This window comes from Bradyrhizobium sp. WSM1743 (assembly GCF_000473065.1).
Lineage (GTDB): Bacteria > Pseudomonadota > Alphaproteobacteria > Rhizobiales > Xanthobacteraceae > Bradyrhizobium.
The window spans coordinates 342,322-399,054 of sequence record NZ_AXAZ01000001.1 but is presented as its reverse complement, the minus strand read 5'-3'; the positions used below and the strand labels follow the sequence as shown (position 1 = coordinate 399,054).

The window sequence follows — 56,733 nt, the reverse complement described above, 5'->3', positions numbered from 1 at the left end:
CCCGCAAGGGGAGAGGGTGAAGCGGCGAACTAGTCCACCATATCCGCAACCGCCTTGCCGCAGGCGGTCGTGTCGGCATTGCCGCCGAGATCCTTCGTGCGCAGCGTGCGCTCGGCCAGCGTGCGCTCGATTGCCTCGACGATCGATTTTCCCGCTTCCTTCTCGCCGAGATGCTCGAACATCATCGCGCCCGACCAGATCATGCCGATCGGGTTGGCGATGCCCTGCCCCGCGATGTCAGGCGCCGAGCCGTGAACCGGCTCGAACACCGAGGGGAAATCACCCTCGGGGTTGATGTTGCCGGACGGCGCGATGCCGATCGTACCGGTGCAGGCCGGGCCGAGGTCGGAGAGGATGTCGCCGAACAGGTTCGAGCCGACCACGACGTCGAACCAATCCGGATGCAGCACGAAATTCGCCGTGAGGATGTCGATGTGGTACTTGTCCCACTTCACGCCCGGAAACTTCTTGGCCATCGCTTCCACGCGCTCGTCCCAATAGGGCATGGTGATCGAGATGCCGTTGGACTTGGTCGCCGAGGTCAGGTGCTTCTTCGGCCGCGACTGCGCGAGCTCGAAGGCGAATTTCAGGATGCGATCGACGCCGGTGCGGGTCATCACTGTCTGCTGCGTCACGAACTCGCGGTCGGTGTCGGGGAACATGCGGCCGCCGACCGAGGAATATTCGCCTTCCGTGTTCTCGCGCACCACCCAGAAATCGATGTCGCCGGGCTTGCGGCCCGCCAGCGGCGACGGCACGCCGGGCATCAGCCGCACCGGGCGAAGATTCACATACTGGTCGAACTCGCGGCGGAACTTGATCAGCGAGCCCCACAGCGAGACGTGGTCCGGAATCTTGGCCGGCCAGCCGACCGCGCCGAAATAGATCGCATCGTGCTTGCCGATCTTCTCCTTCCAGTCATCAGGCATCATCTGGCCGTGCTTCTCGTAATAGTCGTAAGACGAGAAGTCGAAATGGTCAAAATGCACGGAGACGCCGTGCTTCTTCGCCGCCGCCTCCAGAACGCGCAGGCCTTCCGGCATGACTTCCTTGCCGATGCCGTCGCCGGGAATGACCGCGATCCGGTATTGTTTCTTGCTCATCGAGAACGTCCTTAATTGGTCCGGCAGCCGCCGCGTTTTGACCGCACTGCAATGGACCAAACGCGGCGGCAGTGCAACGCTGCACTGCAATGTTGACCATGGCGCGGCCGAGCGCCTACTGATTTGATCCTGTTCCCACGAACGAGTACCCCTCATGGATCTGCATCTGCGTGGCAAGCGCGTCCTGATCACCGGCGCGTCCAAGGGCATTGGCGCAGCCGCCGCCGAGGCGTTTGCCGAGGAAGGCGCGCATCTCCTGCTGGCGGCCCGCAGCGGCGAAGCGCTGAAGCCGCTGGCTGACCGCTTGCGCGCAGCGCACCAGATCGACGCTACGACCAGCATCGTCGACCTGCGCAAGCCTGAGGACGTGGCGCGGCTCGCCAAGGAAGCTGTCGACATTGACGTGCTGGTCAACAACGCCGGCGACATCCCCGGCGGCTCGATCGACAAGATCGACGAAGCGATCTGGCGGCACGCCTGGGAATTGAAGGTGTTCGGCTATATCAACCTGACGCGGTACATCTATGCCCAGATGAAAGCGAAGGGCGGCGGCGTCATCGTCAACGACATCGGCGCCGCCGGCGAAAAGTTCGACGCCAACTACATCTGCGGCAGCGCCGGCAATGCGGCGCTGATGGCGTTCACGCGTGCGCTCGGCGGCAAGAGCCTCGCCCACAACATCCGCGTCGTCGGCATCAATCCCGGCCCCGTCGGCACCGACCGCCATGTCACCCTGCTCAAGACGCGGGCGATGCACGAGTTCGGCGACGAGAGCCGCTACAAGGAATTCCAGAAGAGCCTGCCGCTCGGCCGGCCTGCGCATGCGCGCGAGATCGGCGACCTCATGGCGTTCCTGGCGTCAGATCGCGCCGGCTATACCTCGGGCGTGATCTACACGGTCGACGGCGGCATCAGCGCGGGATGGGGTTAGAATTTCTCCGTCATTGCGAGCGAAGCGAAGCAATCCAGAACTGGCTCTGCGGCAACGGCCAGGATTGCTTCGTCGCTTCGCTCCTCGCAATGACGAGCTTAGAATACGCATAGGAGTAAGATACTTGTCTCAAGACCTGATCCGCGAAACAGCATGCGCCGTCGTCGACAAGCTGCGCTCCGGCGACGTCTCGCCGCTCGAGCTCCTGGACGTGCTGGAGAAGCGCGTCGGTGAGGTCGATGGCAACGTGAACGCGCTGCCGATCCTGTGCTTCGATCGCGCGCGGGATAGCGCCAAGGCGCTGATGCGGAAGCCGGCCGGGGCGCGCGGGCTGCTCGCAGGGCTGCCGGTCCCGATCAAGGATCTGACCGACGTTGCAGGCGTCTTGAACACGCAGGGCTCGCCAATCTTCAAGGACAACATCCCCGCGAAATCCGACCTCATGGTCGAGAACCTCGAAGCCAACGGCGCGGTGGTCTACGCAAAATCCAACACGCCCGAGTTCGGCGCCGGCGCCAACACGTTCAACGAGGTGTTCGGCGCGACGCTCAATCCCTGGGATACGACGAAATCGGCAGCGGGCTCCTCCGGCGGCGCCGCGGTGGCACTCGCGACCGGCATGGCCTGGCTCGCCCAGGGCTCCGACATGGGCGGGTCCTTGCGCAGCCCGGCGGCGTTCTGCGGCGTCGTCGGCATGCGGCCGAGCATCGGCCGAGTCGCGCATACGCCCAAGTCAGGTATCGATCGCAATCTCGGCGTGGTCGGCCCGATGGCGCGCAACGTCGAGGATCTCGCGCTGCTGCTGGATGCCATGAGCGGCGACTACGCGGACGATCCGCTGTCGCTGCCGGCCCCCGCAACCTCGTTCCTGTCGGCGGCACAGGCGGGCAAGAAACCGAAGCGCATCGCCTACTCGCCCGATCTCGGCATCACGCCGGTCGATCCCGAAGTGAAGGCGATCACGCGCAAGGCCGCCGAACGTTTCGCGGAGGCCGGAGCCATCGTGGAGGAGGCGCATCCGGACTGGCGCGAGGCGCATCAGTGCTTTCATGTGCTGCGCGCCTTCGATTTCGCGATCACCAAGGCCAATCTGCTGCGCACCAAGCGCGACCTGCTCAAGCCCGAGGTGATCTGGAACATCGAGGAAGGCCTCAAGCTCACGGTCGAGCAGCTCGCGCGCGCCGAGGCGCAACGCGTCGGCATGACCGCGCGGGCGGTCGAATTCTTCAAGAGCTACGATCTGCTGCTGGTGCCGACCACGATCGTGCCGCCCTTCCCGATCGAATACCGCTACGTTGCCGAATGCGCCGGCAAAAGGTTCGAGAACTACATCGAATGGCTCGGCATCGTCTACGCCATCACGCTCGCCTGCTGCCCCTCGCTGTCGCTGCCGTGCGGTTTCACGGCATCGGGCCTGCCGGTCGGCGTGCAGGTGGTCGGCGCGCCGCGCGCCGATGCGCAGGTGATCGCCGGGGCGAAGGTGCTGGAGGATATTCTGGGCCTGCGCGGCACGACGCCGATCGATCCGAAGGTGAAGGTATAAGGGGAGCGGCGCGGCAGACGCGGCGCCTCAGCTGGCCCCGAACTTCATCTTCGACAGCGGCAGGCTGCGGATGCGCTGGCCCGTCAATGCGGCAACCGCATTGGCCACCGCCGGCGGCACGCCGGGCAGCCCCGGCTCGCCGATGCCGCCCATCGGCGAACCGCTTTCGACGATGCGGACGTGGACACGTGGCATGCGGTCCGGTGGCAGGATCGGGTAGCCGTCGAAGTTGCGCGCCTGCGGCACGCCCTTGGCATAGACGACTTTCTCCAGCAGCACCGAGGACAGGCCGAGCGCAATGGCCAAATTGACCTGCGCCTCGATGATGCCGGGGTTGACGATGCGGCCCGGGTCGATCGCCACCAGACGTCGTGCACGGTGACCGCGCCCGGTCGCGCTGGAAATGCCAGACACACCGTCTGACAAGAGACGACCCTTAACGCGGTTCCGCCGGATAACCGGCTCAATTTCGCATGGAGTTATGAGCTGTATTGATAAATCGCGGGTGAGCGCGGCACGACCTCCCGTCGCACCCTGCCAGTCATCGCGCGGCACGCAGGACGGTTGCTCGGTTCGCTATTTGGCGATCGGGCAGGAACCGGGATCATCGCAGCGAGGAGGTGTCGATCGCGTCGTGCCGGTCGCATCGTCGGAGCTCGGGCCCGCCGCCCCGTTCAGAACGACCGAGACACGCCATCGATATGTTGTTTGCGGCGTCAGGCCGGAATCCCCAAAGCTCGCTCCTGTCACGTCGCCAATCGCCTGGAACGCGCCATCTGGCCCCGCACGTGAAACCCGGTAGGTTGTGACGTCGTCCCCTGGAGACCAGGCCAGGTCAGCGCCGCTATCCGACGTATCGATCACCGTGAGCGACTGCGGTGCCGATAGCGACGGCGCGGTCGCCCCGGCGGGCGCCGCGGCCCCGGCCGTGAGCGCATCCAGCATCGCCTTGATCGCCTTGATTTGCGATCCGGACTTCGTCACGTAGCTATCCTGATGGTCGACGTAGCTCCACCAATCCCAACAGGCCTGCGGATTGCTTGGCCAGTATGGGCTGGTCTTCGTCTGCGGATAGAGGATGATCAGGTGGTTCGTGTCCGCCCACTCATTGTAGCCTGCCTCATCCACGAATCTGCGTCCGATATCGGCGACGTCCTGCTTGCATCCGTGGAGCGCGACGTGGACGCGACACGGACTGCCCTGCTCGCAATCCTGAGGTACGAACACATAGCCGGTATCGCCCATGCTCAGCGCGTCGGGCAGATGCGGCGTGGTATAGATCGATTGATCAAAGCTCTTCACCGAGCCTGCAAGCTGCGCGGGACTGGGCGGATTCAGGCGGCCGTAAATATGCTGCAGGATGACGCCGGCCTGGTCATAGCCGCATTGGTCGATATAGGGCTCCGTGTTGGCCTTGCAGTCGTTGAGCCCGGGTACGCCCTGTTTCGTCACGACGAACGAGTGGCCCGCGCCGAGCGTGGCCTGATAGAACAAGTTGCCGCGATTGGCATCCCCCAGATAGTGGCGATAGAAATCGGCGGCTGCATCGGTCGTGGCCTTGTCGACGATCGCGTCATTGTAGCCGTGAAAGAGATAGATCTTCTGCCTGCCGACATTGCTGAGGGGGTCGATCTCGCCCGCTGCGGCCTTCGCGTCGGCCTTTGCCGTAAACTCCTTCGTATCCAGATCTGACGCCGGCCCTTTCATGCATGCACCCGTGGCACGCCAGATCGGCCCCCAGTACCAGGTGGCGGCGTCGAGCGCGTCCGCCTTCGCGCACCAGTAAGGGCCGCCTGCGACCACGCCGACGCCCTTGATCACCGACGACCACGCCGTGCCGAACTGAACGGCCATGAACGCGCCCGACGAAATTCCCGAAATCGAACTCTCACCGATCGGCGCGCGATAGCGCCGTAACCCCTCGGCGGCACACGATGACACGCCGAGAGTGGTTGTGATGATCAGGACGCAGATCAGGGCGGCGGTGAATTGCCGCAAAACGGCCACGCGCATGACAGCCTCGCCAAATCGACCGCAGGAGCAACCTCTGGTATTACAGCCCAAGATCGGCAATCGGCGCAAGCGCAAACAAGCGGCACCAAACGAGGGAATCGTCACTTCGGCGTTGTCGGCGCCTCGAGGCTCCGGCTGTAGCGCGACATCGCGAAGCAAAAGACAAAATAGATCGCGGCGACGAAGATGTAGACCTCGACTGAAAACTGCTGCCAGGCGGGATCGATGATCGCGGTCTTTGCCGTCGTCAGCAGGTCGAAGATGCCGATGATCAGCACGAGACTGGTGTCCTTGAAGAAGGCGATGAAGGTGTTGACCAGCGGCGGGATGACATGGCGGATCGCCTGCGGCAGGACGATCAGCCGGTGCTTGCGCCAGTAGGACAGGCCCAGCGCGTCTGCGGCTTCATACTGCCCGCGCGGCACGGCCTGAAGCCCGCCGCGGATGACTTCCGCGAGATAGGCGCCGGCGAACAGGATGATCGCGATCTGCGCGCGCAGCAGCTTGTCGATGTTGAATCCGGCGGGCATGAACAGCGGAAACATCACGCTTGCCATGAACAACAGGCTCACCAGCGGCACGCCGCGGATCAGCTCGACATAGAGCACGCTGAGCGAGCGGATCGCAGGCAGCTTCGAGCGCCGGCCGAGCGCGACCAGGATGCCGAGCGGAAAGCCGAAGGCGAGACCAAACGTCGCCAGGATCAGCGTCACCGGCAGTCCGCCCCAGCGGTCCTGCGAGACGAAGGACAGGCCGAACACGCCGCCCCACATCAGAACGCTGATCAGCGCCAGCGCACCGATCCAGAGGAAAACGAGCTCGCGCCGCCATAGCGCGCGGCGGGTCGAGAGGTAGTACAGCGCGATGAACAGCACGACCGACAGCGCGGGCCGCCACTGCTCGTTGAACGGATAGGTGCCGAACAGGATGAAGCGATATTTCTCGGGGATGATCGCCCAGCAGGCGCCGACGCCACGCACGGCGCGGCAGGCGCTGGAATCGTGCGCCGGCGTCAGCCACACCGCGTTCGCCATGCCCCATTGCACGAAGCTGAGGATGCCCTTGGCGAGCAGCGCCAGCAGCACGACCGTGAGAATGCCGTTGGGAATTGACGAGAACAGGTTGGTGCGCAGCCAACGCAGCACCGGATTGCCAAGCTGCGGACGACGGGCAGCACGGGGAGCCTCCGGAATGTCCGTGATCGCGGTCATGATCAGCGCTCCACTAGCGCGATGCGCGCATTGTACCAGTTCATGAAGAAGCTAATCGAAAGGCTGATGGTCAGGAACACCGCCATGATCAGCGCGATGGCTTCGATCGCCTGCCCGGTCTGGTTCAGCGTGGTGTTGGCAATCGAGACCACGTCCTGATAGCCGATCGCGACCGCGAGCGAGGAGTTCTTGGTCAGATTGAGATACTGGCTCGTCATCGGCGGCACGATGACGCGCAGCGCCTGTGGCAGAATGATCTGCCGCAGCATGAAACTGCGGCGCAGGCCGAGCGCGTTGGCAGCATCCCATTGCCCGCGCGGCACCGACTGGATGCCGCTGCGGACGATCTCGGCAATGAAGGCCGAGGTGTAGGTGACGAGCGCGATCAGCAACGCGAAATATTCCGGCGCGAGCGTCAGGCCGCCGACGAAGTTGAAGCCGCGCAGCTGCGGCCATTCGATCGACCAGGACACGCCGAGCGCGAGCGAGACCGCCACCGGCATCACGACGATGAGGCCGAGCGCAAACGACCAGGCCGGCCGCGGCCTGCCGTCGCGCATCTGCTGCGCGACCAACCATCGCCGGATGACATAGAACACTGCGCAACCCAGCACCGCAGTGCCGAGCACCGCGAGCTGCGGCGGCCCGAACGGGATCGCCGGCAGGATCAGGCCGCGATTGGAGAGGAATACACCCTCGATCGGCCGCCACGCGGCGCGTGCGGCCGGCAGAGCCTGCATCAACACGTACCAGAACAGGAGTTGGAGCAGCAGCGGGATGTCGCGGAGCGTTTCGACATAGACGGCGGCAAGCCGCGACAGCAGCCAGTTGGCCGACAGCCTTGAGATCCCGATCAGGGTGCCCAAGATCGTCGCGAGCACGATGCCGATCACGGCGACGCGCAAAGTGTTAGCGATGCCGACGACGAACGCCCAGAAATAGGTGTCCCTGGGATTGTAGGCGAGCAGGCTGTCGGCAATCGGCATCCCCGCCTCTCGGCCGAGAAAGGCAAAGCCGGTGGTGATGCGGCGGGCTGACAGGTTGGTGACGGTGTTGGACCAGAGAAAGGCGATCACTGCGACCGCGATCCCGACCACCAGCACCTGCCAGAACAAGCCCTGCAATTCGTTGCGCCCGAGCGCAAAGAAGCGGCGGCGCGGCGGCAGTCTGGGATGATCGGCGGTCACAGCACAAAAATCCTTCTCAAATGCAGCGATTTCCGGCGGCGCACGTCAAGTGTTGCACCAAACTTAAATTCATGCAACGAATGTTTCATGGCTGAGCCCGCGAAATCCTCGCCCCTGAGCGAACTGCGCATCGCATTGCCATCGCTCCCCCTGCGTTTGCAGGAGGTCGGACGCTTCGTCGCCGCCAATGATTACGACGCCACCACCCGCTCGATGCGCGATCTCGCGGCCGAAGCCGGCGCCGATCCAGCCGCGTTCACGCGGCTTGCCAAGGCGATCGGCTATTCTGGCTGGGACGAGCTGCGCGCGGCGCTGACCGAGGCACGGCGGCCGTCGCAGACCGCACCCTTCTCCGGCCGCACAAAAGGCCGGCGCCATGGGCCGAACGCCGATGTCGCACTTATCATCGACAAGCTCGAGGCCGAGGCCGCCGGCCTTCCGCGCATCCCCGCACAGCCGATCGCCGAAGCAGCGCGCGCGCTGCACGACGCAAAGCGAATCTGGATCGCAGGCTATCGAAGCTGCCGCAGCGTTGCGGAGTTGCTGAATTACGAGTTGCGTTTGTTCCGGCCCGAACAGGTGCAGCTCGTCGGCGCGTCCGGGCCCGACGACCTAGATCTCGGTGCGTTCCGGCCCGGCGAGGCCGTCATCGTCATCGGCTTCCTGCCTTACACACATGCGAGCGTCCGCGTCGCGCAAGCCGCTCATCGCAGCGGCGCAACGCTGATCGCAATCGCAGACAGCATCTCGGCGCCGATGGCCGAGGGCGCCGACCACGTGCTGCTGTTCGAGGCGGCATCATCGCCCGGCTTCTTCCCGAGCCTCACCGGCGCCATCGCAATCGCCCAGTCGCTCGCTGCGGTGACGTTCTCGCTCGGCGGTACGGCCGCCAAGAAACGTCTGGAGAATACCGAAGCGCGGCTTACTGCGGCCTCGACTTACGTCTCGGAGAAAGGTTGATCCATGGCCGCTCGCACCAGCCGCGTGCTGCATCGCTCGCTCCGCGAAACGCCGCCCAAGGCAATCGGTGGCGAAGGCGTTTATCTCTTCGCCGAGGACGGCCGGCGCATCATCGATGCCTCTGGCGGCGCGGCGGTCTCCTGCCTCGGCCACCACCATCCGCGCGTGATCGCGGCGATGGCAAAGCAGGCGTCCACTCTCGCCTATGCGCATACTGCTTTCTTCTCCTCCGAGCCGGCGGAAGCACTCGCCGAAGCGCTAGTGGGACACGAGCCCGGCGGTCTCGCCTACACCTATTTCGTCAGCGGTGGATCGGAGGCGATCGAGGCCAGCATCAAACTGGCGCGGCAATATTTCATCGAGCGCGGCGAGCCGCAGCGGCAACACTTCATCGCTAGGCGGCAGAGTTATCACGGCAACACGCTCGGCGCGCTCGCTGCCGGAGGTAACGCCTGGCGCCGCGCGCCCTATGCGCCGCTGCTCTCGACCGCTTTCAGCCACGTGACGCCGGCCTTCGCCTATCACGAAAAGCGCGAGGGCGAGTCGGATGCACAGTTCGTCGCGCGCCTCGCCGCCGAGCTCGAGGCCGAGTTTCAGCGGCTCGGACCCGACACCGTGGCGGCGTTCCTCGCCGAGCCCGTTGTCGGCGCCACGGCCGGCGCAGTGACCGCACCGGACGGCTATTTCAAGGCGGTGCGCGAGATCTGCGATCGGCACGGCGCGCTGCTCATCCTCGACGAGGTCATGTGTGGCATGGGCCGCACCGGCACGACGCATGCCTGGGAGCAGGAGGGCGTGGCGCCTGATATCCAGGCGATCGCGAAGGGGCTCGGCGGCGGCTATCAGCCGATCGGTGCGATGCTCGCAAGCGGCAAGATCGTCGACACCATCCGTTCGGGCTCGGGCGCATTCCAGCACGGCCACACTTATCTTGCACACCCCCTCGCCTGCGCGGCCGCGCTCGCGGTGCAGGACGTGATCCGGCAGGACGGCCTGCTCGAACAAGTCAAGGAGCGCGGCCGGCAGCTCGAGCAGCGGCTGACCGAGCGTTTCGGCAATCACCGTCATGTCGGCGATATCAGGGGCCGTGGCCTGTTCCGGGCGATCGAGCTCGTGGCCGATCGTGCCAGCCGCACCTCGTTCGATCCCGGGCTCAAGCTGCACCAGAAGATCAAGGCCGAGGCCTTCGCGAACGGGCTCGGATGTTATCCCGGTGGCGGCACAGTCGATGGTGTGCGCGGCGACCACGTGCTGCTGGCGCCGCCCTATATCGCTTCCGCAGCCGAGATCGACCTGATCGTCGACAAGCTCGGCACGGCCGTCGACAACGTGTTGCGTAGTGTCAATCACTGAGGGGAGAGTCACATGATGAGGAAAGTGGTTATCGCAGCGAGCGTGCTCGCGGCATCGACGGTCGTCGCATCGGCGGCGACGCTCGACACGGTGAAGAGCCGCGGCACGCTGGTATGCGGCGTCAGCGCCGGCTTTGCCGGCTTCTCCGCTCCGGACTCGCAGGGCAATTACAAGGGCCTCGACGTCGACTATTGCCGCGCGCTCGCGGCCGGGGTGCTCGGCGACCCCACCAAGGTGCGCTACGTCTCGCTGACGGCGCAGAACCGCTTCACCGCCCTGCAATCGGGCGAGATCGACGTGCTCTACCGCAACTCGACGCAGACATATTTGCGCGGCGTGACGCTGGGGCTGCGCCAGGGTCCGATCAACTTCTACGACGGCCAGGGTTTTGTGGTGAAGAAGGACCTCGGCGTGAAGGAGCTGAAAGACCTCAAGGGCGCCACCGTCTGCGTCGCGCAAGGAACCACGCACGAAGTCACCCTCGGCGATTACGGCCGCGCCAACGGCATCGACTGGAAGCCGCTGGTGTTCGATCGCGTCGACACCATGTACCAAACCTTCTTCGGCGGCCGCTGCGATGCCATGACCCAGGACGCTTCCGCGCTGGCCGGCGCGGTGACCACCGCGGCGCCGAACCCGGCCGACTACGTCGTGCTGTCGCAGACCATCAGCAAGGAGCCGCTCGGCCCCTTTACCCGCAATGGCGACGAAGTCTGGAGCGACATTATCACCTGGCTGCATTACGGCCTGATCGAGGCCGAGGAGCTCGGCGTCACGCAAGCTAATGTCGAGGAGATGACGAAGTCGCAGATGCCCGCGATCCAGCGGCTGCTCGGTGCCTCTGGCGACCTCGGGTCGCGGCTCGGGCTCGACAACAAATGGTTGGTCACCGCGATCAAGGCCGGCGGCAACTACGGTGAGATCTACGAGCGCAATGTCGGCAAAGCGAGCCCGCTCAAGCTCGATCGCGGCCTCAACGGTCTCTGGAGCAAGGGCGGCCTGATGTACGCCATTCCGTTCAAGTAAAGGCGTCCTGTGTCCCGGACGCGCTGCAGCGAGCAACGCTGCTGCGCAGATCCGGGACCCGGAGGCCAGGATGGGCCCGGGCTCTGCAGCGCAATACTACGCATTGCGCTGCGTCCGGGGCACGAGACCAGTAGACACCTTCAATGACGACGCCCCCTCGCATCGCCCTCATCCACGCTCTCAAGCACTCCATCGCGCCGATCGAAGCGGCGTTTGCGAAGGCGTGGCCAGAAGCGCGGCTGATGAACCTGCTCGATGACAGCCTTTCGGCGGATCTGGCGCGCGACGGTTCGCTCACCGATACCATGACCGAGCGCTTCCTCGCGCTCGGCGATTACGCGGCGGCGACGGGAGCGGATGGAATCTTGTTCACTTGCTCCGCCTTCGGCCCCTGCATCGAGGCGGTCGCGCGCGCGCATGCGCCGATGCCGGTGCTGAAGCCGAACGAGGCCATGATCGAGAGAGCGGTGACCATGGGTCAGCGCATCAGCCTGCTCTCGACCTTTCCGCCGACGCTGGCGTCGATGCCGCCCGAGTTTCCCGCTTCGGTCCAAATCGTGCCGAAACTTGCCGAAGGCGCGCTGGCCGCGCTCGACCGCGGCGACCGCGCCACGCATGACCGGCTGATCGTCGAAGCGTCAAAGGACCTCCGCGATTGCGACGTCATCGCGCTCGCGCAATTCAGCATTGCGGCGACTGCGCCGCTGGTTGCGGAGGCCACCGGCCGTCCCGTCGTGACGACGCCGGACAGCGCCGTCGACAAGCTGATGAGACTGCTGAAGGGGAAGGCCTAAGCGCCGGCCTTTGTCCGACGTCGCGCATCCTTGATCGCGACCGCAAGCGCAGCCTTCGTCTCGTTGACGAAATCCTCGACCAGCTCCTCGCGCGTGGCGTGCGCCGCCTCGCCGGTGAACAGGCCCTGTTCGGCCAGCATCACAACGCCGTGCAGCGCCGCCCAGATCTTGAGCGCCTGGCGTTCGCGCAAGTAGCCGACAGCGGGCGCTTCCAAAGCTTCGATCACGAGCGCAAAGGTCTCCCGCGTCGCCTCGTGCAGCTCGCTGCCCTTGGCCGCGCAGGACACCGTGCGCGAAGCGAACATCAAGCGGTAGATGCCATTGCGGCGCAGACCGAAATCGAGCGTCGCCTGCGCTAATCGCGAGAGTTTTGACTGCTTCGACGGCTTTGCCATCGCCTCGCGCAGAAGCGCCGAGAGCTGCCGGAATGCCTCCGCAGTGACTGCCGCCAGCAGCGCCTCGCGGTCGGCAAAATGCCGGTATGGCGCCGGCTGCGAGACGCCGAGCTTCTTTGCAAGCGCCTTGATGCTGATCGCCTCGGCGCCGCCCTGCTCTGCCTCGTGCAGCGCGGCCTTGATCAACGCATCGCGAAGATCGCCATGGTGGTAGGTCTTCTCGGGTTTGCGGGCGAGTTGTGAACGCATGTCGAGGCGAAGCCTATAAGTTTGCGCTTGACAGGGGAAGCCTGTCGCGAATGTAATAGCATATAACTTAAATAGAATTCAGATGAGGAAACGCGCCGCCTTCGGGCCCTCGCGCGCACACGACCAAGGAAGCCGCAATGGCAGAGCGATTGAAGGTTCACGTCAATCCCGACAAATGCCAGGGCCATGCCCGCTGCAAGGCACTCGCGCCGGAACTTTTCGAGCTCGACGAATATGGCAACGCGCACGAAGCTGGCGACGGCACTGTCCCGCCGGGGCTGGAAGACAAGGCCTGGCTTGCCAAGTCCAATTGTCCTGAAATCGCAATCGACGTGATCGAGGAGTAGCGCGGCCGCTGCCGTCCCGCGTGCTTTTCAGCGAACACGAGCCAAGGGATTCCCTGCCATGTCCGACGTCAACCAGCCCGCTGCTCATCCGCCCGTGACCGACTGGGTCCACGATTTCGACCACACCGATCCACAATGGACGGACGACCCTTTCCCGATCTGGGACGAGCTGCGCGCCGTAAGTCCCGTGGTGCACACGGAACGCTTCCTCGGCTGCTACCTGCCGACGACCTATGAAGCCGTGCGCGAGATCGCCAACGACACCGAGCATTTCTCCTCACGCCGGATCATCGTCCGCGACGTGCGGCCGGAAATCACCAGCAAGAACGCCGCCCCGCCCATCACCTCCGATCCGCCCCAGCACAAACCGGCCAAGCAATTGCTGCTGCCGCCGTTCACGCCGGATGCGATGAAGAAGCTCGAGCCGCGGGTCCGCACCATCTGCAACGAGCTGATCGATGACTTCATCGCCGCAAAGAGCGTGGACGCTGCGGCGCGCTACACGAAACACATTCCGGTGCGCGCGATCGCGCATATGCTCGGCATTCCCGAGAGCGACAGCGAGCTCTTCATCAACTGGATCCATATGATCCTGGAGCTCGGCATCAAGGACGAGAGCAAGCTGCTCCAGGCCGTGCAGGAGATGAGCGCCTATTTCAGCGGCCACATCGAAGCGCGCAAGAGCAAGCCCACCGACGACCTGATCTCCTACCTGATGAATGCCAGGGACAAGGACGGCAATCCGCTCGAGGACACCCACGTGCTGGGCTCGCTGCGCCTGCTGCTGATCGCCGGCATCGACACCACCTGGAGCGCGATCGGCTCCTCGCTCTGGCATCTTGCGAAGACGTCGGCCGATCGCGAGCGGCTGATCGCCGAGCCCGGGCTGATCCCGACCGCGGTGGAGGAGCTGTTGCGCGTCTATTCGCCGGTGACGATGGCGCGCGAGGTGGTCAAGGAGACGACGATTTCGGGCTGCCCGGTCAAGCCGGGCAACATGGTGCTGCTGTCCTTCCCGGTCGCCAACCGCGATCCCAAGATGTTTCCGGACGCTGACAAAGTCGTGATCGACCGACGCGAGAATCGCCACGCGGCCTTCGGCCTCGGCATCCATCGCTGCATCGGTTCCAACCTTGCGCGCATGGAAATGCAGGTTGCATTGGAGGAATGGCTGAAGCGGATTCCCGACTTCCGGCTCGATCCGGCAGGCGCGGTGACTTGGTCACAGGGCACCGTGAGGGGCCCCCGCCAGTTGCCATTTTTGCTCGGAAAGGCGATGTAGGCCTCTCCAGCAGAGATACAGAGAGGCCGGACGTGACAGTGCAAGCAACCAACCCGGCCTCTGAGCATTTTGACGTCGCCGACGCCGAACGGCGGATTAAGGCGATCTTCATCGGCTCCGTCGGCAATCTCGTCGAATGGTACGATTTCTACGCCTATACGGCGTTTGCGCTCTACTTCGCTCCCGCGTTCTTCCCAGGTAACGACCCCGTCGTGCAGCAATTGAACGCCGCCGTGGTGTTCGCGGCGACCTTCCTGATGCGCCCCCTCGGCGGTTGGTTCTTCGGCTATCTCGCCGACCATTTCGGCCGCCGCATCTCGCTGACGCTGTCCGTCGTCTTCATGTGCTTCGGCTCGCTGATCATCGCGCTGACGCCGACCTATGCCACGATCGGCTTCGCCGCGCCGGTCATCCTGGCGCTCGCCCGCGTCATCGAGGGCCTCAGCCTCGGCGGCGAATATGGCGCCAGCGCCACTTACTTGAGTGAGGTCGCCGATCCCAAGCGCCGCGGCTTCTATTCCAGCTTCCAGTACGTCACCCTGATCGGCGGCCAGCTCACCGCGATCATCGTGCTGCTGCTCTTGCAAAAGGTCTTCCTGACGCCGGACGAGCTGAAGGCCTGGGGCTGGCGCATCCCGTTCGCCATCGGCGCGGGGCTTGCGATCTTCGCTGCGGTGATGCGGCGCGGCCTGCACGAGACCGAGGCGTTCGAGGAGGCCAAGAAAGTGGTGAAGCCGACCGGCTCGATCACCAATTTGCTGCGCTATCCGCGCGAGCTCTTGCTGGTCGTCGGCCTCACGGCCGGCGGCACCGCGGCGTTCTACACTTTCACCACCTACATGCAGACCTTCGTCAAGCTTTCGGTCGGGCTGACCGAGGACCAGACCACGTTCGTGATCTTCGGCACGCTGATTTTCGCGACCATCCTCCAGCCGATTTACGGTGCGATCTCTGACAAGATCGGCCGCAAGCCGCTGCTGATCTTCTTCGGTATCGCCGGCACGCTCGCGACTGTTCCGCTGCTGATGACCCTGAAGGAGACGAAGTCGCCCTTCATGGCCTTCATCCTGATCTGCTGCGCCTGGCTGTTCGTCGCCGGCTACACCTCGATCAACGCCGTGGTGAAGGCCGAGCTGTTCCCGACCAATGTCCGCGCGCTCGGCGTCGGCCTGCCCTATGCCATCACGGTCTCGATCTTCGGCGGCACTGCGCCAGCGATCGCGCTCTACTTCAAGAGCATCGGGCACGAGGACTGGTTCTATTTCTATCTTGCCGGCATCATCTGCCTGTCGCTGATCATCTATTCCACCATGCGCGACACGAAACACGCCTCCGCAATGCATCGCCACGAGTAGGCCATGACCGACGAGACGCCATCCGACAGCAAGCTGACGCGCACCAAGGAGAAGTGGGCGCGCGAGGGCCGGTTCCTCACCGGCAAGGTCACGCGTCCGGAAGATCAGCGCCTGCCGCCCGGCCAGCATCTGACCAAGGACTGGCCGGTGCTCGATCTCGGGGTCGTGCCGCCGGTGTCGCGCGAGCGGTGGCGGCTCGACGTCTACGGCGCGATCGAAACTCCCGTGTTCTGGACCTTCGAAGAGTTCACCGCGCAGAAACAGGCCCGCTTCACCTCCGACATCCATTGCGTGACGACCTGGTCGCGCTACGACAATGAATGGGAGGGACTCGCCACACGCGAACTGCTCGCAGCCTGCCAGCCCCGCGAGGATGCGCGCTTCGTCGTGCTGCATTCCTATGACAGTTACACAACCAATCTCGCGCTGGAGGATTTTGCCGCCGAAGACGCGCTGCTCGCCCACAGCTGGTCCGGCCAGCCGCTGACGGCGGAGCATGGCGGGCCGGTGCGGCTGGTCGTGCCGCATCTGTATTTCTGGAAGAGCGCGAAATGGCTCCAGGCCATCGAGTTCCTGACCGAGGACGCGCCGGGCTTCTGGGAAGTCCGCGGCTATCATAACCGCGGCGATCCCTGGGCCGAGCAGCGTTACTCGGGCGATTAGGTTCAAGCAACGACGGGGGGAAGCCCATGCCCACGGAACGCTTTCAATTCACTGGCGAAGGCGGCCATCAGCTCGCAGCCGCGCTGGAGCTGCCTGACGGCGAGCCCGCGGCTTTCGCGCTGTTCGCGCACTGCTTCACCTGCGGCAAGGACACGTTGGCTGCCAAGCGGATTTCTGTGGCGCTGGCGGCCAAGGGCATCGCGGTGCTGCGCTTCGACTTCACCGGGCTCGGATCCAGCGAAGGCGATTTCGCCAATTCGACGTTCTCATCCAATGTCGCCGATCTCGTGCGCGCGGCCGATCACCTGCGCGAGACACGCAAGGCGCCCTCGATCCTGATCGGCCATAGTCTCGGCGGCGCCGCGATCCTTGCTGCTGCCGGCAAGATTCCCGAGGCCAGGGCGGTCGTGACCATCGCAGCGCCGTCCGATCCCGCCCATGTCACCGGTCTGTTCAGGGAGCATCTCGACAACATCCGCGCGCAGGGCGAGGTCGAAGTCTCGCTCGCCGGCCGCCCGTTCCGGATCAGGCGCGAATTCCTCGACGACATCGCCGAGCACGAGCTGGTGAAGGACGTCACCGGTTTGCACAAGGCGCTGCTGGTGATGCACTCACCGGTCGACGACACAGTCGGTATAGACAATGCGACGAAGATCTTCGTCACGGCAAAACATCCCAAGAGTTTCGTCTCGCTCGACCATGCCGATCATCTTCTGACGAAGCCTGCCGACGCGCTCTACGCGGCCGACGTGATCGCCGCCTGGGCGAGCCGTTATATCGATACGGCAAAGGCGGCGAAGGTGATGGATCTCCCGGAGGCGCCGCGCCAGGTCGTGGTGCAGGAGACCCGCAAGAGCAAGTTCAACCAGATCATCACCGTCGGGCCGCATCATCTGGTGGCGGACGAGCCGGTCGCGGCGGGCGGCGAGGATGCCGGTCCCGGGCCCTATGATTTCCTGCTCGCCGGCCTCGGCGCCTGCACCTCCATGACCATGCGCCTTTATGCCGACCGCAAATCGCTGCCGCTCGACCGCGTCACGGTTACGCTGAAACATTCCAAGATCTACGCCAAGGATTGTGCGGAGTGCGAGACACGCGAGGGCATGCTCGACCAGATCGAGCGCGACATCACGATCGACGGCGCGCTCGATGCCGAGCAGCGCAAGAAGCTGATGGAGATCGCCGACAAGTGCCCGGTGCACCGCACGCTGACATCGGAGATCCGCATTTTGACGAAGGCCGTGGCGTGAAGCGGTGCGCTAGAAGCACGACGCCATCGTCCGCAACGCCGCGCTGATCTCGTTCTCCCGCCACGCCGCAAAGCCGAGCAGCAGGCCGTGATCGCGCGGCTTGCCGAGCGCCAGGCTGGATATGGCTCGCGTGACAACGCCCGCCTCAACGAGCCGCGTTACCGCAGCCTGATCGGCGCGACCGCGCTTGAGGCGCGCCACGAGCTGGATGCCGCCCGAGGGCACCTCGACCGCGAGCACCTCGCCGAGATGGCGCTCCAGCCCCGCGACGAGATGATCGCGGCGCGCGTGATAGAGCCGACGAACCCGGCGCAGATGCGCCAGGAAATGCCCGTCGGCGATGAATTCGGCGAGCGCCTCCTGGATGTGGCTTGACGCGATCAGTCCGATATGCCGCTGCGCGATCTCCAGCGTGCTGACGAGTGCCGGCGGCACGACGAGATAGCCGAACCGGATATCCGAGGTCATCGCCTTCGAGAACGTGCCGACATAGAACACGCGGCCATATGCATCGAGGCCCTGCAACGCTGGCACTGGCCGGCTGTCGTAGTGGAATTCGCCGTCGTAGTCGTCCTCCACGATCCAGGTCTTGCCGGGCCTGGTCAGGGCGAGAAACTCGGTGCGGCGGGTCAGGGACATCAGTCGTCCGGTCGGATGCTGGTGCGATGGAGTCATGAACATCAGTGTTGGTGCAGCGAGACCCGGTGTCCGCTGCATGCCCTGCTCGTCCAGCCTGATGCCGGTCACGTGCGCGCCGGAGGCACGGAAGGCGGCTGCGGCGCCGGGATAGCCGGGATCCTCGACCCAGACCTCATCGCCGGGCGTGATGACGGCAGCTGCAATCAGGGTCAGCGCGGCCTGTGCGCTCGGCAGGATCAGGATCTGGTCTGCGCCGGCGCGAACGCCTCTGCTGGTCGCGAGATAGTGCGCCAGCGCCTCACGCAGGCGCGGCCGGTTGACCGGTCCGAGCTCGCGCTTGGCGGCGCGTACGGCGCTGCGGCGCAGGCAGCGCCCCCAGATTTCACTCGGAAACTCTCTGGCATCGCCATGCCCCGGACGCAGGGGCTTTAGCGGCGCCTGATAGGACATCGGCCAGTCCGTCTGTTGGAGCTTTGAAGCCCAGGGCGATATCCGCGGTCTGGCGGAACGTGGGCTCGACGCGACCGAGCGCGCCCCTTCGATGCGTTCGCCGCCGTCGATCGCCACCACCGGGCGACGCCCATGCGACGCCTTGAGATATCCCTCCGCGGCGAGCTGCTCGAACGCGTAGGTGACGGTGTTGCGGGACACGCCGAGGTCGCTCGCGAGCCGACGGCTCGACGGCAGCGCACGGCCCTTACCGAGGCGACCGCTCGCAATCAGGCTTCGGAGCTGACCCGTCAGCTGCGTCGCCAAGCCCTCCCCCTCGGTCCGTTTCAGGTCGATCAGGCCTCCGATCATACCTTCCGAAACTGGCACCTATTTCTTCTCCAATCTGGCACTTTTTCAGGTGCCAGCGGGGATGCTATCCGGCCAGCCGCATCGCTTCAAGGACCTCCAGATGAACTCCCTGTCCCCTCGCGCGGCCGTCGGCCTGTTCCTCATCGTCGTGCTGGCCTGGGGCGTGAACTGGTCGGTGACGAAGCAGCTCGTCCAGTTCCTTCCGCCACTGTGGACGTCAGCGATCCGGAGCTGGATCGCGCTGGTCGGATTGTTCGTGATCGTTGGCCTCAGCAACAATCTGGTGATTCCGGAGCGCCGCGACATTCCCGTGGTCCTGAGCGTGGCACTGCTGCACATGACGCTGTTCTCGGTTCTGGTTGCATCCGGGGTGCGGTTCCTGCCGGCGAGCAAGGCCATCGTGCTTGGCTACACTACGCCGCTCTGGGTCGCCATCGCCGCGCCCTTGCTGGGAAAGGATACGCTGACCGCGCCCAAGCTTGCCGGCGCCCTGCTTGGATTGATCGGGCTTGCCGCCATCCTGAATCCGTCCTCGATCGACTGGACCAACGTCAACGTCCTGCTCGGAGCGGGTATGGTGATCCTGGCCGCGATCTCCTGGGCCGCGAACATCATCTATATCCGCGCGCATCGCTGGATCGCGTCCCCGCTCCAGCTCCTGCTCTGGCAGGTGCTCGTGGCCACGGCCGTGCTTACGACCCTGGCGATGATCGTCGAGGGGCCGCCGCAAGTCGCGTGGTCATGGAGGCTCGTATCGCTCTTCCTGTATTCGGGCCTGATCGGGACGGCGCTGGCCTATTGGGCGATGTCGATGGTCAACAAGAGCATCTCTGCACTGACGACATCGCTCGGGACCACCGCGACGCCGCTCGTCGGCATCGCCAGTGCCGCGATCCTGCTGAGTGAGCCGATCGACGCGAGCCTTGCCGTCGCGGCCGGACTGATCGTCACCGGCATCGGTCTTGCAACGCTAGGCGATCGGCTGTTGCGCAGTCAGGCCACCGCGAGCGGCTGAACGCGCAAGCTTCCGCGCAGGCCCGCCGCGGTGCCGAGCAGGATGCCGGCAACCGCGACGAACGAGCCGAGCGCGAGCGTAGACACGCCCGTGAGCCCCTGCCCGATCGAGCAGCCGAACGCCATCACGCCGCCGATCCCCATCAGCGCGGCACCGGCGCCTGAGCGCAGCATGTGGCGTGGCGATGAATAGCCTTCAAGCTTGAAGCGGCGAGTTGCGAGTGCCGTCACCAGACTGCCGGCGAAGACGCCGGCAACCGTCGCGACGCCGAAATTCAGCGTCAGGCCGGTCGAAAGCATGGCGTATTGCAGGCTATCAGCGATCGGCGCGATGAAGGTGAGCGAGGTCACCGGGACGGGATTGAAGTCGTCGGCACCGAGATAGCCGGTGACGTACCAGCCGCCTGCGACAAGGAGACCGACGACGGCACCTGCCGCGATCTGGCCCGGCGAGCGACGGAACGCCGGATGCGCGAAGGCAAACAGAACCAGCACGATGACGATCGCCGCAGTAGCCAGTGCGCGCGCAGGTGCTTCCGTGAGGCCTAGCGTCGCGAGCAGCGACGGTAGCGAATTCGCGTTGACCGTGGTTTGCGAAGCCTGGACCAGCGCAATGCGCGCCGGTGCGATCAGGCCCTTCAGCGTCATCTGCGCAGCAATGGCCAGCACGATCACGACGACGAAGGAGCGGAGGTTGCCGCGCCCGAGCAGCACCAGCGCGCGCGAGCCGCAACCATTCGACAGCACCATGCCGTAGCCGAACAGCAGGCCGCCGAGGAACAGCACCGGTGCGGAGAAGGATTGTTGCAGGTAGATCGACTTGCTGAGATCGACCATGTCGCTGACGGCGAGGAACTGGCTCGCGGCGATCGCAACGGCGATCGCCAGTGCATAGGTCCGCACCAACCGCCCGTCCCCCTCCGCCAGCCATCCGCGCATGCTGCTCATCAAGCAGAAACCGCTGAGCAGGCCGACAGCGCCGTAGACGAGGCCGATGACGAGTCCGGCGAGGATGACGAACTGGGTGGATTCCATCGATTGTTCTCAGATCTCTCGACGTTCTCCGTCATTGCGAGCGCAGCGAAGCAATCCAGTCTGTCTCCGCGGGTGCATTCCTGGATTGCTTCGCTGCGCTCGCAATGACGGTGTGTTATGGCTTCAGGATCACGCGGTCACGCGACCAGCCGGCGACCGCGACATACGCCTCCTTCGCGCGCTCCAGCGGATAGATCGCATTCGCTTTGATCGGGAACGGCTTCAGATGGCCGATGGCGAAGCCAGGGCCGAGGTCGCGCAGCACTGCGCCTGTCGCGGCCGACGACAGGCCAAGCGTGTCAATGCCGACATAAGTATGCTGGCCGCGATAGAATTCGAGGATGTTGAACTGCACGATGCGGTCGATCGCGGCGATCAGGACCTGGCGGCCGCGAAGCGCAAGCGATTTGTGCGCGGCCTGGAAATAGGGATCGCCGACGGTGTTGAAGACGATGTCGGCGCCTTTGCCGCCGGTCAAGTCGCGCACGCGCGCCGCAACGTCGGTCGCAGAGGCGTCGATCACCTCGATGGGCGCGTTGGCATGGCCTTCATAAGCTTCCGCCTTGCGCACCACGCCGATAACGCGCGCGCCCTGCCAGGTCGCGATCTGCACCGCGGCTTGGCCGACCTTGCCGTTGACGCCGAACACCAGCACGGTCTCGCCGCTTTTCGGCACGCCTGCGCGGCGAAAGCCTTCCATCGCGGTGACGAAGGGCACGCCGATGCCGGCGGCCTCCTCCCAGGACACGGTCTTCGGCTTCTCGACGACCGCATCGGCTTCGACCACGAGATGGCTCGCATGGGTGCCGTCACGGCGGATGCCGAGATCGCCGGAGGAGCCGAACACTTCGCGCCCCATTGTGCCGACGGGCCCGTCGACCACCACGCCGGCGTAGTCGCGGCCGGGGGTCCGGGGGAACACGGCATAGGGCATCAGCCCGGTCGCAGCTTTGACGTCGGACGGATTAACGGCTGCGGCTTTGATCTCGATGAGGAGATCGTTCGGCCCGCGCGCAAGCGTCTGGCGCTCGACGCTAGGTGCAAGCGCTGCGGCGTTTTCAGCTTTGGCGTTGAGGCGCACACAGCGCGCCTCCACGGTTTTGGCATCGGCTGGTGACATGAAAAGACCCGCGATTTCTCGCGGGCCTTGTCGCCTCTGGAGCCGGTCGAGTCAATCCGTCAAGTCAGTCCTTGGGACGCTTGTCGTAGAGCCGTTTGGCCTTGCCCAGCGAGCGCTCCAGCGTGGCCGGGGCGACCACCTGAACCCTGGAGCTGACGCCAATTGTATTCTTGATGTGGGTCGAGATCCGGTCCGCCTGATCGACGAGCCCGCGGCCGTCCCAGCTCTCCGGCCGGGCCTCCGCGATGATGGTGAGCTCGTCCATCCGGCCCTCGCGGGTCAGTTCCAGGATGAAATGGCCGCCACACCAGTCGGTCGCGAGCAGCACCTCCTCGATCTGGGTGGGGAACAGATTGACGCCACGCAGGATGATCATGTCGTCGGAGCGGCCCGTCACCTTCTCCATCCGCCGCATGCCCGGCCGCGCCGTGCCGGGCAGCAGCCGCGTCAGATCGCGGGTGCGATAGCGGATCACTGGAAAAGCTTCCTTGGTGAGCGAGGTGAAGACCAGCTCGCCCTTCTCGCCATCCGGCAACACCGCACCCGTCTGGGGGTCGATCACTTCGGGATAGAAATGATCTTCCCAGATGTGCAGGCCATCCTTGGTCTCGATGCACTCCTGCGCGACGCCCGGGCCGATCACCTCGGACAGGCCGTAGATGTCGGTCGCATCCATGTCGAAGGCGTCCTCGATCTCGCCTCGCATCGCATTGGTCCAGGGCTCGGCGCCAAAGATGCCGATCTTGAGCGAGCACTGGCGCGGGTCGAGCTTCTGCCGCTTGAATTCGTCGAGGATCGCCAGCATGTAGCTCGGCGTCACCGTGATGATGTCGGGCCGGAAATCGTTGATGAGCTGCACCTGCCGCTCAGTCATTCCGCCGGAGATCGGCACCACCGTGCAGCCGAGCCTTTCGGCGCCGTAGTGCACCCCTAACCCGCCGGTGAAAAGGCCATAGCCGTAGGCATTGTGGATGATCATGCCAGTACGGCCGCCGGCGGCGCGGATCGAGCGCGCCATCACCTCCGACCAGGTATCGATGTCGCGTTGCGTATAACCCACGACGATCGGCTTGCCCGTCGTGCCGGACGAGGCGTGAATGCGCACCAGCTTTTCGCGCGGCACGGCGAACATGTTGAAGGGATAGTTGTCGCGCAGGTCCGTCTTCACCGTGAATGGAAATTTCGCGAGATCGCAGAGCTCGCGAAAGTCCGACGGATGCACGCCGGCCTTGTCGAAGTCTTTGCGATAATGCGCGACATTGTCGTAGGTGTGCTTCAGCGACCAGGCCAGCCGCTGCTTCTGCAACGCCATGATCTCGTCGCGCGAGGCGCGCTCATGCGCGTCCATCTCGGCGCTATAGATGCTGCCACCTTCCTTGCGTCTCGTCAGAGCCATCCTCGTTTCCCCGCATTGGTTTATTCTTTTGTTCTTTGGTCTTATTTATTGCGCCGGCAGCCACGTGCCCGGAATGACGCGCGAATGCCCGCGGAATTCCGCGATGACGACCTCGCCCGCCGTGACACGCACGTCGTAGATGCCGGAGCGGCCGCCGCGGGTGATCTCCCGGGCCTTCGCAACGATTCGGTCGCCGAGCCTGCCGGGCTTGATGAAGGTGATCTGCCCCTGCGCCGCCACCACGCGCTCATTGCGCGAGTTGCACGCGAACGCAAAGGCGGAATCGGCCAGCGTGAAGATGAAGCCGCCATGGGCGATACGCTGGCCGTTGACCATGTCCGGCCGCACCGTCATGGCCAGCGTCGCAAAGCCCGGGCCGATCTCGACGATCTCCATGCCGAGACCTTTGGAGGCGTCATCCTCGGCCCACATCGCCTCAGCGCAGGCGCGGGCGATATCCTCAGGCGACAGGGCGGCTTTGACGTTCACGCGCTTCTCCCGGCCAGATGTTTGCACATGATGTTCTGCTGGTTAGCCAAGACTGTCAAACATGGTCGTAATCGACCACGACGCGCTCGGACGATGGCTTGGCCTGGCAGGTCAGGACGAAGCCGGCCTTGAGCTCCCACGGTTCCAGTGAATAGTTGATGTCCATCGACGCCTCGCCCTCGACCAGCTTGGCGCGGCAGGTCGAGCACATCCCGCCCTTGCAGGCGAAGGGCAGATCGACCCCCGCACGCAGCGCGGCATCGAGGATGGCCTCGTCCTCGGCGACCGGCACGTCACGGCGCTTGCCGTCGATGATCAGCGAGGCGATCGCCTTCGGCGGTGCATCGGGCGCAACCACCTTCTTCGGCCGCGGCTTGCCACCGAATTCTGAGACGAAGCGCTCGACATGGATGCGTTCATCCGTGATGCCAAGCTCGCGGCAGGTCGCCTCGATCTCTTCGCTCATACCGGATGGACCACAGATGAAGACATGATCGACGCTTGCCGCCGGCACCAGCGATAGCAAAAGCACCCTCACCTTGTCACCGTCGAGCCGGCCATGCAGGATCGGGATGTCCTGCTCCTCGCCGGAGATGACGTGGAAGATCGAGAGGCGATCGATGAACCGGTCCTTCAGCTCCTCGAGCGCCTCGAGGAACATGATGTTGTCGGTGGTGCGGTTGCCGTAGAACAGGAAGAAACGGCTGTCCGGCTCGCGCGCAAGCACGCCCTTCACGATCGACAGGATCGGCGTGATGCCGGAGCCTGCGGCAAAGCCGACATGGATACGCGCGCGATCTGCTGGCGGCACGAGGCCGAAGCGGCCTGTCGGCGTCATCACGTCGAGCTCGTCGCCGCATTTCAATTCGTCCGCCGCCCAGTTCGAAAACGCGCCGCCATCGACCTTCTTCACGGCGATGCGGATCTCGTCGTCGTCAGGCCCGGAACAGATGGAATAGGAGCGGCGCACCTCTTCGCCGTCGAGCGTGGTGCGGAGCGTGAGGTACTGGCCGGGCGTGAAGGCGTAGTCGCCGGCGAGCTCGCCGGGAATGGCAAACGCTATCGAGATAGCGTCGGCCGCCTCGCGCCGGAGATCGTTGATGACCAGGCGATGGAAGCGGGGTGCGGCTGCTGACATCACGGGCACCCTCGTTCGGTCTCTCCGTCGTCATTGCGAGCGAAGCGAAGCAATCCAGAGTCTTTCCGCGGAGGCAGTCTGGATTGCTTCGTCGCAAGAGCTCCTCGCAATGACGACGGGATTGGCATCGTTCGTCTCTCAATGACACTTGAAATAGTCAAAGGGTTCGCGGCAGGCCTTGCAGCGCCAGAGCGCCTTGCAGGAGGTCGAGCCGAATTCGGACAGCAGCTCGGTGTCCTCGGAGCCGCATTGCGGGCAGGCCACGGCCTGCGCGCCGAACAGCGCGCGGCGCGAGCTTGAAGCCTGCGGCGGCGCGATGCCGTAGGCGCGCAGCTTCTCGCGCCCCTCCTCGCTCATCCAGTCGGTGGTCCAGGCCGGGGACAACACGGTACGCACCTTTGGCTGATGAAAACCGGCGCGCTCCAGCGCGACCTCGATTTCGAGCGCGATCATGTTCATCGCCGGGCAGCCCGAATAGGTCGGCGTGATCGCGACCTCGACATGATTGCCGTCGAGAACGACCTCACGAAGTAAGCCCAGATCGGCGATGGTCAGCACCGGAATTTCAGGATCGACCACGCTGGCCGCAGCGTCCCAGGCCCGCCGGCGCAGATCGCTATCGCAATCCAGCACCCTTACCATGTCAGCCCCGGAAAGGTTCGCTGCATCGATTGCAGCTCCGACAGGAGATGGCCGAGATGTTCGCTGTGCCGACCCGTGCGACCGCCCTGCTGCATCCAGTCGTTCTGCGGCAGGACCAGCGTGGCCTCATTGACGACGTCCGAAAGCGTCTGCAACCAGCGACCACGCAAGCTGCCGGGGTCGATGGCAATGCCGGCATGGATCAGGGCGCGTTCGCCGTCGTCGACGGCAAACATCTCGCCGGTAAAGGCCCAGAGGTGTTCGATCGCTCCTTGCGCGCGGGCATGGCTCTCGTCCGTGCCGTCGCCGAGCCGGATGATCCACTCCGAGGCATGGCGCAGATGATAGGCGCTCTCCTTCTCGGACTTGGCGGCAATCGCCGCCAGCGTCGCATCGCGCGAATTCATCATCGCGCGCCAGTAGAGATCGGCGAAGGCCGAATAGAAGAACTGCCGCACCAGGGTCTGGGCAAAATCGCCGTTCGGCTGCTCGACCAGCAGCAGATTGCGGTACTGCCTGACATCGCGCAAATAAGCGAGCTTGTCCTCGTCATTGTCGTTGCCTTCGACCTTGGCGGCGTAGCTGTAGAGCTCGCGCGCCTGGCCGATAAGGTCGAGCGCGATGTTGGAGAGCGCCATGTCCTCTTCCAGCATCGGCGCGTGTCCGCACCATTCCGACAGCCTGTGGCCGAGGATCAGCGCGTCGTCGGCGCGGCGCAGCGCGTAGAGCACCAGCGGTGTTTCGGAGACCTGGATATTGGCGACGGCCATCACATGTGCCCTACTTCCTCGGGGACCTCGTAGAACGTCGGATGCCGGTAGATCTTCGACTCCGCCGGCTCGAACATCATGCCCTTCTCGGCGGGATCGCTCGCGGTGATCGCGCTCGACGGCACGACCCAGATCGACAGGCCCTCGCCGCGACGGGTGTAGATATCGCGGGCAGCCTGCAGCGCCATCGTCGCGTCGCTGGCGTGCAGCGAGCCGACATGCTTGTGCGCGAGCCCGTTGCGACTGCGAATGAAGACTTCCCACAGCGGCGTGTTCGGCGTGGCCATATTTGGTCTCCTATTCCGCGGCTTGCGCGCTCTGACGCTGCGCGCGCTTGGCGGCATAGGCGGCTGCCGCCTCGCGCACCCAGGCGCCCTCCTCGTGCGCCTTGCGGCGCGCTGCCATGCGGTCGCGATTGCAGGGGCCGTTGCCGGCAAGCACCTGCTTGAATTCGCTCCAGTCGATCTCGCTATAGCGCCAGTGCCCGTCGGCGTCCTGCGTCATGCCGGGATCGGGAATGGTGAGGCCGAGATATTGCGCCTGCGGGACCGTCGCATCGACGAATTTCTGGCGCAGCTCGTCATTGGAGAAGCGCTTGATCTTCCATTTCGTCGAGGTGTCGCTGTGCTGGCTCGTGGCATCCGGCGGGCCGAACATCATCAGCACCGGCCACCACCAGCGATTCAGCGCGTCCTGCGCCATCGCCTTCTGCTCGTCCGAGCCGCGGCACAGCGTCACCATGATCTCGTAGCCCTGGCGCTGGTGGAACGATTCCTCCTTGCAGACGCGGATCATCGCGCGGGCATAGGGCCCGTAGGAACAGCGGCACAGCGGGATCTGGTTCATGATCGCGGCGCCGTCGACCAGCCAGCCAATGGTGCCGATATCGGCCCAGGTCAGCGTCGGATAGTTGAAGATCGAGGAATATTTGGCCTTGCCCGCAAGCATGGCGTCGACCAGCTCTTCGCGCGATGAGCCGAGCGTCTCGGCGGCGGCATAGAGATAGAGCCCGTGGCCGCATTCGTCCTGCACCTTGGCGAGCAGCGCCGCCTTGCGGCGAAGCGTCGGCGCGCGCGTGATCCAGTTGCCCTCGGGCAGCATGCCGACGATTTCGGAATGGGCGTGCTGTGAGATCTGACGGGTGAGCGTCTTGCGATAGGCCGCCGGCATCCAGTCGTTCGGCTCGATACGCTCCTCGGCATCGATACGGGCCTGGAACTGCGCGGCTTTGCCTGCGTCCTCCAGACCGCGATCGTCGGTCTCGGCCGTGTTCAGCGCCTGGGTGTACATGCGCGTCCTCCCGTATTATTGGGAGACAATATATAACAAAAATTACGTCATGCAAGATATTTCTGTAACATAAAGGTCAGGCCCCGAACCTCCGTTCCAGCAGCTTTCGCGCGGGCGGCAATGGCCCCCTCTCATTGGTTCCATGGCAGTCGAGCCATTGCTCGGACGGGGCAAGCAGCGCGCGATAGATCTCGCCGCAGAGCGCGCGGGCGGCCCTGCCCGGCCAATCCGCCGGCAGCAGGCTTTCCGGCAGCAGCGGATCGCGCAGCACGACGCGCCGATAATAGTGGATCAGCAGGATGCGCGCGGTGAAGGCGTCAGCCTCGGACAGATCCGTGCCGCGCCCAATCGCGGCGCGCAGCGGCTCGAACGTCTTCATGAATTTCAGATAGGCATCCGCGGTGCGCTCAAGCGGCCAGCTCGCGCTGAGCAGGCGGCGGCCGCTGTCGTCTTCGGCCGAGACTTCGAGACGGATGGCGCCCCCGGCCTCGTCCGGCACCGGCACACCTGATGGCGCGACCCACACACCCGGCAGCGGACTGCCGAAGCCGGCATTGCGCAGCGCATCGCGCGAGGCGTCGCGGTCCTCGCCGTTGCCGATCAGCAGCAGCTCGAAACGTCCGGTCCAGTCGGACGGCGGCGGATCGTAGATGTGGCGCGTCGCGGCCTCGAAGGTCTGGCGTCCCTTGTCGGCCAGCCGGTAGAAGCTGTTGCGACCGACCTTCTCGCGCGTCAGCCAGCCGTCGGCCGCGAGGCGCGACATCGCGGTGCGGACGACGCCGCTATCGATGTCCAGGCCTTCGAAGAATTCCAGCAGCGTGCCGAGCCACACGGAGCCGCCGCGCGGCACGATGGCATCGCCGAACACGGTGATGACGATGGAGCCGGTGCGCGACGGCTCGCGCTTGAGCTGGTCGATGATGCGGGAGAGCGGATGCGCCATGCGCGAGGCATAGCGCGTTTGGCGCGGTCGCGACAATGGACGGGAGCGGCGGCTGCCGCGCGCCGCTTCCTTCTCCCTCTCCCCGTTCTTACGGGGAGAGGGTCGGGGTGAGGGGCTGCATCAGCGGATACGGTGTGGCAGTTGGACTCGCGGAGAGTCCCCCTCACCCGCCACGCTTCGCGTGTCGGCCCCCGCGCGCGGGGAGAGCCGAAGATCACCTATGCGGATCGGGATAGACCACGCTCCGCCAGCCGCTGCGATCGAACGGGCGCCACTGGCCTTCCTTCTGCGCGAGACGGTCGGCCACGGCATAAACAGCGGCCGGATGATGCCCCATGCCGCAATGGCTGCTTTCGACCTCGATGCTCTCGGTCTGCGCGCCGGTCTTCTCCATGCAGCCCTGCCAGGCACAGATGCCGTCGGTGCGGCTGAAGATGGCGGTGGTCGGCACCGGCGGCGGGACGGCGAGCTCACCACCGAACTGCGGATCGACCTCGTCGGCGCGGCGGCCGCTCGCCCATTCATACACTCGCCAGGCATTGGTCGAACGGGGATCACCCGCAAAGGGGCTGCCGAGCGTGATGACCTGACGCACGCGCTCTGGCATCATCTTGGCGAGCTGGCGCGCATAGAGGCCGCCTAAGCTCCAGCCGACCAGGCTGATCTTACGGCCATCCTTGTCGCTGAGCTCCTGGACCAAATCGACCATCGCGTGCTGAACGCCCGGACGCAGGCCGTAATTGCGGCCCTGACGCCAGCCGCTCACCGCATAGCCCTTGCCGGTCAGAAACGCGCGCAGCGCGCGCGTGGACGCATCGGAAGCCACGAGACCGGGCAGCACCAGCACCGGATGTCCATCGCCGCGCGGCGCGAGGCTCAGCAGCGGCAGTGCGCCGAGGAATGCGCCGAACTCGTGGATCGCGCGCCCTTCCAGAAACATCAGGGTTCGGGACGGCGGACGCAGCGTCTGGGCAGTTGCGGTCATCAATGGTTCCCCCTGGGAAGACTTGCGAGGCCGCCGGCAGCGATGCCGGCAAATGGGCATGAATTCCAATACGCCGGCTTCTTGAACGTTCCGCAGCGCAACATGAATCAGCTAGGCGGCCGGTTCCCGACATTCAAGCGGGAGAGACGTGAGGCGACAATAGGCCCACGCGCTGATGCTAACGGCCGTGACGCAAAAGTCACAACAATCGGAGCAGGAATTCTACGAAGTAGAGTGCAAGCCCGGCGAGCCCGCCGATCAGCGAACCGTTGAACCGGATGTATTGCAGGTCGCGGCCGATGTTGATTTCGATCAGCGAAATCAGCTGCGTCATATTCCACGCCTTGACCTGATCGGAGATGAAGGTGGAGACGCCGCTCTTCTGGTCGGCGACGAAGCTGCGCAGCACCGTCACCAGGCCCTGGTTGATCTCGCCGCGGAGCTCGGCATCGCCGGCGAGCGCCTCGCCAGCCGCAACGAACATGCCGGCGAGATGATGCTGCAACACCTGCGTCTCACCTGATGCGCTGCGCTCGATGAAGGCGCGCGTGTTGGCCCAGACGGTACGCGCGAGATCGGCAAGCTCGGGACGCGCGAGCAGATCGCGCTTCAGCCCGGCGATGCGGTCGATATAGGCCTGGTCGGTGCCGAGCCGGTCGACGAAGCTCAGCACCATGCGATCGAACTCACCGCGGAACGGATGCTTGGGATCGCTGCGCACCTCGTTGAAGAAGGCGGTGGCGGAGGCCACGATCTTGTTCACCAGAAACTTGTCGGCGCGGTAGAGCCGCAGCAGGGTTGGCAATTCCGCGCGCACCTTCTCGCGGATCATCGCCATTGTCTCTTTCTGATTCAGCGTCTCGTGCATCACGCGCAAGAGATCGTCGAACAGGATCTGGTGCCGGCCTTCCGCGACGAAGCCGCGCAGCGTGCCGGCCGCAAGTGGCGCAAGGTCGATCGCCTGGAGCTGCGAGGACAGGCGGCGGATGATGAACGTCATCAGCCCGGAGGTCTCGGTCGCGGAGACGGCCTCAGGCAGGAGGCGCAGCGCGAAACGCGCGAGGTCGTCACTGCGCTTGCGATCGCGCAGCCAGTCGGCAACGAAGGAGCCGAAATCAATCTCCTTCAGCTTGGCCTCGACCGGCCCTGCCTCGAGGAAGTGCACCTGGATGAATTCGCCGAGCTTGTCGGCAATGCGGGCCTGGTTGCTCTGGATGATTGCGGTGTGCGGGATCGGCAGGCCGAGCGGCCGCTTGAACAGCGCGACCACGGCATACCAGTCGGCGAGCCCGCCGATGGTCGCGGCTTCCGCGAAGGCTGCGATGAAGCCGAACACGGGATGCACGGGCAGCAGCCATTTCGCGACGATGAAAAGCAGAAGTGTCGAGGCGAGCACCAGCGTCGCCAGCGCTTTCACGCGGCGCAGCTCGGCCGCGCGTTCGGCATCACCGGGGGTGTCGAAGGAGAAAGTGGCGGGAGCGTTCATGATAAATTCTAGATTACGTCATTCCGAGGCGGTCCGCAGGACCGAACTATGGTGCGCAATTGCGCACCTGAGAATCTCGAGATGCCGGGTCCGATGCTTCGCATCGCCCCGGAATGACGGTCACAGTGACGGCAGCGCAAAAAAACAAAAGGCCCGCCGAAGCGGGCCTCAAATTCAGTTTGTACTCAGGCGCCAGATCAGGCGGTCTTGTTGTAGACCTTGGCAAAATTGTCCTGAGCGGACTTCGCACCGTTGGCGGCGAGCTTGCTGAGATAGTCGGCGGTCGCCTTGGCACGCGAGACGAACACTTCACCGCGGGCGCGGAGCAGGCTCGACTGGACCTCGACGGCCTCGCTGATCGACTTGGCGGACGCGAGCTTGTCGATGCCCGAGAAGAACGCCTCGGCGTCCTCGTAGATCGCCTGCTGGATGTTGCGGCTGATCTTACCGGCCTCGGTGACGGACTCGGTCACCGCGTTCTCGACGGCGGCGGTCACGCGCTCGGAGCCAGCGAACACTTCGGCGGCACGGTCCTTGGCGGTGTTGGCAGTCTTCTTGACGAATTCGCGGGCGGCCTCGGGAACTTCCAGGTTCTGGATGTTCTTGAAAGCGTCCTTGAAGCCCTCAAAAGCGGTATTGGTATCAGTGGTCATGGGGGTTCTCTCCATCCTCATTGGTCTGAGCTATGGGCTCACCCCGTCCGCATTGGCCCGGGGCACGGCTTATATGGCAAAGTTAATTGTGCGATGCAATATTCATATTGCACTGCGGTATCACGAAATCGTGAACAGCCTTAACGAGAGGCATCGTGACGCCTCCCTCGCCAATTGGGTTCCCGAGGATCGCTCCGCAGGTGCTGGATGGGCCTCTTAGTGCTGGACGGCGCCTGGCAGCCCGTAGGCCTCCATCTGGGCCTGGACCTGCGCGACGTTGTGGCCGAGCACGACGATATCGTGGGTCTTGCCGTCGACGTCCCGGACATGGTCCCGCAGCAGCGCCTCGGCCTTGAAGCCGAGGCTCTCGAACAGGGCAATTGCCGCCTGCTGATCAACGGTCATCTGAACCGAGAGCTTTTCCAGGCCCGCCCCGAGCGCGAGGGCGAACGTCTCCTGCGACAGCGCCTTGCCCACTCCCCTGCCGCGGACCTCGGGCGAAACCACCATGCGGATCTCGCCGACATGGGGTGACCAGGAGTGCGGATCGCGCACCAGCGTGCCGCAGCCGACGACCTTGCCGTCCCTGACTGCGAGCAGGCTCTGAATTGCGCCACGCTCGATCTCCTTGATCCAGGCCGACAGCACCTTCGGCTCGCTGATGTTGCGTGGCAGGAACAGCAGATCATGGGTTGGCAGGCCCTTGCCGAAGGCCAGCACCGCGGCTTCGTCCGCGGGCGCCATCAGGCGGATCTCAATGTCGCCGGCGTCCGTCTTGACGTGACGCGGATAGGAACGCTGCTCGCTCATGTCGATCTCTTCCCCAGCCAGGAGTCCAGTTTCGGCCACAGCCGCTTCACCGCGTTGGCACCGGCAACCAGCGAGACGTGACCACCCTTCAGGATCACCTCTTCCTTGTCGGCCGATCCGATCTTGGCGATGAGGTGCTTGGCGGCGTCATAGGGCACGATGTGGTCATGCTCGGCGACCGCATGCAGGATCGGCACCGTGATGTCTTCAAGCTTCGCCGGCCGACCGCCGACCGACATGGTGTCGTTGAACAGCTTGTTGTCCCACATCAGGTCCTTGGTGATGGCGCGGAAGTACTCGCCGGCCAGCGGCAGCGTGTCGGTCGCCCAGCGGTCGAACATGCGGTAGGACTTCACGAATTCGTCGTTCCAGATATTCTCCCAGAGCTGGATCTGGCTCACCGTGCGCGAGGCCGGGCGCAGCATCTCGAACGACGACAGGATCATCTCCGGCGGCACGTTGCCGACGCTGTCGACGAGATGGTCGACGTCGAAATAGCGGCGGTCGGAGAAATTCGAGAACAGCTTCATCTCGCGAAAATCGATCGGCGTGGTGAAGCAGATCAGGTTCTTCATCGGCCCGTCCTTGTGGATCGAGCCGTAGAGCAGCGACAGCACGCCGCCGAAGCAATAGCCGATCACGGAGACGTCTTGCTCCCCGGAATCGGCTTGCACGCGGCGGACGCAATCCGGGATGAAGTCGAGGACATAGTCCTCCATGCGCAGGCCCTTCTCCTCCGGCCGCGGCGCGCTCCAGTTCAGCATGTAGACGTCATATCCGCGCCTGAGCAGGAACTCGATGAAGCTCTGGCCCGGAACGAGGTCGAGGATATAGCCGCGGTTGGTGGTGGCCATCACGATCAGCACCGGCACGCGGTAGATCTCGTCCGACATCGGACGGTAGTGATAAAGGCTCATCGTGCCGCGCGAATGCAGCACGTCCTTGGGCGTCGAGCCGAGCGACGGGCCCGAGGTCGAGAAATATTCGACGCCCTTGATGCTGCACATGATAGCGCGCTGCACTTCGGACTGAATGCGCTCCGGGATCGCGGCGAAATCAAGTCCCGTCGGCGCGTTCATTTCTGGTCTCCGCCTTCGGAGGGCGGACGCTTCGTGCGCGGCGGTCGCGGCGCAGCGCCGACTTGCTGCGCGCCCGAATTGGCCGACATCTGGCTCAGCATCGACTTGATCTCGCCGAGTTGGCCTTCGATCGACTGAAGTCTCTCCGCGATACCGGTCATCTGCTCGCGGCTCGGAAGGTTCATGGAGAGCAGGTATTTCTCCATGAGATCGCCGAACTGCTTCTGAGCACCTGCAGCAACGCCGCCGGCACGGTTCATTGCTTGCGAGAATTCGGGCGTCTCCATCGCCTTGGTGGCGAAGGAGTTGAACCCTTTCTCCATCTCGCCAACCATTTTCTGCCACAAGGCGACCGGATCGGTGATCTTGTCGGTCATCAGCATCCTCCCAATGTGGAGGGCTTTGCACCCTTCTTTTCACGCCATACCACACCGTCGCGAGGTGCCGGTCAACCGGCAAGCAGCGGGCGCGGCGTCGCGCAGGCGGCTTCTTCGCGGAACGAAACCGTGCGATACAGCATCGATCAGCAGGAGGGACCCCGTGACCGCCCATCAGCCGCCCCAGACCGTCCGCGCCAACGGCATCGACATCTGCTACGAGATTTTCGGCAACGACACTGCCGAGCCGTTGGTGCTGATCATGGGGCTCGGGGCGCAGATGATCCATTGGGACGATGCGTTCTGCGAGCAGCTCGCCGCGCGCGGCTTCCGCGTGATCCGCTTCGACAATCGCGACATCGGCAAGTCGAGCCATCTCGCCGGCGGCAAGCGCCTCACGCCGCTCGAACTGCTGAAGCTGCGCTTCTTGCGGATTCCCGTGGCCGCAACCTACAAGCTGATCGACATGGCCAAGGACACGGTCGGCCTGATGGATGCGCTCGGTATCAAGTCAGCGCATCTGGTCGGCGCCTCCATGGGTGGCATGATCGCGCAGGAGGTGGCGCTGTCGTTTCCGCACCGCGTGCGCTCGCTGACTTCGATCATGTCGACCACGGGCAATCCTCGCATACCGCCGCCGACACGCGAGGCCGCGGCGATGCTGATGGCGCCGCCGCCGCGCAGCAAGGAAGAGTTCATCGTCCGCTACGGCCAGACCTGGAAAGTGCTGCGCGCCGGGCATTTTCCGGAAGAGGAAGCGCTCGATCCTGGCCGCGCCGAGCGCGTGTTCGCGCGCGGGCTCAATCCGGCCGGCGTCGGCCGCCAGCTCCGCGCCGTGCTTGCCTCCGGCAGCCGCAAGGAGCGTCTTCACGCCGTGAAGATTCCGACGCTGGTCATTCACGGCGCCGTCGATCCGTTGGTCCATCCGGAGGGCGGCAAGGACACGGCGGCGTCGATCCCGAACGCAAAGCTGCTGATGATCGAGGGCATGGGCCACGCGCTACCCATGCGCTTCTGGCCGGAGATTATCGACGCGATGGACAAGCACGCGCATGGCGCGGCGGCGCAGGCGGCGTGACCCGGGCCGCCCCGCATGAAAACCTTGCAGGATATCGAAGCCGACGTTGCGAGGTTGGCGACCCGCGTTGGGGCCTTCCAAGACGACCTCCCGACCTACGGCACCTCGCGCGACGCCGGCCATCCGCATGTCGAGGTCGATGCCGGTCTTTATCACTATGTAATTGTTGAACGCGGCCAGGAAATAGATCGTCGGTCGAGCGCCGACTATGATGACCTTCTTTATTGGATATTTGAGTACGTCACTTTTAACCTCGCCTTTTCGTACGAGCAGATGCATCGCATCGAAGATCAAGACTGCCGGCGCATTGCGTTTCCGCGGCAGATCGAACTGATGCGACGCCTTGGTCCGGACATGGGCAAACGCATGGAGCGGGAGATTGCCCGTATTCTCGAACGCGCGCCTTATGACGACGAACTGACAAAAGCTGCCAATCGCATGAGCAGAAGGGAGTCCTAGGCTTCGCCGCTAACCCTTCCGTGCGATCCAGATCACATGGCGCGCGCCGCCGCCTCTGCCGGTGGCGCGGACATTGACCTCGTTGACGTCGAAACCGGCACGGCGAAGCCGCTTGGTGAACACCGGATGGGGTCCCGACGACCAGACGGCGAGCACGCCGCCCGGCCGCAACGCTGCCTTCGCGGCCGAGAGCCCGCTCGCACTATAGAGCGCATCATTGTCCTTCCGGGTCAGCCCCTCCGGCCCGTTGTCGACGTCGAGAAGAATGGCATCGAAGCCCGATCGCTGCGCCCGGATGATGTCGCCGACGTCAGTTTCCCGGATGCTCACCCTGGCATCATCGAGGCTGTCGCCAAAGACCTCAGCCATAGGGCCGCGTGCCCAGGCGACGACCGCCGGGACAAGCTCGGAGACTACGATCTTCGCCTTAGGTCCGAGCACGGCGAGCGCCGCGCGCAGCGTAAAACCCATGCCGAGGCCGCCGATGAGGACGACGGGCTTTGCGACCCTCTCGATCTGCTTCGCCGCGAGCGTGGCGAGCGCGGCTTCCGAGCCCGACAGGCGGCTGTTCATCAGCTCGTTGGTGCCGAGCTTGATGGAGAACTCCTTGCCCCGCCGCATCAGGCGGAGCTCCTCGTCGGAACCGGGGATTTTGGCGGTGTCGAGTTTTTCCCAGGGAATCATAGGAATGCTTTAGCACGATCGGGCGAACAATCACCCTCCCGCCCAGACGTCCAGCACATACCGGTTCTTCGTGCCCATCTCCTCGATCCAGCGCGCACTAGCGACCGCATCGCCGCCGTTCTTCTCGCGATGAATCGCGACGAGGGCCGCCTTCACGTCGGGCTCCATCTTGCCGCCATCACCGCAGACATAGATGATGGCGCCGTGCTCGATCAGCGGCCAGACCTTGTCCTTCTGCGCAGCGAGCATGTGCTGCACATAGGTCTTCGGCCCATCCGCACGCGAGAATGCGGTGAAGAGCTCGGTGATGCCGGCGCCCGCCAGTGCGTTCAGCTCGACCGCGTAGAGAAAATCCTGATCGGGATGCCGGCAGCCGAAGAACAGCATGGCCGGGCCGAGCGTGGCCCCCTTCGCCTTGCGCGCGGCGCGCTCCTGGAGGAAGCCGCGGAACGGCGCAAGTCCCGTGCCCGGGCCGATCATGATGATCGGCACGGACGGATCATCGGGCAGCCGGAAGCCCGCCTTGGTCTCGCGCACCGTGGCGTAGATCGTATCGCCCGCGCGACGGTTGGCGAGATAGTTCGAGCAGATGCCCTTGTAGGTACCGCGGCCGGAGGCGGCGGGGCCTTCCACCACGCCGACCGTGACGCTGCATCGCGCCGGGTCGACCGACGGCGAGGAGGAGATCGAGTAATAGCGCGGCGCCAGCAGCGAGAGCATTTCCAGATAAACATGGAACGGCAGTTCGCAGGCGGGATATTCGAGCAGCAGGTCGAACACCGATTTGCGCCTGGCTAGGATCTCGCTGCGGTAGCGCTCGAGCGGCTCGGATTCCTCGCCAACGAAGCCCAGCAGCTTCGGCTTGGTGACCGGGCAGCGGGTGTGCTCGGCCATGATCTGAATCTGCTTGCGGGTCGCCACCTGCTGCAGCTCGACGAACTCGCTGAGCAGGCGGCCGACCGACACGGCCTCGCCGACCGGCAATTGCGCGCGGCGGCCCTCGGCGACCTGCAACCTGATCTGGTCGGCGGGCAGGAAACCGAAGCGGCGGGCAACGGAATCCACCAGCGTCGGATCGTTGCGCGGAACGATGCTCAAATGATCGCCGACCCGATAAGTCATGTTGGACGGCAGCTGCACCTCGATGTGGCGCGTCGAACGCTCCGACGGATTGGGGCCGCTCTTGTTCTGGAGCTCGTCATTGATCAGCACCTTCATGGCTACCGCGCCGCCCTGGGCAACGATGGTGTTGACGGCGGTCACCGCGACAGGCTCGATTGCGTAAAGCGGATCATCTTCCGCGGTGCGGGTGAAATTCCAGTCGATGCCGAATTCCTTGGTGGCGACCTGGGCCGCCGCCGGGAACCATTTCTGGAATTGGCCGTCGAGATCGCTGCGCGCGTCGCCCTCGCCGCGCGGATAGACTGCGCGCGCGCCGTGCTTCGACAATTGCTCGTCGATGAAGCGCGGCACCGACTGATAGGTCGCGGCCCAGTCGCTGTTGCCGCAGCCGAACACGGCGTAGCGTACCCCGGCAAAGGCATCCTTCGGCAAATCGTCGCCGAGCCATTTGACGAATTGCGTCGCATTGTCCGGCGGCGCGCCGTTATAGGAGGCGCAGATGATGAGCACGCCGCCCTCCTGCGGCAGCTTGCCGACATAATCGTCGAGCGGGCCCAGATGCACGGCAAAGCCGTTGATCTCGGCAAGGTCCGCCATGCGCGTTGCGAGTTCCTCCGCGGTGCCGAGATTGGAGCCGTAGAGCACCAGCATCGGCGTGTTGTGGCCGGGGCGCGTGGTGGGCTGGCGCTGCGCCTTCGGCGCTGAGGACGCAACCGCGACAGGCCCGCCATAGGCGCCGCGTTCGCGATCGGCGCGTGGACGCACCTTGATCTTGAAGCCTTCGGGCTTGATCGTCAGCGTCTCCTTCAGATGCATCTGGTAGCGCTGGTGGTCGATCAGCTTGAAGCGCTGCAGGATCATGCCGAGCGCGAGCGCGGCCTCGTGCATGGCGAAGCCGCGGCCGATGCAGGCGCGCTGGCCGTTGCCGAACGGCTTCCAGGCATTGATCGGCCGTTTTGCTTCCGCTTCGCGGCTGAAATTCTCAGGGTCGAAGGCATCAGGATTGGGGCCCCAGACGGAGGGATCGCGATGCAGAGCCGTCACCAGGATGGTGACGAACGTGCCCTTCCGGAGCTTGTACTTGCCGCCGCCGAGAGTCTCGTCGTTCAGCGGCGTGATGCCGTAGGCCGGCGCCGGCGGCCACAGCCGCAGCGCCTCTTTGAGGATCTGCGTGATGTAGGTGAGCTGCGTCACCTGCTGGTAGGTCGGCTTCGCATTGACATCGGGGCCGAAGACGCGGTCGACCTCGTCATAGGCCTTCTTGAGAATGTCCGGATGCTTGAGCAGCGCATAAAGCGCGTAGGACAACAGACCGCTGGTGGTCTCGTGGCCCGCGATCAGGAAGGTGTTGATCTGGTAGCGGATGTTGACGTCGTCGAGCTGCTCGCCGGTGGAGCGGTCGATGCCGGTCATCATCGCGGCGAGCATGTCCTTCTTGTCATCGATGCCTTCCGCGCTCTTGCGGCGCTCGGCGATGATCTCGTCGACCATCTTGTTCATGAAGGCGACGTCTTCAGCCAGCGTCTTGCGCCGCTTCTGCATCCAAAGCTGCTCAAACGGCAGGCCGCGCGTCATCATGATGGTTTCGAGCGAACGCACCAGCGACTCGACGAAGGGATGATAGTCGCGCCGGTAAAACGAGTTGAAGCGGTAGTCGAAGCCGCACAGGCCGATCGTATCCAGCGTCAGCGCGGTCATGTCATGAACGACGTCGATCTCGTCGTCGGCGTTGAGCCGCTCCCATTTCTGGACGAGCTGCTCGGCGATGTCGACCATGCTCGGATGATAGGACTGCATGGCGCGGTTGCCAAAGGGCTGGAGCAGGATGTTGTTCGCCTTGCTCCAGTTCGGCTCCCTGGTATCGGCGGTGAACAGGCCGTCGCCGCCGACCGCACGCACGCGCCGCAGCGCGCCGCGCACCGTCTTGTCGAAGCGCTTCTCATCGGAGAGCTCGTCAACGAGATCGTGGCCGGAGACGACGACGATCGGCGAGCCCATCATGTCGAGCCAGAAGATCGGACCCAGCTCCTTGGCGAGCCGCGTCAGGTGCTGCACCGGAGCCGCCGAGTCCAGCGACAGCATGTTGCCGACCACCGGCTTGGTCGGCGGCTGCGGGATCGGGTCCAGACGGTTCTTGGATGACATTAAAAGCTTTTCCCCCTCAGTAGCCCTCGTCATTGCGAGGAGCTCTTGCGACGAAGCAATCCAGAGTGTCTCCGCGGACACATTCCTGGATTGCTTCGCTTCGCTCGCAATGACGAGCTAGCCGAACCGCCTTCTACGCCATTCGATCAGCTTGGCGCTGACTTCTTCCGGCTTCTCCTGCTGCGTCCAATGGCCGCTGTCTTTCACCAGATACTTCTCGAGGTCGGGAATCAGCTTCTCCATGCCATCAGCGGACGACGGCGGCAACACCGCGTCATTCTCGGCCATGATCATCAGCGACGGCACGCGGACCGTATGATCGAGCCCTTCGGCACGCGTCCAGTTGCGCGACATGTTGCGGTACCAGTTGATGCCGCCGGTGAAGCCGGTTCTGGTGAAGGTATCGACGAAGACTTTCTTCTCTTCCGGCGACAGAATCGGCGTACGCGGATCATGCTTCGCGTCATAGCCGGCAATCATCTGGGGAAATGCCAGATTGAGCCGCGGCGAAGCCCCGACACCGGCAACCACCTCCTCCGGTGGCGCGTCGGCCGGGCGCGGCACCGGCTTACGCATGAACGCATCGAAGGTCTGTTCGACGCGACTGCCGAATATCCTGTCGGGCTCGCGCGCGGGATCCTGGAATTGCACGATGTACATCTTGTCGCCGAAGCGCGCGCGCAACAGCTCGATCGGATCGGCCCAGGCCCGGTTGGTGTGTGGCGTGTTGATGCCGACCACGCCGGCCACCCGATCGATGTGCCGCAGCGGCATCTGCCAGACGACGAAACCACCCCAGTCGTGACCGACGAAGACCGCCTTGTCGATGTTCAGATGATCCAGCAGTCCGACGAGATCGCCAGTCAGATGTTCGATATCGTAAGCTTCGACCGGCTCGGGCCGGTCGGTCGCGCCATAGCCGCGCTGGTCGGGCGCGATCATCCGGATGCCGGCCTCGCTCAGCGCCTTGATCTGGTGGCGCCAGGAGAAGGCAAGCTCGGGCCAGCCATGGCACAGCACCATCGGCGGCTTGTCGCTCTGCGGGCCGGCCTCGTAATAGCCCATACGGATCCCGTTCGTCTGCACGAACTTCAGCGGCGGCATCTCGATCATGGCGAACTTCCTATTCGGCGGCGCCCTTGACCTCGGCCGCCGGCGGCGCATAGGCGGCTTCTAGCGCGGCAAACTCCTCGGGCAGCATGTCGCACATCACCTGCACATGCGGAATGATGTTGGCCCCGACGATGAAGCCGAAATCGAGCTGGCCGCGATAGCTCTGCACGGTGATGTTGAGCGCCTGCCCATGCGTCGCGATTGACACCGGGAAGATGTGCAATAGCTCAGCGCCGGCGGCATAGAGCGTCTGTCGCGGCCCGGGCACGTTGGACACCGTGATGTTCGCGGCCGGCGGCAGCACGTCCGACAAATTGGAGCGGCTGTAGAGCAGCGCCAGGATCTGCACCATGATCGGCGCGCCCAGCATCGAGATGTTGGAGACCTGCGGCATCAAGGCGCGCAAGGGATGCGACATCTCCTTCGACTTGGTCGATTGCGCGATGATCGCCTCCAGCCGCGCCTTGGGATCGGCGATGTTGGTCGCGATCGAACAGATCATGCCGAACACCTGGTTGTTGGCTTCGGTGTTGCCCTCCTCGCGCAGCGAGATCGGCACCGCCGCGGTCAGGGATTTGGCCGGCAGCGTGCCATATTGCAGGAGGTAGCGGCGGACAACGCCGGAGGCGAGCGCCAGCACGACGTCGTTGAGCTTGCCGCCGGTCTGCTTGGCCAGCACCTTCGCCCGCGACAGCGAGATCGACACGCCGGCAAAGCTGCGCTCCGACGAGATCGTCTTGTTCAGCATCGTCGGCGGCGACACCATGCTGGCAAGGCTCTCGCGCGATCTGGGATCGGCGATCTTGCCGAGCACGTCAGAAACGCTCTTGAGCACGGTCGGGATGTTGCCGGCAAAGCGCACCGCGCTCTCGATCTGGTACATCGCGTTGTCGAACAGGATCGAGCCGATATCGCTCTTGCCGGTGCGCGGCAGCTGCAGGTTCTTCGCCGCCTGGGAAGCATCGAGCGGCTGGCTGAACAGCTGCTGATAGGAATCGAGCAGGTTCGCAGCGATGTCGCGCGGTTCCTGCCCGGGCTTGGCTCCGGCCGTCGGCGGGTCGACCTTCCGTGGGATCGGCGAGATGTCGTAGATCATGTTGGTCAGCGCCGCGCCGGCGCCGCCATCGATCGCGGCGTGGTGCATCTTGGAATAGAGCCCGACCTCGTTGTCCTTCATGCCCTCGAACACGTAGAACTCCCAGAGCGGGCGCGCGCGGTTCAAAAGCTTGGCGTGCATCCAGCCGACGATGCGCTCGAGCGTGGCGCGGTCGCGTGGCTGCGGCAGGCTGGCACGGAAGATGTGACGGTCGATGTCGAACTGGTCGTCATCGACCCAGGAGGGATGGTCGATGTCGAGCGGCGCCTTCTCCAGCCGTGCCTTCAGGATCGGCGCGATGTGCAGGCGCGAGACGATCATCGCCTTGAAGTCTTCGAAGAAGTCACCCTTGTAGTCGTCGGGCAGGCGGAAGATCGCCATGCTGCCGACATGCATCGGCATCTCAGGCGTTTCCAGATACAGAAACGACGCGTCCAGCGACGACAGCTTCTTACCGTCAGCCATAGGTTCCCTCCCGCAAGATGTGACGGGCGCCTTAGGCGGCGTTTCTCGTCAGGCCGATACTGCCTGTTCCGGCGGGGCATATGCAATGGCAAACGGCCCGGCCCGGTCAAATGGCGAAAATTCCCCCTCCGGTTGCGCCAGACGGTCCGCCACGGCCCACAGCGCCGCCGGGTTCACCCCGAGCCCGATATGGCTTGCCAGGTGCACTTCGATATTCTCGGCGCGGTCGGAGGGGCGGAGCAGACAGGTTCGCCAGTTCACGACGCCGTCAGCCCGCGAATAGATCGACGTCGTCGGCACCGGCAGCTCGCCGGCAATCGCCTCACGCGCTTCCGCAAAATCCTCCACCCTCTCGCCGGACAGTGCCTCGTAAAGCCGCGTGGCGTTGGTCGCCCGCACGTCGTTGACAAAAGGGCTGCCGAGCGTGATGACGTAACGGACCCTATCGGGTGCCCATAGTGCGAGATCGCGGGCATAGACGCCGCCAAGGCTCCATCCGACCAGGCTGACCTTGCGCCCCGTGGCGGCATGGATTTCAGCCAGACGGGCGCGCAGCGAATCCCGCATCCGCCCGAGCCCGCCGAGATTGCGGCCCATCCGCCAGGCATGTGCCTCATAGCCGAGCTCGCTGAGATAACGCCGCATCGGCACCATCGAGAGATCGCTGGCGAGAAAACCCGGCAGCGCCAGCACCGGATGGCCGTCGCCCCTCGGCGCGCGCATCAGGAGTGGCGACAGCAGCAGGCTCGCATTCAACTCGAATAGCCCACGGGCCTCGGCGAGCAGCAGGCCGAGACCCGGCGGACGAAGCCGGCCCGGATCCTGCGCCCCGTCCCGCCAGGACTGCACTATTTCTTCTTGTCGTTGCTGCGCGTGCCACCCAGGCCGGCCATCGCGACGAACATGTCCTGAAACCGCTCGGCGATCTTCGGATCGAAGGTGAACCAGCTCTGGATCAGGGATTCCGGCGAGACCTTCTCGATATTGCTGAGAACCTGCTGCTGCAGCTTGTCCATCACCGCCGTCTGCATCGGCGCCACGTCAGGCAGACCGAAGAACTGGCGGGCCTCGAGGGGGGTGCAGTCGATTTCGATGTTAACCTTCATGTCCCCTCCATATGAGATTCGAGCGGCCTGTCGGAGTATCGCCGCGAGTTGCGGCGCAACGCAAGCGACCTGATGCCGGCGCGATATGCCCGGTCCTGCAATCAGCCGGTATGGTCAACCAAAGTCGAAAGGCGCGGTCCTCCATGCCGGGCGACACGGGCAGCATTGCTGCACAGCGGTGCAACTTGGCGCGTTCCTTGCTGGAATGGCGCTTGCACGGGTCGAGAACTCTGGGCAACATGGATCAGTCAGCCCCGCCGAACAATCAAAAATCACCGGCGTGGCGGTGTGGAGAGGGTCAAGAATGTCAGTCGGTCGAAGTCTGTTTGCGGCGACGCTCGCCGGTACGCTTGCGTTGGCGGCCTCGCCTGCGTCGAGCCAGACGCTACGTTATGCCAACCAGGGTGACCTGAAGTCGCTCGATCCCTATACCCTGAACGAGAGCACCACCCACGCCCATCTCGGCCACGTCTATCAGGGCCTCACCGCGCGCGACAAGGATCTCAAGATCATCCCGGCGCTGGCGGAAAGCTGGGAAACCCCGGAGCCGACGCGCTGGCGCTTCCATTTGCGCAAGGGCGTGAAATTCCACAATGGCGACCCCTTCACCGCCGATGACGTGCTGTTCTCGGCCGACCGCGTCCGCAAGAAGGGGTCGAACATGCAGACCCGCCTTGCCCCCGACGTCAAGGTGGTCAAGGTCGACGACTACACCGTCGATTTCGTCCTGCCCTCGCCCAATCCCATCCTGCATAACTCGTGGGATGTCTGGTACATCATGGACAAGAAATGGGCCGAGGAGAACAACGTCGTCGATCCGACGCCGGTGGCGGCGACCACGCCGAGCTATGCCTCGCTGCACGAGAACGGCACCGGTCCCTTCATCATCGAAAGCCATCAGCCCGGCGTGAAGACGGTGTTCAAGGCCAATCCCAATTACTGGGGCAAGATGGAAGGCAATCTGAAGGAGATCATCTTCACCCCGATCTCTTCCGACGCCACCCGCGTCGCCGCGCTGCTCTCGGGCGAAGTCGACGTCATCGAGCCGGTGCCGATCCAGGACATCTCCCGCGTCGACTCCAGCCCGAATGCCCAGGTGCTGAAGGGGCCGGAGCTGCGCACCATCTTTATCGGTTTCGACCAGATGCGTGACGAGCTGCTCTACTCCAACATCAAGGGCAAGAACCCCTTCAAGGACGTCCGTGTCCGCGAGGCCTTCTACAAGGCGATCGACATCGAGCTGATCAAGACGCGCGTGATGCGCGGGCTGTCGACACCGTCGGCCCTGATGATCGCCCCGGAACTGTTCATCCTGTCGAAGGAGTTCACGCGGCCGAAATTCGATCCTGACGGCGCCAAAAAGCTCCTGACCGAGGCCGGTTACCCCGATGGCTTCGAGGTCACCATGGACTGCCCGAACGATCGTTACGTCAACGACGCCGCGATCTGCCAGGCCGTCGTCGGCATGCTCGCCCGCATCGGCGTCAAGATCAATCTGCTGGCGCAGCCGAAGGCGCAGTACTTCGCCAAGGTGCTGAAGCAGGGCGGCTACCAGACCTCGTTCTACCTCCTGGGCTGGACGCCGAGCACGATGGACTCCCATAACGTGCTCTACGACATCATGGGCTGCCGCGACGATGCGAAATCCTCGCGCGGCGAGGCCAATCTCGGCGGCTATTGCAACAAGGAGTTCGATGCCATCACCGACAAGGTGCTGGTCGAAACCGACACCGCCAAGCGCAACCAGCTGATCAAGCAGGCCTACGAAATCGGTAACAAGGACTGGTCCTACATCCCGCTGCACCAGCAGGCGCTGGCCTGGGGCGTCTCGAAGAAGGTCAACCTGCCGCAGCGTGCCGACAATCTCGTCATGTTCCACTGGGCGACCAAGAAGGAATAGCGTCGTTTGAACACGAGGTCCCGGCAGAGTCAGGCTTCCGGGATCTTTCCTTTTCCGGCTGACAAGGACGTCGGCCGTATGCAGACCCAAGGAAAGTGGAAGGCATGCTCGCTTTCACGCTTCGCCGCGCCGTTCAGGCCATCGGCGTCATGTTCGCCGTCGGCATCATCGCGTTCTCGATGTTCCGCTTCGCCGGCGACCCCGTCAACCAGATCGTCTCCATTGACACCTCGGCGGCCGAGCGCGCGATCGTGCGCAAGTCGCTCGGCCTCGACGATCCCGTGCCGGTGCAATTCGTGCGCTATTTCGCCGATGCCGCGCAGTTCAAGTTCGGCGTCTCCTACCAGTTTCGTCAACCAGTCTCGGCGCTGCTCAGCGAGCGCATGCCCGCGACGCTGGAACTTGCGATCTGCGCGACCGTGTTCGCGATGGTGTTCGGCATCCTCATGGGCGTCTATTCCGCGCTCAAGCGCGACACCGTGCTGGCTAAGTTATTCCAGGCGATCTCGTTGATCGGCATCTCGCTGCCGACGTTCCTGATCGGCATCCTCCTGATCTATCTGTTCGCGGTGACATTGGGCTGGTTGCCCTCGTTCGGCCGCGGCGAGGTGGTCAAGCTCGGCTGGTGGACGACGGGCCTGCTCACGCTGTCCGGACTGAAGGCGCTGATCATGCCCTCGATCACGCTCGGCCTGTTCCAGATGACCCTGATCATGCGGCTGGTACGCGCGGAGATGCTGGAGGTGCTGCGAACTGACTATATCCGCTTCGCCCGCGCCCGGGGGCTGACCACCCGCGCCATCCATTTCGGCCACGCGCTGAAGAACACTCTTATTCCGGTGATCACCGTGGCCGGACTGCAGTTTGGCTCGGTTATTGCATTTTCGATCATCACCGAGACCGTGTTCCAATGGCCGGGCATGGGACTTCTGTTCGTGCAGGCCGTGCAAAACGTCGATATCCCGATCATGGCCGCCTATTTGCTGATGGTCTCGCTGATTTTCGTCACCATCAACCTGGTGGTCGATATCCTCTACACGGTGGTCGATCCGCGCCTGCGTTCGACCGTCGGTCGCGCCGCATAAGGCACCCTGCATGTCCGACGCAGTCGTTTCCAATTCCGACAAGCAAGGCGCGCAGCCGACGCATGCCGCCCACGGCTGGTTCAGCCGCGCGCTCGACAGCGACCTCTTCTATTCGTTCCGGCGCTCCAAGCTCACCATGGTGGCAGCGGCCATCACGGTCCTGTTCTTCCTGCTTGCGATCTTTGCATCCGTGCTTGCGGTGCAGAACCCGTTCGATCCGGCCCAGCTCCAATTGATCAATTCGCGGATCTCGCCGCTCTGGACCGCCGATGGTCAGAGCCCGTTCCTGCTCGGCACCGACGAGCAGGGCCGCGACGTGTTATCCGCCATCCTCTACGGCATGCGCATCTCGCTCGCCGTCGGTGTGGCCGGCGTGATCTTCGCCGGCGCGCTCGGCATCGCGCTCGGCCTGATCGCCGGCTATTTCGGAGGCGCAGTCGACAGCGTGATCATGCGGATCGCCGACGTGCAGCTCACCTTCCCTGCCATCCTGATCGCGCTCTTGGTCAACGGCATCGCGAAATCGATCCTCGGCAACCGGCTGGACGCCACCAGCATGCTGGCGGTGCTGGTGATCTCGATCGGCCTGAGCTTCTGGGTGGGCTACGCCCGGACCGTGCGCAGCTCGGTCATGGTCGAGAAGAACAAGGACTACGTGGCCGCCGCGCAGCTGATCGGCCTGCCCGCGCCGAAGATCATGCTGCGGCATGTGCTGCCGAACACGATGGGCCCGATCCTGGTCATCGCCACGATCAACCTCGCGCTTGCCATCATCACCGAGGCGACACTGTCCTTCCTCGGCGTCGGCCTGCCCGACACCATGCCCTCGCTCGGCACCCTGATCCGCATCGGCAACAACTACCTGTTCGCGGGTGAATGGTGGATCGTCGCTTTCCCCGGGCTCGCGCTGGCCGCGCTGATCCTGTCGATCAATCTGCTCGGCGACTGGCTGCGCGACGCGCTTAACCCGAAGCTTCGATGAGTACGCCTCGTCCATGACCGAACCCGTCCTTTCCGTACGCGATCTGCACGTGGAGTTCGCCTCCCGCCGCGGCACACTGCGCGCCATCGACGGCGTCTCCTTCGACATCGCCAAGGGCGAGGTGCTCGGCGTCGTCGGCGAATCCGGCGCCGGCAAGTCCGTCACCGGCCTCTCGGTGATCGGCCTGATCGATCCGCCCGGCCGCATTGCTGGCGGCGAGATTCATCTGGCGGGGCTGCGCATCGACAATCTGCCGCCGGAGGAGATGCGCCGTATCAGGGGCAAGCGCATCGGCATGATCTTCCAGGATCCGCTGACATCGCTCAATCCGCTGTACCGGGTCGGCGACCAGATCGTCGAGACCATTCGCACCCATCTCAATCTTTCCGAAACGGCCGCCCGCCGCCGCGCCATCGACCTCTTGGCCGAGGTCGGCATCCCCGCGCCGGAAAAGCGCATCGACGGCTATCCCCACGAATTCTCCGGCGGTATGCGCCAGCGCGTCGTGATTGCGCTCGCGATCTGCGCGGAGCCGGAGCTGATCATCGCGGACGAGCCGACCACCGCCCTCGACGTTTCCGTGCAGGCGCAGATCATCTCGCTGATCAAACGGCTCGGACGCGATCACGGCACCGCCGTGATGCTGGTGACCCACGATATGGGCGTCATCGCCGAAACCTCCGACCGCGTCGCGGTGATGTATGCCGGCCGCATCGCCGAGATCGGCCCGGTGCAGGACGTTGTGAAGAACCCGCTGCACCCTTACGCCAAAGGCCTGATGGGCGCGATCCCGACGCTTGCCGGCGAGGACAAGCGGCTGGTGCAGATCCCGGGCTCGATGCCGCGCCTGTCGGCGATTCCGCGCGGCTGCTCGTTCAATCCGCGCTGCGCGTTCGCCTTCGATCGTTGCCGTGTCGAGCGGCCGGAGCCGCTGCCGCGCGGCGCGCAATCGGTCGCCTGCCATCTCTATGACAACCTGCCGGCGGAGAGCGCGGCATGAGCATGCCCTTCGTCCAGGCCACCAATCTGCGCCGCGTCTTCGACGTCTCAAAACCCTGGCTGAATCGCGTGCTCGAGGGCGGGCATCTCGAATATCTCAAGGCCGTCGATCACGTCACCTTCGACATCAGGAAGGGCGAGACGTTTGCCCTGGTTGGCGAGTCCGGCTCCGGCAAGACCACGGTAGCGCGGATGGTCGTTGGTCTCCTGCCGCCAAGCTCCGGCGACGTGCTGATCGACGGCGTCTCCATGACAGATCCGCGGCAAGCTCCAGCGCGGCGGAAGCTGCGCCGCCGCATTCAGATGATCTTCCAGGATCCCTATGCGAGCCTGAACCCGCGCTTCCGGGTTGATGCCATCATCTCCGAGCCGATCCGCGCTTTCGACCTGATCCAGGGCGAGCGCGACATCCAGGCTCGCGTCGGCGAGCTGCTCAGCCTCGTCGGCCTGCACCCCGACGACCGGCTGAAATACCCGCACGAATTCTCCGGCGGCCAACGCCAGCGCATCGCGATCGCCCGGGCGCTCGCATCGGATGCCGAGTTCATCGTTTGCGACGAGCCGACGTCGGCGCTCGATGTCTCCGTGCAGGCGCAGATCCTCAATCTGATGCGCGATCTCCAGGACAAGTTCGGCCTGACCTACATGTTCATCAGCCACAACCTCGCCGTGGTGCGCCACATGGCGAGCCGCGTCGGCGTGATGTATCTCGGCCGCATCGTCGAGATCGCGGAAGGACGCGAGCTGTTCGCCCGTCCGCGCATGCCCTACACCAAGATGCTGCTGGGCGCGGTGCCTGATCTCGCCATGAGCGGCCGGCAGCGCATTCCGGTCAAGGGCGAGATTCCGAACCCGATCAATCCGCCCTCCGGCTGCGCCTTCAATCCGCGCTGCCCGCTGGCGTTCGATCTCTGCCGCAAGGAAATCCCGGAACTGATCGACGGCGTCGCGTGCCACGCGGTCAACACCGCGCCGGTCCCGGCGTGACGCGCGCGTGCCATGCGGCCTGCGCATTGGCGGCGCGGCATCGGCTGTGATCAATTGCGCGCGCCGGAAATAAGGTGGTGAAGGCCCATGGGCAGCAATATCAATCCCGATCCGTTCACGACGAGGCCCGAGATCGAGGGCACGTTCGGGGTCGTTGCCACCACGCACTGGATCGCGACCGCGGTCGGCATGGGTATTTTGGAGAAGGGCGGCAATGCCTTCGATGCCGGCGTTGCGACTGCCTTCACACTTCAGATTGTCGAGCCGCATCTGAACGGCCCCGGCGGCGACGTGCCTATCATCGTGCATGACATCAAGAGCGGCCGCACCGAGGTGATCTGCGGCCAGGGCCCTGCGCCCGCGCGCGCCACCATCGCTCACTACAGAAGCGAAGGTCTCGACATGGTGCCGGGCACTGGCCTGCTCGCTGCCTGCGTCCCCGGCACCTTCGAATCCTGGATGATGCTGCTGCGCGACTACGGCACGATGCGCGTGCGCGACGTGCTGGAGCCCGCGATCTCCTATGCGCGCGACGGCTATCCGCTGGTCGAACGCGCCTGCGCCACGATCCAGACAGTCGAGCAATTGTTCCGCCAGCACTGGCCGACATCGGCCGCCGTCTATCTTCCGAACGGCGCGGTGCCGAAGCCCGGCACGCTCTTCACCAACAAGACGCTGGCTGCGACCTACGCCCGGATCCTGAGCGAAGCGGAAAGCGGCGGCGGTGGCCGCGATGCCGAGATCGAGCGCGCGCGAAAAGCCTGGTCGCAAGGCTTCGTCGCCGAAGCCATCGACAAGTTCTGCCGGACGCAGGAAGTGATGGACGTCAGTGGCTCCCCGCATCGCGGCGTGCTCTCCGCCGACGACATGGCGCGCTGGCAGCCGACCATCGAAGCGCCGCTCACCTATGATTACGGCCGCTATACTGTCTGCAAGGCCGGCGTCTGGAGCCAGGGCCCGGTGACGCTGCAGCAGCTCGCGCTGCTGAAGGGTTTCGCGCTCGACGGGCTCGAGCCGACCGGGCCGGAGTTCATCCATCTCCAGATCGAATGCGCAAAACTCGCCTTCGCCGACCGCGAAAAGTTCTACGGCGATCCCAAGTTCAACGAGATTCCAATCGCGACGCTGCTGTCGGATGCCTATAACGACGAACGCCGCAAGCTCGTCACCGACAAGGCTTCGCTCGATTTCATTCCCGGCTCAGTCGAGGGCTTTGGCGGCGTGGTCAAGCTGCGCCGCGCCGAGGGCCAGCGTGAGGCCGTCGGTGCGCTCGGCGCCGGCGAGCCGACCGTGGGCCGCTTCGGCGAGGTGCGCGGCGACACCGTGCATTTCGATATCATCGACAGGGACGGCAACATGGTGTCCGCGACGCCGTCGGGCGGCTGGCTGCAATCCTCGCCGATCATTCCCGAGCTCGGCTTTTGCCTCGGCAGCCGCGCCCAGATGTTCTGGCTGGAGGAAGGCCATCCCGCCGCGCTCGCGCCGGGCAAGCGGCCGCGCACCACGCTCTCTCCGACCATGGCGCTGCGCGATGGCGAGCCTTACCTCGCCTGGGGCTCGCCCGGCGGCGACCAGCAGGACCAGTGGATCACGCAATTCTTCCTGCGCCACGTCCATTGCAACCTCAATCTCCAGGAAGCGATCGATGCGCCGGCTTGGCATTCCGAGCATTTCCCGATCTCGTTCTGGCCGCGCACCGCGCGGCCCGGCGTCCTCGTGGTCGAGAACCGCGTGCCGAAGGCGACAATCGAGAACCTGCGCGGGCGCGGGCATATCGTTGAGGTCGGTCCCGACTGGTCGGAAGGGCGCCTCACCGCGGCTTCGCGCGTCGGGGTACGCCGGCGCGCCGCCGCCAATCCGCGCGGCATGCAGGGCTACGCCGCGGGGCGCTGAAGGCAGCACATGACCTGGTCGATCATCGCGCGCGATCCTGCCACCGGCCTGTTCGGCATCGCTGTCGCGACCCGGTTCTTCGCGGTTGGCGCGCGCGTGCCGTATATCGCGGCCGGCCTCGGCGCGATCGCAACGCAGGCCTTCGTCAATCCCTATTACGGCATCGATGGGGTCAAGCTGCTGCGCGAGGGCCTCAACGCCCACGACGTGCTCGCCACGCTGCTGGCGACCGATGACGGCCGCGACAGCCGCCAGGTCCATATCATGGACGCCAGCGGCGCAATCGCCGCGCATACCGGGCGCGACTGCATCGATTGGTGCGGCCACGTCACGGGCAGCGGCTTCTCGATCGCCGGCAACATGCTCACCGGCGCCGACGTGCTCGACGAGACGGCCAAGACCTACATCGCCAATGACAGCCTTCCCTTCCCGCGCCGCCTGCTCGCTGCGATGCGCGCAGGCGAAGCCGCCGGCGGCGACAAGCGCGGCAAGCAGTCGGCGGCGCTGTTGATCCATGGCCAGGAGGAATGGCCGGCACTGGACATTCGCGCCGACGATCATCCCGATCCGCTCAGCGAGCTCGAACGGCTCGAGCGGGTCAGCCATGAGCTCTGGGTGCACTTCCGCGCCTCCATGCCGACGCGGCAGAACCCGGCCGGCAACACCGATCGCAGCGTCATCGACGCCAGCATCGCAGCATCACGCGCAGGGCAATCATGAGCGCGAGCCCCCTCATCGAGATCAGCGATCTCCGTATACGATTTCATGGCGACGACGGCCGCGTCACTCACGCAGTCGACGGCGTCGATCTCAGCGTCGCCAATGGCGCGACCCTCGGCCTCGTCGGCGAGTCCGGCTGCGGCAAGAGCGTGACGTCGCTGGCTATCATGGGCCTGCTGCCGAAGCAGAGCGCGGAGATATCAGGCGCGATCCGCTTCGACGGATTTGACCTGCTGAAGACCCCGGCCCAGACGTTGCGCGATCTGCGCGGCAACCGGCTGGCGATGATCTTCCAGGAGCCGATGACCTCGCTCAACCCGAGTTTCACCATCGGCGACCAGGTCATCGAGACCATTCTGCGCCACCGCGGTGGCTCGCGGAAGAGCGCGCGCGAGCGGGCGATCGAGCTGTTGCGCCGCGTCCACATCCCCTCGCCCGAGCGGCGCATCGACGAATATCCGCACAAGCTCTCCGGCGGCATGCGCCAGCGCGTGATGATCGCGATGGCGCTCGCCTGCGATCCGCGCCTCCTGATCGCGGACGAGCCGACCACTGCGCTCGACGTCACCCTGCAGGCCCAGATCCTGGAGCTGATGCGCGAGTTGAAGGCCGCAAGCGGCGCTGCCATCATCCTGATCACCCACGATCTCGGCGTCGTCGCCGAGGTCTGCGACGAGGTCGCGGTGATGTATGCCGGCGCGATCGTCGAGCGCGCGCCTGTGGATGAATTGTTCTCCGCGCCGCAGCATCCTTACACCGTCGGCCTGCTCGGCTCGATCCCACGGCTCGACCAGCGCGCCGAGCAGCTTGCGACGATCGAAGGCATGGTCCCGAACATGGCGCAGCCGCCCGCCGGCTGCCGCTTCGCCGCACGCTGTCCCTTCGTGCTGGACGCCTGCACGAAGGCTCCGCCGCCGCTGATCGAGGTCAGCCCCGGTCACCTCTCGCGCTGCATCCGCGCGCCACTCGAACTGCTGGTGTCGTGATGGCGCTGCTCTCTCCACTCCTGCCCCGGGCGCGGTGCAGCACAAGCGAAGCGCAGTGGTGCAGCGCTGAACCGGGGCCCATGCCGCGACAGACTGGGTCCCGGTTCAGCAGCGCAAAGCTCCGCTTTGCACTGCGCCCGGGACACGAACTCGGGTTTCGTGGGGATCGCAAACGATGACCGCTCTCCTCGAGGTCGAAGGCCTGGTCAAGCATTTCGTCGCCGAGCGCTCGCTGTTCGGCCGGGCGCTGGCGCATGTCAAAGCGGTCGATGGCGTGTCCTTCTCGCTGGAAGCCGGCAAGACGCTGGCGCTCGTCGGCGAATCCGGTTGCGGCAAGTCCACCGTCAGCCGCCTGGTGCTGCGCCTGATCGAACCAGATGCCGGTACGGTTCGCTTCGACGGCCGCGATCTCCTCTCGCTCGATGCCGGCGGCTTGCGCGCCTTCCGGCGTGAAGCGCAAATCATCTTCCAGGACCCTTATGCCTCGCTCAATCCGCGCATGACGGTCGGCCAGATCCTGACCGAGCCGCTAGCGCTGCACGAACTCGTTCCGGCGACGCGGCGGGCCGAGCGCGTCGCCGAGTTGCTGCGGCTGGTCGGGCTGGAGCCGCGCCTCGCGCGACGCTATCCGCATGAATTCTCCGGCGGTCAGCGCCAGCGCATCGCGATTGCCCGCGCGCTCGCGGTCGAGCCGAAGCTGATCATCTGCGACGAGCCGGTCTCGGCGCTCGACGTCTCGATCCGCTCGCAGATCCTGAACCTATTGCGCGCGCTCCAGGACCGGCTCGGCCTCGCCTACATCTTCGTCTCGCACGACCTCGCCGTGGTCAAGCACATCGCGGACCACGTAGCGGTGATGAATCTCGGCCAGATCGTCGAGACCGCGGAAGCCGACGCGCTGTTCGCCGCACCGCGCCATCCCTACAGCCGCGCGCTGCTGTCCGCGATCCCCGTGCCTAAACCGCGGGCAAAGAGCAGCCGGATTGTGCTGCAGGGGGAGATTCCCAGCGCGCTCAATCCGCCGCGGGGGTGCCGCTTTCACACCCGCTGCCCCTATGTGATCGAGCGCTGCCGCACTGAGATGCCGCAGCTCGTGCCGGATGGCACTGGACATGCAACGGCCTGCCACCGAACGTCGGAACTGCCGTCCTCCGCGGCGATCGTTCCCATGGACGGCGGCTTCTCGCCGGTCCTGGAAAAATTGGTCGCCGCCTTCAGCGGCGGGCCGGAAGCAGCACGCGGCGGCGGGGTTAGTTCAGTTGGGGAGCCCCCCGCACAGGGGTGAAACAGAGGTTGAGAGCGATGAGCTTCATGCGTTTGACAATCCTGGCGTCGGCCTTGCTGACGTCGCTCGTGGGCACCGCCCAGGCGCAGACAACGCTTCGCATCGGCATCGCCGAAGACCCTGACATTCTCGATCCCAGTGTCGGCCGCACCTATGTCGGCCGCATCGTGTTCTCCGCCATCTGCGACAAGCTGTTCGACATCGACGAGAAGCTCAACATCGTACCGCAGCTCGCGCTGTCCCATGAGACCTCGGCCGACGGCAAGGAGATGATGATCAAGCTCCGCCCGGGGGTCAAATTCCACGACGGCGAGCCGCTGGATGCGGAGGCCGCAAAGTTCTCGCTCGAGCGCCACATGACGCTGCCCGGCTCGTTCCGCAAATCGGAGCTTGCCAGCGTCGACCATGTCGAGGTGGTCGATCCCCTCACCATCAAGCTGGTGCTGAAGACCCCCTACTCACCCCTGATCGCGCAGCTCACCGATCGCTCCGGCATGATGGTTTCGCCGAAGGCGGCGAAGGAAGCCGGCGACAAGTTCGGCCTGCATCCGGTCTGCGCTGGTCCCTACAAGTTTGTCGAGCGCGTCCAGCAGGACCGAATGGTGTTCGAGAAATTTGCCGACTACTGGAACAAGGACAATATCCGTATCGACCGCGTCGTGTTTCTGCCGATCGTCGACGCGACGGTGCGGCTTGCGAACCTGAAGTCCGGTGCGCTCGACCTGATCGAGCGCGTGCTCGCCACCGATATCAAGGACGTCCGCGCCGATTCCCGCCTCGTGCTGTCGACGGCGCCCGAGCTCGGCTATTACGGCCTCACCGTCAACATCGGCAACGACAAGAACAAGGGACCGCTGAGCCAGTCGGCCAAGGTCCGCCAGGCGCTCGATCTGTCGATCGACCGCGAAGCGCTCAACCAGGTGGTCTTCAACGGCGAATTCACGCCCGGCAATCAATGGGTCAGCCCGACGCATCCATATTACCAGAAGGCGTTTCCGGTCCACGGTCGCGACATCGCGAAGGCGAAGGCACTGTTGAAGGAAGCTGGCGTCACCACGCCTGTGACGGTGGACTACATGATCCCCAAGGGCGCGGAGAACGAGGCCGTCGCACAGGTCGTTCAGTCGATGGCGGCGGAAGCCGGCTTCGACATCAAGATCCGCGCCGTCGAATTCGCGACTACCTTCAAGCAGGCCCAGGCCGGCGAGTTCCAGATATTCCAGATCAACTGGAGCGGCCGCATCGACCCCGACGGCAATTCCTACATCTTCATGCGCAGCAAGGCGCCGCAGAACGACGGCGGCTATTCCAACCCACAGGCCGACAAGCTGATGGAAGAGGGGCGAGCCACCTCCAATGTCGAGGAGCGCAAAGCTATCTACGCAAGGCTGGCCAAGATCCTGCTCGACGATTTGCCGATTATCTACATCTATCACCGCACGCTGCTGATCGCGCACACGAAGAAGCTCGATGGCTACCGGCAAATGCCCGATGGCCTCGTGCGCGTGGTCGGGTTGAAGTTCAAGTGACGGAGCTGGCGATGTGCTCGTGTCCCGGACGCGGCGCAGCGCACAGGCGCCGTACCGCTGAGCCGGGACCCACGGCGACAGCGAACCGCGGCCGCTGGGTCCCGGTTCAGCAGCGCAACATTGCATGTTGCGCAGCGCCCGGGACACGTGGGGCATCATGCTGAACTTCCTCGCTCGCCGGATCGCGCAGATCGTACCGACATTGTTCTTCGTGTCGGTACTGATTTTCTCGCTGCAGCAATTGCTGCCGGGCGACCCGGCGCTGGTGATGGCCGGCGAGGAGCGCGATCCCGCCGTGATCGAGCAAATCCGCCGGCAACACCGGCTGGACCAGCCAATTCCCGTGCAATACGTCTATTGGCTCAAGGGAGTTCTGTCGGGCGATTTCGGCGAATCCCTGCGCAACAAGATGCCGGTGCGCGAGCTGATCGCGCAGAAGCTGCCGGTCACGCTCCAGCTCGGCTCGATGGCGATCCTGATCGCGTTCTTCATCGGCATTCCCGCCGGCATCGTCTCCGCCGTGAAGAAGGGCACGGCGTGGGATTATGGTGCCAATCTGTTCGCCCTCTGGGGCATCTCGACGCCGAATTTCTGGCTGGGAATCCTCTTGATCTTCCTGTTCTCGATCAAGCTCGGCTGGCTGCCGGCGTCGGGCTACGTACCGCTCACCGAGGACTGGCGCGCGAGCCTCGCCGCCACCATCATGCCGGCCTTCGTGCTCGGCAATGCAATCTCCGCAATTCTGATGCGGCATACCCGCAGCGCCATGC

Annotated in this window: 53 protein-coding genes and 1 pseudogene (1 of these 54 only partly in view); 25 read left to right on the top strand and 29 right to left on the bottom strand. The window is 64.6% G+C overall.

What is annotated here, in order from left to right:
- Positions 1-29: 29 nt before the first annotated feature.
- Positions 30-1,103: a tartrate dehydrogenase gene (locus YU9_RS0101910; protein ID WP_027571253.1), complete on the bottom strand. Its 1,074-nt coding sequence runs from the start codon at positions 1,101-1,103 to the stop codon at positions 30-32.
- Positions 1,104-1,257: 154 nt separating this feature from the next.
- Between YU9_RS0101910 and YU9_RS0101905 the strand changes: the two genes are divergently transcribed.
- Entirely contained in the window at positions 1,258-2,034 is a 777-nt protein-coding gene (locus YU9_RS0101905) for an SDR family oxidoreductase (protein ID WP_027571252.1), read from the top strand.
- Between the two features lie 124 nt (positions 2,035-2,158).
- A complete protein-coding gene (locus YU9_RS0101900; RefSeq protein ID WP_027571251.1) occupies positions 2,159-3,577 on the top strand; it encodes an amidase in 1,419 nt (472 codons plus the stop codon).
- A gap of 27 nt (positions 3,578-3,604) precedes the next feature.
- Here YU9_RS0101900 and YU9_RS0101895 read toward each other — a convergent pair.
- From YU9_RS0101895 to YU9_RS0101880, 4 genes and pseudogenes are all read right to left on the bottom strand, one after another.
- Positions 3,605-3,972 (bottom strand): annotated as a pseudogene (locus YU9_RS0101895) (molybdopterin cofactor-binding domain-containing protein); the annotation flags it as partial.
- A 181-nt stretch (positions 3,973-4,153) separates the two neighbouring features.
- Positions 4,154-5,590 (bottom strand): fibronectin type III domain-containing protein, encoded by a 1,437-nt coding sequence (locus YU9_RS40600; protein ID WP_051380302.1) that lies wholly within the window; start codon positions 5,588-5,590, stop codon positions 4,154-4,156.
- A gap of 101 nt (positions 5,591-5,691) precedes the next feature.
- Positions 5,692-6,801 (bottom strand): amino acid ABC transporter permease, encoded by a 1,110-nt coding sequence (locus YU9_RS0101885; protein ID WP_027571249.1) that lies wholly within the window; start codon positions 6,799-6,801, stop codon positions 5,692-5,694.
- Between the two features lie 2 nt (positions 6,802-6,803).
- On the bottom strand, positions 6,804-7,988 hold the full coding sequence (locus tag YU9_RS0101880) for an amino acid ABC transporter permease (protein WP_027571248.1): 1,185 nt from the start codon (positions 7,986-7,988) through the stop codon (positions 6,804-6,806).
- 87 nt (positions 7,989-8,075) lie between these two features.
- On the opposite strand from YU9_RS0101880, the gene YU9_RS0101875 reads away from it, so the two are divergent.
- The 4 genes from YU9_RS0101875 to YU9_RS0101860 all read left to right on the top strand — a co-directional run bounded on the left by YU9_RS0101875 (position 8,076) and on the right by YU9_RS0101860 (position 12,121).
- A complete protein-coding gene (locus YU9_RS0101875) occupies positions 8,076-8,948 on the top strand; it encodes a MurR/RpiR family transcriptional regulator (RefSeq protein ID WP_027571247.1) in 873 nt (290 codons plus the stop codon).
- Positions 8,949-8,951: 3 nt separating this feature from the next.
- The gene (locus tag YU9_RS0101870) at positions 8,952-10,301 is read left to right on the top strand and encodes an aspartate aminotransferase family protein (RefSeq protein WP_027571246.1); all 1,350 of its coding nucleotides are present in this window, start codon (positions 8,952-8,954) and stop codon (positions 10,299-10,301) included.
- Positions 10,302-10,313: 12 nt separating this feature from the next.
- Entirely contained in the window at positions 10,314-11,327 is a 1,014-nt protein-coding gene (locus tag YU9_RS0101865) for an amino acid ABC transporter substrate-binding protein (protein ID WP_027571245.1), read from the top strand.
- Positions 11,328-11,470: 143 nt separating this feature from the next.
- Positions 11,471-12,121 carry an aspartate/glutamate racemase family protein gene (locus tag YU9_RS0101860; protein WP_027571244.1) on the top strand — a complete coding sequence of 217 codons (651 nt, stop codon included), beginning with the start codon at positions 11,471-11,473 and terminating at the stop codon, positions 12,119-12,121.
- On the opposite strand, the gene YU9_RS0101855 is transcribed toward YU9_RS0101860, so the two are convergent.
- The gene (locus YU9_RS0101855; protein ID WP_027571243.1) at positions 12,118-12,765 is read right to left on the bottom strand and encodes a TetR/AcrR family transcriptional regulator; all 648 of its coding nucleotides are present in this window, start codon (positions 12,763-12,765) and stop codon (positions 12,118-12,120) included. The genes YU9_RS0101860 and YU9_RS0101855 overlap by 4 nt on opposite strands.
- A 137-nt stretch (positions 12,766-12,902) precedes the next feature.
- Between YU9_RS0101855 and YU9_RS0101850 the strand changes: the two genes are divergently transcribed.
- From YU9_RS0101850 to YU9_RS0101830, 5 genes are read left to right on the top strand one after another with little or no spacing between them, the layout of a single operon-like run.
- Entirely contained in the window at positions 12,903-13,112 is a 210-nt protein-coding gene (locus YU9_RS0101850) for a ferredoxin (protein WP_027571242.1), read from the top strand.
- Positions 13,113-13,170: 58 nt separating this feature from the next.
- Entirely contained in the window at positions 13,171-14,394 is a 1,224-nt protein-coding gene (locus tag YU9_RS0101845) for a cytochrome P450 (protein ID WP_027571241.1), read from the top strand.
- Between the two features lie 32 nt (positions 14,395-14,426).
- Positions 14,427-15,749, top strand: coding sequence for an MFS transporter (locus YU9_RS0101840; protein WP_027571240.1), 1,323 nt, complete (start codon positions 14,427-14,429; stop codon positions 15,747-15,749).
- A 3-nt stretch (positions 15,750-15,752) separates the two neighbouring features.
- Positions 15,753-16,412, top strand: a complete 660-nt coding sequence (locus YU9_RS0101835) for a sulfite oxidase-like oxidoreductase (RefSeq protein WP_027571239.1) — start codon at positions 15,753-15,755, stop codon at positions 16,410-16,412.
- A gap of 26 nt (positions 16,413-16,438) precedes the next feature.
- Positions 16,439-17,662 carry a bifunctional alpha/beta hydrolase/OsmC family protein gene (locus YU9_RS0101830; RefSeq protein WP_027571238.1) on the top strand — a complete coding sequence of 408 codons (1,224 nt, stop codon included), beginning with the start codon at positions 16,439-16,441 and terminating at the stop codon, positions 17,660-17,662.
- 9 nt (positions 17,663-17,671) lie between these two features.
- Here the strand turns inward: YU9_RS0101830 and YU9_RS0101825 are convergent, their stop codons facing one another.
- Positions 17,672-19,102 (bottom strand): PLP-dependent aminotransferase family protein, encoded by a 1,431-nt coding sequence (locus tag YU9_RS0101825; protein WP_198028195.1) that lies wholly within the window; start codon positions 19,100-19,102, stop codon positions 17,672-17,674.
- Between the two features lie 100 nt (positions 19,103-19,202).
- Here YU9_RS0101825 and YU9_RS0101820 point away from each other — a divergent pair, with 100 nt between their 5' ends.
- Entirely contained in the window at positions 19,203-20,117 is a 915-nt protein-coding gene (locus YU9_RS0101820; RefSeq protein WP_027571236.1) for a DMT family transporter, read from the top strand.
- On the opposite strand, the gene YU9_RS0101815 is transcribed toward YU9_RS0101820, so the two are convergent.
- The 16 genes from YU9_RS0101815 to YU9_RS0101740 form a co-directional block, all read right to left on the bottom strand.
- Complete coding sequence (locus tag YU9_RS0101815) at positions 20,096-21,151, bottom strand: YeeE/YedE family protein (RefSeq protein WP_027571235.1); 1,056 nt, start codon at positions 21,149-21,151, stop codon at positions 20,096-20,098. The genes YU9_RS0101820 and YU9_RS0101815 overlap by 22 nt on opposite strands.
- 115 nt (positions 21,152-21,266) lie before the next feature.
- Positions 21,267-22,271 carry a zinc-binding alcohol dehydrogenase family protein gene (locus YU9_RS0101810; protein ID WP_027571234.1) on the bottom strand — a complete coding sequence of 335 codons (1,005 nt, stop codon included), beginning with the start codon at positions 22,269-22,271 and terminating at the stop codon, positions 21,267-21,269.
- 64 nt (positions 22,272-22,335) lie between these two features.
- Positions 22,336-23,667 (bottom strand): phenylacetate--CoA ligase PaaK, encoded by a 1,332-nt coding sequence (gene paaK, locus YU9_RS0101805; RefSeq protein WP_027571233.1) that lies wholly within the window; start codon positions 23,665-23,667, stop codon positions 22,336-22,338.
- Between the two features lie 45 nt (positions 23,668-23,712).
- The gene (gene paaI / locus YU9_RS0101800; protein ID WP_027571232.1) at positions 23,713-24,156 is read right to left on the bottom strand and encodes a hydroxyphenylacetyl-CoA thioesterase PaaI; all 444 of its coding nucleotides are present in this window, start codon (positions 24,154-24,156) and stop codon (positions 23,713-23,715) included.
- Between the two features lie 55 nt (positions 24,157-24,211).
- Positions 24,212-25,294 carry a 1,2-phenylacetyl-CoA epoxidase subunit PaaE gene (gene paaE / locus YU9_RS0101795; protein ID WP_027571231.1) on the bottom strand — a complete coding sequence of 361 codons (1,083 nt, stop codon included), beginning with the start codon at positions 25,292-25,294 and terminating at the stop codon, positions 24,212-24,214.
- A 138-nt stretch (positions 25,295-25,432) separates the two neighbouring features.
- Positions 25,433-25,936 carry a 1,2-phenylacetyl-CoA epoxidase subunit PaaD gene (paaD, locus tag YU9_RS0101790; RefSeq protein ID WP_027571230.1) on the bottom strand — a complete coding sequence of 168 codons (504 nt, stop codon included), beginning with the start codon at positions 25,934-25,936 and terminating at the stop codon, positions 25,433-25,435.
- Positions 25,930-26,706, bottom strand: a complete 777-nt coding sequence (paaC, locus tag YU9_RS0101785; protein WP_027571229.1) for a 1,2-phenylacetyl-CoA epoxidase subunit PaaC — start codon at positions 26,704-26,706, stop codon at positions 25,930-25,932. The genes paaD and paaC overlap by 7 nt, the downstream gene beginning before the upstream one ends.
- A complete protein-coding gene (gene paaB, locus YU9_RS0101780; RefSeq protein WP_015687593.1) occupies positions 26,706-26,993 on the bottom strand; it encodes a 1,2-phenylacetyl-CoA epoxidase subunit PaaB in 288 nt (95 codons plus the stop codon). The genes paaC and paaB overlap by 1 nt, the downstream gene beginning before the upstream one ends.
- 10 nt (positions 26,994-27,003) lie before the next feature.
- Positions 27,004-27,996, bottom strand: coding sequence for a 1,2-phenylacetyl-CoA epoxidase subunit PaaA (gene paaA, locus YU9_RS0101775; RefSeq protein ID WP_027571228.1), 993 nt, complete (start codon positions 27,994-27,996; stop codon positions 27,004-27,006).
- Positions 27,997-28,072: 76 nt separating this feature from the next.
- Entirely contained in the window at positions 28,073-28,939 is an 867-nt protein-coding gene (paaX, locus tag YU9_RS0101770; protein WP_027571227.1) for a phenylacetic acid degradation operon negative regulatory protein PaaX, read from the bottom strand.
- A 214-nt stretch (positions 28,940-29,153) separates the two neighbouring features.
- Entirely contained in the window at positions 29,154-29,924 is a 771-nt protein-coding gene (locus YU9_RS0101765) for a triacylglycerol lipase (protein ID WP_027571226.1), read from the bottom strand.
- A 199-nt stretch (positions 29,925-30,123) separates the two neighbouring features.
- Positions 30,124-31,410: a DUF445 domain-containing protein gene (locus tag YU9_RS0101760; protein ID WP_027571225.1), complete on the bottom strand. Its 1,287-nt coding sequence runs from the start codon at positions 31,408-31,410 to the stop codon at positions 30,124-30,126.
- A 197-nt stretch (positions 31,411-31,607) separates the two neighbouring features.
- Entirely contained in the window at positions 31,608-32,063 is a 456-nt protein-coding gene (locus YU9_RS0101755) for a phasin (protein WP_027571224.1), read from the bottom strand.
- A gap of 216 nt (positions 32,064-32,279) precedes the next feature.
- A complete protein-coding gene (locus YU9_RS0101750; RefSeq protein ID WP_027571223.1) occupies positions 32,280-32,873 on the bottom strand; it encodes a GNAT family N-acetyltransferase in 594 nt (197 codons plus the stop codon).
- Positions 32,870-33,952 carry an alpha/beta fold hydrolase gene (locus YU9_RS0101745; RefSeq protein WP_027571222.1) on the bottom strand — a complete coding sequence of 361 codons (1,083 nt, stop codon included), beginning with the start codon at positions 33,950-33,952 and terminating at the stop codon, positions 32,870-32,872. The genes YU9_RS0101750 and YU9_RS0101745 overlap by 4 nt, the downstream gene beginning before the upstream one ends.
- Positions 33,949-34,329, bottom strand: coding sequence for a hypothetical protein (locus YU9_RS0101740; RefSeq protein ID WP_027571221.1), 381 nt, complete (start codon positions 34,327-34,329; stop codon positions 33,949-33,951). The genes YU9_RS0101745 and YU9_RS0101740 overlap by 4 nt, the downstream gene beginning before the upstream one ends.
- A 163-nt stretch (positions 34,330-34,492) precedes the next feature.
- Between YU9_RS0101740 and YU9_RS0101735 the strand changes: the two genes are divergently transcribed.
- Both YU9_RS0101735 and YU9_RS40595 read left to right on the top strand, forming a co-directional pair.
- A complete protein-coding gene (locus tag YU9_RS0101735; RefSeq protein ID WP_027571220.1) occupies positions 34,493-35,407 on the top strand; it encodes an alpha/beta fold hydrolase in 915 nt (304 codons plus the stop codon).
- 15 nt (positions 35,408-35,422) lie between these two features.
- Positions 35,423-35,866, top strand: coding sequence for an Imm63 family immunity protein (locus tag YU9_RS40595; protein WP_051380301.1), 444 nt, complete (start codon positions 35,423-35,425; stop codon positions 35,864-35,866).
- A gap of 9 nt (positions 35,867-35,875) precedes the next feature.
- On the opposite strand, the gene YU9_RS0101725 is transcribed toward YU9_RS40595, so the two are convergent.
- The 6 genes from YU9_RS0101725 to YU9_RS0101700 all read right to left on the bottom strand — a co-directional run bounded on the left by YU9_RS0101725 (position 35,876) and on the right by YU9_RS0101700 (position 43,597).
- On the bottom strand, positions 35,876-36,550 hold the full coding sequence (locus YU9_RS0101725; protein WP_027571219.1) for a spermidine synthase: 675 nt from the start codon (positions 36,548-36,550) through the stop codon (positions 35,876-35,878).
- A gap of 30 nt (positions 36,551-36,580) precedes the next feature.
- Positions 36,581-39,817, bottom strand: a complete 3,237-nt coding sequence (locus YU9_RS0101720; RefSeq protein WP_027571218.1) for a bifunctional cytochrome P450/NADPH--P450 reductase — start codon at positions 39,815-39,817, stop codon at positions 36,581-36,583.
- Positions 39,818-39,934: 117 nt separating this feature from the next.
- On the bottom strand, positions 39,935-40,930 hold the full coding sequence (locus tag YU9_RS0101715) for an alpha/beta fold hydrolase (RefSeq protein ID WP_027571217.1): 996 nt from the start codon (positions 40,928-40,930) through the stop codon (positions 39,935-39,937).
- A gap of 10 nt (positions 40,931-40,940) precedes the next feature.
- A complete protein-coding gene (locus YU9_RS0101710) occupies positions 40,941-42,491 on the bottom strand; it encodes a wax ester/triacylglycerol synthase family O-acyltransferase (protein ID WP_027571216.1) in 1,551 nt (516 codons plus the stop codon).
- Between the two features lie 48 nt (positions 42,492-42,539).
- On the bottom strand, positions 42,540-43,340 hold the full coding sequence (locus YU9_RS0101705; protein WP_027571215.1) for a triacylglycerol lipase: 801 nt from the start codon (positions 43,338-43,340) through the stop codon (positions 42,540-42,542).
- Positions 43,340-43,597 (bottom strand): DUF6489 family protein, encoded by a 258-nt coding sequence (locus YU9_RS0101700; protein ID WP_027571214.1) that lies wholly within the window; start codon positions 43,595-43,597, stop codon positions 43,340-43,342. The genes YU9_RS0101705 and YU9_RS0101700 overlap by 1 nt, the downstream gene beginning before the upstream one ends.
- Before the next feature lie 304 nt (positions 43,598-43,901).
- On the opposite strand from YU9_RS0101700, the gene YU9_RS0101695 reads away from it, so the two are divergent.
- The 11 genes from YU9_RS0101695 to YU9_RS0101645 all read left to right on the top strand — a co-directional run.
- Positions 43,902-45,497, top strand: coding sequence for an ABC transporter substrate-binding protein (locus YU9_RS0101695; RefSeq protein ID WP_027571213.1), 1,596 nt, complete (start codon positions 43,902-43,904; stop codon positions 45,495-45,497).
- A gap of 104 nt (positions 45,498-45,601) precedes the next feature.
- Complete coding sequence (locus YU9_RS0101690; RefSeq protein ID WP_027571212.1) at positions 45,602-46,582, top strand: ABC transporter permease; 981 nt, start codon at positions 45,602-45,604, stop codon at positions 46,580-46,582.
- Positions 46,583-46,592: 10 nt separating this feature from the next.
- Complete coding sequence (locus YU9_RS0101685; RefSeq protein WP_027571211.1) at positions 46,593-47,564, top strand: ABC transporter permease; 972 nt, start codon at positions 46,593-46,595, stop codon at positions 47,562-47,564.
- Between the two features lie 13 nt (positions 47,565-47,577).
- The gene (locus YU9_RS0101680) at positions 47,578-48,564 is read left to right on the top strand and encodes an ABC transporter ATP-binding protein (RefSeq protein WP_027571210.1); all 987 of its coding nucleotides are present in this window, start codon (positions 47,578-47,580) and stop codon (positions 48,562-48,564) included.
- Complete coding sequence (locus YU9_RS0101675; protein ID WP_027571209.1) at positions 48,561-49,550, top strand: ABC transporter ATP-binding protein; 990 nt, start codon at positions 48,561-48,563, stop codon at positions 49,548-49,550. The genes YU9_RS0101680 and YU9_RS0101675 overlap by 4 nt, the downstream gene beginning before the upstream one ends.
- An 87-nt stretch (positions 49,551-49,637) precedes the next feature.
- Entirely contained in the window at positions 49,638-51,443 is a 1,806-nt protein-coding gene (locus YU9_RS0101670; protein ID WP_027571208.1) for a gamma-glutamyltransferase family protein, read from the top strand.
- Positions 51,444-51,452: 9 nt separating this feature from the next.
- Positions 51,453-52,163: a DUF1028 domain-containing protein gene (locus tag YU9_RS0101665; protein ID WP_027571207.1), complete on the top strand. Its 711-nt coding sequence runs from the start codon at positions 51,453-51,455 to the stop codon at positions 52,161-52,163.
- Positions 52,160-53,149: an ABC transporter ATP-binding protein gene (locus YU9_RS0101660; protein WP_027571206.1), complete on the top strand. Its 990-nt coding sequence runs from the start codon at positions 52,160-52,162 to the stop codon at positions 53,147-53,149. Before YU9_RS0101665 ends, YU9_RS0101660 begins: the two co-directional genes overlap by 4 nt.
- Before the next feature lie 175 nt (positions 53,150-53,324).
- The gene (locus YU9_RS0101655) at positions 53,325-54,434 is read left to right on the top strand and encodes an ABC transporter ATP-binding protein (protein WP_027571205.1); all 1,110 of its coding nucleotides are present in this window, start codon (positions 53,325-53,327) and stop codon (positions 54,432-54,434) included.
- A gap of 17 nt (positions 54,435-54,451) precedes the next feature.
- Entirely contained in the window at positions 54,452-55,963 is a 1,512-nt protein-coding gene (locus tag YU9_RS0101650) for an ABC transporter substrate-binding protein (protein WP_027571204.1), read from the top strand.
- A 157-nt stretch (positions 55,964-56,120) separates the two neighbouring features.
- Positions 56,121-56,733: the 5' portion of an ABC transporter permease gene (locus tag YU9_RS0101645; RefSeq protein WP_027571203.1), read on the top strand. Its footprint extends 335 nt past the window's final position; only the first 613 of its 948 coding nucleotides appear in the window; it begins with the start codon at positions 56,121-56,123; its stop codon lies off the right edge, out of view.

Excerpts from the sequence above, each read along its gene's own strand:
- YU9_RS0101685 (WP_027571211.1), top strand. The coding sequence starts at position 46,593 with ATGTCCGACGCAGTCGTTTCCAATTCCGACAAGCAAGGCGCGCAGCCG.
- YU9_RS0101650 (WP_027571204.1), top strand. The coding sequence starts at position 54,452 with ATGAGCTTCATGCGTTTGACAATCCTGGCGTCGGCCTTGCTGACGTCG.
- paaC (WP_027571229.1), bottom strand. The coding sequence starts at position 26,706 with ATGGCCGTCGCCAATATCCAGGTCTCCGAAACACCGCTGGTGCTCTAC.
- YU9_RS0101860 (WP_027571244.1), top strand. The coding sequence starts at position 11,471 with ATGACGACGCCCCCTCGCATCGCCCTCATCCACGCTCTCAAGCACTCC.
- YU9_RS0101660 (WP_027571206.1), top strand. The coding sequence starts at position 52,160 with ATGAGCGCGAGCCCCCTCATCGAGATCAGCGATCTCCGTATACGATTT.
- paaD (WP_027571230.1), bottom strand. The coding sequence starts at position 25,936 with ATGGTAAGGGTGCTGGATTGCGATAGCGATCTGCGCCGGCGGGCCTGG.
- YU9_RS0101885 (WP_027571249.1), bottom strand. The coding sequence starts at position 6,801 with ATGACCGCGATCACGGACATTCCGGAGGCTCCCCGTGCTGCCCGTCGT.
- YU9_RS0101720 (WP_027571218.1), bottom strand. The coding sequence starts at position 39,817 with ATGTCATCCAAGAACCGTCTGGACCCGATCCCGCAGCCGCCGACCAAG.
- YU9_RS0101905 (WP_027571252.1), top strand. The coding sequence starts at position 1,258 with ATGGATCTGCATCTGCGTGGCAAGCGCGTCCTGATCACCGGCGCGTCC.
- YU9_RS0101830 (WP_027571238.1), top strand. The coding sequence starts at position 16,439 with ATGCCCACGGAACGCTTTCAATTCACTGGCGAAGGCGGCCATCAGCTC.
- paaX (WP_027571227.1), bottom strand. The coding sequence starts at position 28,939 with ATGGCGCATCCGCTCTCCCGCATCATCGACCAGCTCAAGCGCGAGCCG.
- YU9_RS40595 (WP_051380301.1), top strand. The coding sequence starts at position 35,423 with ATGAAAACCTTGCAGGATATCGAAGCCGACGTTGCGAGGTTGGCGACC.
- YU9_RS0101670 (WP_027571208.1), top strand. The coding sequence starts at position 49,638 with ATGGGCAGCAATATCAATCCCGATCCGTTCACGACGAGGCCCGAGATC.
- paaK (WP_027571233.1), bottom strand. The coding sequence starts at position 23,667 with ATGGCTCTGACGAGACGCAAGGAAGGTGGCAGCATCTATAGCGCCGAG.
- YU9_RS0101745 (WP_027571222.1), bottom strand. The coding sequence starts at position 33,952 with ATGAACGCGCCGACGGGACTTGATTTCGCCGCGATCCCGGAGCGCATT.
- YU9_RS0101655 (WP_027571205.1), top strand. The coding sequence starts at position 53,325 with ATGACCGCTCTCCTCGAGGTCGAAGGCCTGGTCAAGCATTTCGTCGCC.
- YU9_RS0101870 (WP_027571246.1), top strand. The coding sequence starts at position 8,952 with ATGGCCGCTCGCACCAGCCGCGTGCTGCATCGCTCGCTCCGCGAAACG.
- YU9_RS0101865 (WP_027571245.1), top strand. The coding sequence starts at position 10,314 with ATGATGAGGAAAGTGGTTATCGCAGCGAGCGTGCTCGCGGCATCGACG.
- YU9_RS0101725 (WP_027571219.1), bottom strand. The coding sequence starts at position 36,550 with ATGATTCCCTGGGAAAAACTCGACACCGCCAAAATCCCCGGTTCCGAC.
- YU9_RS0101680 (WP_027571210.1), top strand. The coding sequence starts at position 47,578 with ATGACCGAACCCGTCCTTTCCGTACGCGATCTGCACGTGGAGTTCGCC.
- YU9_RS0101755 (WP_027571224.1), bottom strand. The coding sequence starts at position 32,063 with ATGACCACTGATACCAATACCGCTTTTGAGGGCTTCAAGGACGCTTTC.
- YU9_RS0101815 (WP_027571235.1), bottom strand. The coding sequence starts at position 21,151 with ATGGAATCCACCCAGTTCGTCATCCTCGCCGGACTCGTCATCGGCCTC.
- YU9_RS0101765 (WP_027571226.1), bottom strand. The coding sequence starts at position 29,924 with ATGACCGCAACTGCCCAGACGCTGCGTCCGCCGTCCCGAACCCTGATG.
- YU9_RS0101855 (WP_027571243.1), bottom strand. The coding sequence starts at position 12,765 with ATGCGTTCACAACTCGCCCGCAAACCCGAGAAGACCTACCACCATGGC.
- YU9_RS0101695 (WP_027571213.1), top strand. The coding sequence starts at position 43,902 with ATGTCAGTCGGTCGAAGTCTGTTTGCGGCGACGCTCGCCGGTACGCTT.
- paaA (WP_027571228.1), bottom strand. The coding sequence starts at position 27,996 with ATGTACACCCAGGCGCTGAACACGGCCGAGACCGACGATCGCGGTCTG.
- YU9_RS0101690 (WP_027571212.1), top strand. The coding sequence starts at position 45,602 with ATGCTCGCTTTCACGCTTCGCCGCGCCGTTCAGGCCATCGGCGTCATG.
- YU9_RS0101750 (WP_027571223.1), bottom strand. The coding sequence starts at position 32,873 with ATGAGCGAGCAGCGTTCCTATCCGCGTCACGTCAAGACGGACGCCGGC.
- YU9_RS0101710 (WP_027571216.1), bottom strand. The coding sequence starts at position 42,491 with ATGGCTGACGGTAAGAAGCTGTCGTCGCTGGACGCGTCGTTTCTGTAT.
- YU9_RS0101810 (WP_027571234.1), bottom strand. The coding sequence starts at position 22,271 with ATGTCACCAGCCGATGCCAAAACCGTGGAGGCGCGCTGTGTGCGCCTC.
- paaE (WP_027571231.1), bottom strand. The coding sequence starts at position 25,294 with ATGTCAGCAGCCGCACCCCGCTTCCATCGCCTGGTCATCAACGATCTC.
- YU9_RS0101675 (WP_027571209.1), top strand. The coding sequence starts at position 48,561 with ATGAGCATGCCCTTCGTCCAGGCCACCAATCTGCGCCGCGTCTTCGAC.
- YU9_RS40600 (WP_051380302.1), bottom strand. The coding sequence starts at position 5,590 with ATGCGCGTGGCCGTTTTGCGGCAATTCACCGCCGCCCTGATCTGCGTC.
- YU9_RS0101875 (WP_027571247.1), top strand. The coding sequence starts at position 8,076 with ATGGCTGAGCCCGCGAAATCCTCGCCCCTGAGCGAACTGCGCATCGCA.
- YU9_RS0101825 (WP_198028195.1), bottom strand. The coding sequence starts at position 19,102 with ATGATCGGAGGCCTGATCGACCTGAAACGGACCGAGGGGGAGGGCTTG.
- YU9_RS0101665 (WP_027571207.1), top strand. The coding sequence starts at position 51,453 with ATGACCTGGTCGATCATCGCGCGCGATCCTGCCACCGGCCTGTTCGGC.
- YU9_RS0101715 (WP_027571217.1), bottom strand. The coding sequence starts at position 40,930 with ATGATCGAGATGCCGCCGCTGAAGTTCGTGCAGACGAACGGGATCCGT.
- YU9_RS0101910 (WP_027571253.1), bottom strand. The coding sequence starts at position 1,103 with ATGAGCAAGAAACAATACCGGATCGCGGTCATTCCCGGCGACGGCATC.
- paaB (WP_015687593.1), bottom strand. The coding sequence starts at position 26,993 with ATGGCCACGCCGAACACGCCGCTGTGGGAAGTCTTCATTCGCAGTCGC.
- YU9_RS0101820 (WP_027571236.1), top strand. The coding sequence starts at position 19,203 with ATGAACTCCCTGTCCCCTCGCGCGGCCGTCGGCCTGTTCCTCATCGTC.
- YU9_RS0101835 (WP_027571239.1), top strand. The coding sequence starts at position 15,753 with ATGACCGACGAGACGCCATCCGACAGCAAGCTGACGCGCACCAAGGAG.
- YU9_RS0101700 (WP_027571214.1), bottom strand. The coding sequence starts at position 43,597 with ATGAAGGTTAACATCGAAATCGACTGCACCCCCCTCGAGGCCCGCCAG.
- YU9_RS0101845 (WP_027571241.1), top strand. The coding sequence starts at position 13,171 with ATGTCCGACGTCAACCAGCCCGCTGCTCATCCGCCCGTGACCGACTGG.
- YU9_RS0101760 (WP_027571225.1), bottom strand. The coding sequence starts at position 31,410 with ATGAACGCTCCCGCCACTTTCTCCTTCGACACCCCCGGTGATGCCGAA.
- YU9_RS0101850 (WP_027571242.1), top strand. The coding sequence starts at position 12,903 with ATGGCAGAGCGATTGAAGGTTCACGTCAATCCCGACAAATGCCAGGGC.
- YU9_RS0101740 (WP_027571221.1), bottom strand. The coding sequence starts at position 34,329 with ATGACCGACAAGATCACCGATCCGGTCGCCTTGTGGCAGAAAATGGTT.